Consider the following 56,760-nt stretch of genomic DNA (forward strand, 5'->3'; position numbering starts at 1 on the left):
CGGAGCGGGTCTGCGCAGCCTCTCGCTGCTGCAGCGACTGCTGCGCGGTCGCGCGCCTCTCTGGCGGCGCTGAGCGCGCGCAGGCTTTTCGCCGGTCAGCCTTCCGCGCGCCGCCAGGTGTGCAGGACGTCGCCTTCCACCGCGCGGGTCGAGATCAGCCGGTAGCGTGGCGCATCGGCGAGGTTGCCGAGCCCCAGCGCCCCGACCGACGGCAGGCCTTCGGCACCGATGATCACCCCGGCGCCGAAACCGACGATCTCGTCCACCAGATCGGCCTCGATCAGTGAGGCCGCCAGCGCCGAGCCGCCCTCGCAGAAGATGCGGGTCAGCCCGTGCTCGCCCAGCCTGTGCAACACGTCATGGGGATCGAGCTGACCGCCGCGTGCGGCGCAAGAGATCAGCGTCGCACCAAGATCTTCCCAGGTGCGCGCCAGCGTCGCGTCGGCATCGCGCCCGTGGCACAGGATCAGCGGCACATCCTTGGCGCTGCGCGCAAGTTGGCCCAGAAGCGGCAGGTCGAGCCTGCGGCTGACCACCGCCCGGACCGGTTGGTGCGCGATGCCCAGATCGCGCACGGTCAGCGACGGATCGTCCTTGCGGGCCGTACCACCGCCGACCATCACCGCGTCATGCCGCGCGCGCATCGCATGCACGGCCCGCCGCGCCGCCGGGCCGGTGATCCACTTGCTCTGGCCCGATCCGGTGGCGATGCGCCCGTCGAAGCTCGACGCCAGCTTAAGCGTAACTGTCGGGCGCTCGCGTTCGACACGCGCAAAAAAACCTGCGTTGGCCTCGCGAGCCGCAGCCTCCATCAGGCCCGTCTCGACCGTGATGCCGGCCTCGCGCAACATCGCGATCCCTCTGCCGGCGACCCTTGCATCGCTGTCCGTCGCCGCGACCCAGACGCGGCCCACGCCTGCCGCGATCAGCGCCGCCGCACAGGGCGGCGTCCGGCCGTGATGTGCGCAAGGTTCCAGCGAAACGTAGACATCCGCGCCGCGCGCCGCGTCGCCGGCCTGCGACAAGGCTTCGGTCTCGGCATGCGGCCGTCCGCCGGGCCGGGTCCAGCCACGCCCGACGATGCGCCCATCGCGCACGATCACGCAACCGATTGCGGGGTTCGGCCACGTGTTTCCCAGCCCGCGCCGCCCGAGCGACAGCGCAAGCGCCATGTATCGGGCGGGCTCGCTCACCCCTCGGGAGGCGTGTCGGGCCGCAATTCGCTGACGAACTTGTCGAAGTCGTCGGCGGCCTGGAAGTTCTTGTAGACGCTGGCGAAACGCACGTAGGCGACGGTATCGATGCGGGCCAGCGCCTCCATCACGATCTCGCCGATGTGCTTGGACTGGATATCGGTTTCGCCCATGCTTTCGAGCCGCCGCACGATGCCCGAGATCATCTGGTCGATGCGTTCGGGATCAATGGGACGCTTCTGCATCGAGATGCGGATCGAGCGTTCGAGCTTGTCGCGGTCGAAATCCTCGCGTTTGCCCGACGACTTGATGACCACAAGATCGCGCAGCTGGACCCGCTCGTAGGTGGTGAAACGCCCGCCGCAGGCCGGGCAGAACCGTCGCCTGCGGATCGACACGTGATCCTCCGCCGGCCGGCTGTCCTTGACCTGGGTGTCGATGTTTCCGCAAAACGGGCAGCGCATCGCGTCCCCCTCTTTCTCTGCCTCTTTTGTGGGGCTTTTCGTCCCCTTGGCAAAACTTATAGGAAAGAGGCTAGGTTTTGGGTAGAGGGCAAATGCCGCGCAACATCTGGTGGTGTGTTTTCGCCACGAAGCCCTAGCGATCGCTCAGGAAATGCGCCGCGACGCGCCGGTCATGCGGGGCCGTACGGTGCTCGAAAAGGTAGATCCCCTGCCATGTCCCAAGCCGCATCCGTCCGCCGGAGACCGGGATCGCAAGCGATACGGGCAGCATCGCCGCCTTGATGTGCGCCGGCATGTCGTCCGGCCCTTCGAGAACATGGGTGAGGTAGGACATCTCGGGCCTGTCGGCGGGCGGCACCAGTCGGGCGAAGAACGCCCCGAGGTCGACCTGCACATCCACATCCGCGTTCTCCTGGATCAGCAGCGACGCCGAGGTGTGGCGCACCATGAGCGTCAGCAATCCGTCCCCGTGACCTGTCAGCCAATGCGCCGCGTCCCGAGTGAACTCGTAAATACCCGCGCCCTGCGTCGCGATGTGGAACTCGGTCTGCATCCGAAAACCAGCGGGATCAGAAGCCGAACCGCTCGTCCAACGTATCGCGGCAGTAGTTCCAGGCCGCTGCCACCGAGAGGTTGGTGCCGACCGTGCGCAACGAGGCCGAATAGGACGGGCTTGGGTTGCCGGCCGCCTCGGCCGAGATCGTGAAGCTGGTGCCGCGCCGACCCTGCGCCGTTCGGGCAGGTCCGCTGGGCGCGATCAGGTAAAGCCGCGCGCGACGGGGATCGCCCAGCACCCGCCGGACGTAGTCGGCGGCCGCGCACCAGACATCGCGCACACCTGAATCGGCACGCTCGACCACTTCCATGCTGTTGGCGTTGAGCGGCACGACGTAGTGGTAGTTGATCGACCGATAGGCCTGCTGGGCCTGTCCCGCGCACGCGAAGCTCAGGGATGCGGCGACGGCCAGGGCTGCAAAACGGATCATGGGCGGTCTCCTCGGAGTTTCCCGAAAACCTAGAACGTCGCCCGGAAAAGACCAAGCCGGTCCTGCGCAAGGCACGCGCCCAGAACAGAAAAACGGCGCGGACTGCTGGCCCGCGCCGTTCAATTCGTCCTGCCTAACCGCTTACTGGTCGAGGAAGCTGCGCAGCTTTCGGCTGCGGCTCGGGTGCTTGAGCTTGCGCAGCGCCTTGGCTTCGATCTGGCGGATGCGCTCGCGTGTGACCGAGAACTGCTGGCCGACTTCCTCGAGCGTGTGATCGGTGTTCATGCCGATACCGAACCGCATCCGCAGCACACGTTCCTCGCGCGGCGTCAGCGAGGCGAGAACCCGGGTCGTGGTTTCCTTGAGGTTCTCCTGGATCGCGCTGTCGAGCGGCAGGATCGCGTTCTTGTCCTCGATGAAATCGCCGAGCTGGCTGTCCTCCTCGTCACCGATGGGCGTCTCGAGGCTGATCGGCTCCTTGGCGATTTTCATCACCTTGCGCACCTTCTCGAGCGGCATCTGCAGCTTTTCGGCCAGCTCTTCCGGCGTCGGCTCGCGGCCGATCTCGTGCAGCATCTGACGTCCGGTCCGGACCAGCTTGTTGATCGTCTCGATCATGTGGACCGGAATGCGGATGGTGCGCGCCTGATCGGCGATCGATCGGGTGATCGCCTGCCGGATCCACCACGTGGCGTATGTCGAGAACTTGTAGCCGCGGCGATACTCGAACTTGTCCACCGCCTTCATCAGGCCAATGTTGCCTTCCTGGATCAGGTCGAGGAACTGCAGGCCGCGGTTGGTGTATTTCTTCGCGATCGAGATGACGAGGCGCAGGTTGGCCTCGACCATTTCCTTCTTGGCCTGCCGGGCTTCCTTCTCGCCCTTCTGGACCTGCTGGACGATGCGCCGGAATTCCGGAATGTCGAGACCGACATACTGGCCGACCTGCGCCATGTCCGCGCGCAACTCCTCGACCTTGTCGGTCGAGCGTTCGATGAACATCTGCCAGCCGCGCCCGGACTTCTCAGCCATTCGATCGAGCCAGTTGGGGTCGAGTTCGTACCCGCGGTACTCGTCGATGAACTCGCGCCGGTTGATGCGGGCCTGGTCGGCCAGCTTCACCATCGAGCTGTCGATCTGCATGATGCGGCGGTTGATGCCGTAAAGCTGGTCGATCAGTGCCTCGATACGCGCGTTGTGCAGATGAAGCTCGTTCACCAGCAGCACGATCTCCGAGCGCAGCTTCTGGTAGAGCGCCTCGTCCTTGTCCGAGAACGACCCGTCCTCGTTCAGGGTGGCCGAGATCCGGCTGTCCTGCATCTCGGAAAGCGCGGCGTAGTCGTCGGCGATGCGGTCCAGCGCTTCGAGAACCTGCGGCTTTAGCGCGGCTTCCATCGCCGCGAGGCTCATGTTGGCCTGTTCGTCCTCGTCGTCGTCGTCCTCGCGCTGGATCGGGTTGCCGTCGGCGTCGAGCTCGGGGCTGTTGTCCTCCGATTTCTCGTTGCTGGACCCTTCGGCGCTCACCACCGGCTCGCCCACGCCCTCTTCGTCCAGCTGGTTTCCGAAGGTCGCCTCGAGGTCGATAACGTCGCGCAGCAGGATATCTTCGGACAAAAGTTCGTCGCGCCAGATCGTGATGGCCTGGAAGGTCAGCGGGCTTTCGCACAGGCCCGCGATCATCGTGTTGCGCCCGGCCTCGATCCGCTTGGCGATGGCGATCTCGCCTTCGCGCGACAGCAGTTCGACCGAGCCCATCTCGCGCAGATACATGCGCACCGGGTCGTCGGTGCGGTCGAGCTTCTCGTTGCCGGCCGAGGACAACGCGACATCGCGCGAGCCTTCGGTGGTCACGAGGTCGGTCGAACCCTTGTTCTCTTCCTCCTCGGCGTCCTCGTCTTCGATGACGTTGATCCCCATCTCCGACAGCATCGACATCACGTCCTCGATCTGCTCGGAGTTTACCTGGTCCGGCGGCAGAACCGTGTTCAGCTGGTCATAGGTGATGTATCCGCGCTCGCGCGCTTCCGAGATCATCTTCTTGACGGCGGCCTGGCTCATGTCGAGCGAGTGTTCGCTCTCCTGGTCCTCTGGCTTGTCGTCTTCGCTGGTGTCTTTCGCGGCCATGCACTGCTCCTTTGGAGGCTGGGTGATTCGCGTCCCCCGAATCACTAGGGAATCATCTATTGAATTTGGGCGATTCGACCACCCATCCCAGGCGTTTTTCTGAGGTTTTCGCGTTCAAATGTGGTTAACGGCCCGAATTTCCGGACCGAATCGCGTCCAGCAGCGCGTCGAATGCGTTGCGTTCGTCGCGATTGATTCGCGCACCGTTCTCACCGAGGTCGAACTCGGTCTTGTCGTCCTGTCCGCTACGCTTGGCCTGCTCGAACGCCTGCGCGGCCTCGCCAAGCCTCCAGGTCGTTCCCTCGTCGGCCAGCCCGTCGAGGTCCTCCTCAGCTTCCGCGATTTCGGCCCGCAGGCCACGCGCGCTTTGCAGTTTGGAGAATTCTTCGGCCAGCGTCAGACGGGCATATTCGGTGTTTCCCGGCACGCGGATGCAGGGAACGATTGCCACATGGCCCTGCCCGACCAGTTTTTCAATGGCCTCGGCGCCGACGGCCTCCGACAGCTTTTCGGCAGCGGCGTCGGGCGGTGCTCCCACGGTTTCGAGAATCGCGTCGCGCATGCGCATGTGATCCGCGTCGACGCACACCATCGTCTCGAGCGCGCTTTCGAAGGCCTCGGTCAGTTCGGGATACCGCACGAGTACGGCGAGGATCACCGCTTCGCGCAGGTGTTCGGTCACCGTCTGGTCATCGCCCTGTGCCAACGCCGTCGACTTGGTGCTCGAGAGCACGCCGGGTTGCGCCCAGCGTTTGCCGGGCGCTGCGCCGCGCTGTGGCCGCGGTGCTGCGCGAAACAGCTGCCAGCGCAGGTCCTTCAGCGCCTGCTCGTAATGACGCTTGATTGTCGGGTCCGTGATCTTTGCAGTCTGGTCGAAGAGGGCTTTCTCGAGAGCCGCCTTGCGCTCGGGGCTGTCGAAGCTCCGGCCCTCTGTCTCGCGCTGCCAGAGCAGTTGTACCATCGGCTTCGCAGCGTCGATCAGCGCCTGCATGGCCTCGGGGCCCTCGGCCTTCAGCAGATCGTCGGGGTCCTTGCCGTCGGGCATCAACGCGAAGCGCAGCGACTTGCCCGCCTGCAACAGCGGCAGCGCGAGATCCACGAGCCGCATCGCGGCACCCAACCCGGCCTTGTCGCCGTCGAGTGCAATGACGGGTTCGGGCGAGATCGCCCAGAGCATCTGCAATTGGTTCTCGGTGACCGCCGTCCCCAGCGGAGCGACGGCAGCCTCAAAGCCCGCCTCGCTCAGCGCGATCACGTCCATGTAGCCCTCGGCCACCACCAGTGGCCTTTTGCGTCCCGCGGCGGCGCGGGCGGGGCCGTGGTTGTAGAGGCTGCGGCCCTTGTCGAAAAGCGCCGTCTCGGGAGAATTGAGGTATTTCGCCTTTTCCTCCGGGTCCATCGCGCGCCCGCCGAAGGCAATCGCGCGCCCGCGCCCGTCCCGAATCGGGAAAATGATGCGATTGCGGAACGTGTCGTAGGGCCGGCCGCCTTTCGAGGACGGTTTTGCAAGACCAGCATCGAGGATGAGATCGTCCGCCACGCCCTTCGATTTCAGGTGGTCCCAAAGCCCCTGCCACGCATCCGGCGCAAAACCGATCTCCCAGCGCTCCAGGGCCGACGCGTCGAGGCCACGTTTTTTCAGCAGGTAGTCGCGCGCGGGTGTCGCGGCACTGGTCGATAGCTGCAGCCGGAAGAAGCGGACCGCCTGCTCCATCACCTCGACGAGCTGCGCGCGCCGGTCGGCTTTCTGCTGCGCCTGCGGGTCGCGCTGCGGCATCGGCATGCCGGCCTCGCGGGCCAAAATCTCGATCGCTTCCATGAAGCCGACGTTCTCGGTTTCCTGCACGAACTTGATCGTATCGCCTCCCGCCCCGCAACCGAAACACTTGTAATAGCCCCTGCGGTCGTCGGCATGGAAACTGGCGGATTTTTCCTGGTGGAACGGGCATGGCGCCCACATGTCGCCCTGACCCTGGTTCGACTTGCGCATGTCCCAGGTGACCTTGCGCCCGACCACCTGAACAAGGCTCAGGCGGCCCTTCAGTTCATCGAGGAATCCGGGGGGCAGGCTCATGGTCTCTTATATCATCGCCGCTCCGGCCAAAGTCCAGCCGCGCAGGTCACGAAGGCGTGGATAACTCGCCCTGCTCCGCACGGCGCATGTGAACGGACTCCATTGCCTCGGCCAGTTCCCGGACCAGGGTTTCGGCCATCGAGCGGAAGACGAGGATCAGGAAATTCTCCGCCCCCGTGCGCGTGATCGAGGCGTTCATGTGGCCCAGAAGCGTGCGCGTGGTCTGGCCGCGCTCGAACCGCGCAAGCCGCAGATCGACCGGGACCAGGCGCGCCAGCACCTCCTCGGAGCCGGGACCGGCAAGCTCCACCGCCGCCCAGGCGTCGGACTGGTCGGTGACCGCGGCGTGTTCGCCGAGGTTGGCCGCCGGGGCGACGCCGGTCAGAAGTGCAGCGTCGCGCCCGAACCAGATCAGCCAGCGGCCATCCCTGCTGTCGCTGCGCCCGGACTCCGGCCAGTCAAGACCGAACGCATCCGAGAGCGACACGGTCAGTCGCTCGGTCCGCCCGGCGTAGGGCGACACGGTCGCCATCGGGCCAAGCCCGGCCTCGGTCAGCATCAGTTCACCGATGCTGCGCGGCAGAAACCCTGTGCAGGGTGACTTGGCCAAGAGCTCAATCACGCAGACGCCCTCCCTCGGGATCTATGAAGACCGGCGCGCAGATTTCGACCGCGATGTCGATGTCGCGAATCCGGTCGATCATCCGCACCACCTCGCCGTGACGCTCCGGGCCGGCACGCAGGAAGCCCAGCCCGATCGAGTGACCGAGCCTCGGCGAGTCTCCGACCGAGGTCACGTAGCCCTGGCTGGTTGCAAGGTGGACGGCAGCCTCTGGTGTGAAAAGATGCGCACCCGCGGTCAGACGGTCCCCCGGCTCGAGCGGGCGCAACCCGACAAGGCGTTCGCGGGACGGGTCGACGAGCCCCGGGCGCGCCGCCATCGTCTTGCCGATGCAGTCTTTCTTGGCGCTGATCATGCGCGCCATTCCGACATCGAAGGCGGTGGTGCGCCCGTGAATTTCGGCATGGGTGATATGACCCTTCTCGATCCGCAGAACGTTCAGCGCCTCCATGCCGTAGGCGCCGCCACCCAGCGCCTCGGCCTTCTCGACAAGCAGGGTGAACAGGCTCTCGCCGTAGCGCGCGGGAACCGCGATCTCGTAGGCATGTTCGCCGGAGAAGGAGATGCGGAAGAGCCGGGCCTCGACACTGCCCAGCGAGACGGCGCCACAGGCCATGAACGGCCAGGTTTCACCGTCGATGGGGTTTTCGAGAAGGTCGTTGAGCAGGTCGCGCGACTTCGGACCGGCAACGGCGAACTGCGCCCATTGCTCGGTGACGGAGGTGAAGCGGACATCGAGGTCGGGCCGAAGGCACTGGCTGACGAATTCCAGGTGCCGCATCACCTGACCTGCGGCGGCGGTTGTCGTGGTCATCAAGTAGTGGCTGTCGCCGAGCCGCGCGCAGGTGCCGTCGTCCATCACGAACCCGTCCTCGCGCAGCATCAGCCCGTAGCGTACTCGGCCCGGTTTCAGCGTCGAGAAGGTGTTGGTGTAGACGAGGTCGAGTAATTCGGCTGCACCCGGCCCCTGGATGTCGATCTTTCCCAGTGTCGAGACATCGCAAATACCGACACTCTCGCGCACGAAGCGCACCTCGCGGTCACAGGCCTGGCGCCAGTCGCTCTCTCCGGCGATCGGGAAGTAAGAGGGACGGTACCACAGGCCGGCTTCGATCATCGGCGCGCGCCTGTCGAGTGATGCCTGGTGCGAGGTCGTGAACCGCTGTGGCGCGAACCCCGGGCCGCGGGCCCCGGCCCCCATCGCCGCGATGCTGACCGGCACGAAGGGCGGCCGGAAGGTCGTGGTGCCGGTCTCGGGAATGCCGCGCCCGGTCACATCGGCCAGAACCGCGAGGGCGGCGACGTTCGAGTTCTTGCCCTGGTCGGTCGCCATGCCCTGCGTGGTGTAGCGCTTCATGTGCTCGACCGAGACGAAGTTCTCCTCGGCGGCCTGGCGCACATCCTTGACAGTGACGTCGTTCTGGAAATCAAGCCATGCGCGCCCCTTGCCCGGCACCGACCAGAGCGGCGCGATGCCGTAAGGATCGTCCTCGGCGTCGGGCCGCGGGACGCGCGGTGACTTCAGGCCCAGATCTTTCAGCGCCGACCTTGCGGCGGAGGCGCCTTCTGCCAGGCAGCCCGCGGTGGAAAACGTCCCCTTGCAAGCCCCGACGGCAACCAACCCTGGCACCGCGTCCTTTTTCGGCACGAAACATCCTGCTTCCGCGTCCCAGATGGGGCGCGCGCCGAGATGACAGGTCAGGTGCAGCGTCGGGTTCCAGCCGCCGGACACGGCAAGGCAATCGGCCTCGACCTTGAAACTGCCACGGGTGCCGCGCACGGCGACCGATTTCAGGCCAAGCCGGCCGGCGCTGCCCTCGACGACCGAGCCGGGGTAGACCGGCACGCCCTTGACCGGCACCAGCGCATCCGCGCGGCTGTCGATCACCGCCGTGACCTCGACGCCGGCGTCGAGCAGGTCGACCGCGGTCCGGTGCGCGTCGTCGTTGTTGCCGAAGACGGCGACGCGGCGTCCAGGCGCAACGCCGAACCGGTTGAGATAGGTCCTCACGGCGCTTGCGGTCATGATGCCGGGGCGGTCGTTGTCGCGGAACGCCACAGGGCGCTCGATGGAGCCCGCCGCGAGGACCGCGCGCCTGGCCGCGATCCGCCAGAAGCATTCGCGCGCGCCGCCCATATCGGGAGGCACGCGTTCGAGCGCCCCGTACGTGCTCTGATCGTAGGCGCCGGTGACCGTGGTGCGTGGCATCAGCCGGACGTTGTCCATCTCTGCCAGTTGCGCGACGGTCTCGCGCGCCCAGGCGTGCCCCGGCATCCCGCCAACCTCGCCGGTCTCGCCGTTGAGCCGTCCGCCCATGAGGCTGTCTTCGTCGGCAAGGATCACGTCGGCCCCGCCCCTGGCCGCGACCAGCGCCGCCATCAGCCCTGCCGGTCCCGATCCGATAACCAGTACGTCGCAGAACGCCCAGGCCTTCTCGTAGCGATCCTGGTCCGCCTCGCCGCTCAGCGCCCCGAGGCCCGCGGCCCGGCGGATCAGCGGTTCGTAGATCTTTTCCCAGAAGCCGCGCGGCCACATGAAGGTCTTGTAGTAGAAGCCGGCGCCGAGGAAACGCCAGGCAAAATCGTTGATCGCCAGCGCGTCCCAGCGCAGCCCGGGCCTGGCATTCTGGCTGAAGACCTCGAGCCCCCGGCGGACCTCGAGCATGGTGGCGCGGACGTTCGGTTCCGCCCTTGCGCCGCTGCCCACCGTCAGCAACGCGTTCGGCTCTTCGCTGCCCGCGCTCAGGATGCCGCGCGGCCGATGGTACTTGAACGACCGGCCCACCAGTCGCTGCCCGCCGGCCAGCAGTGCCGATGCGACGGTGTCGCCCTTGAAGGCGCTGAATGCCTGCCCGTCAAAGCGGAACGCGACCGGGTCCGAACGGTCGACAAGGCCTCTGTCCGCGATCCTCATGCGCCGCCCGCCGCGTCCGAGGCCAGCACCGTCGCGCTGACTGCATGGGTGAGCGTGTCGCGCGTGACCACGATCCATGCCCCGCAACCGGCCTCGTGCTGCCAGAGGTCGCGGGTCTCGCCGGCGGGGTTGTCGCGCAGGTGAACGTAGTCGTCCCAGGCTTCTTCCCCGACATCGGGCTCTGGCCGGTCGAGGGCCAATGCATGGCCCTTGTAGTAGAATTCGCGCCGGTCGCGTTCCCCGCAGATCGGACAGGTGATCCTCATTGCGCATTTCCTTGACGGATAATCGGATGCTGCTTCATCGCCGGCCTCAATGCAGATTGTGCTGAGAGCCGGTGCCCTCTTCGTCCATCAGGCCACGCCCGGTCCGGAACCGGTCGAGCCGAAACTTCGCGGCGCTCGCATGGGGCTGGCCGGTCGCCATCAGATGCGCCAGCGCCCAACCCGATCCCGGCACCGCCTTGAAGCCGCCGTAGCACCAGCCGCAGTCGAGGTAGAGACCTTCGGTATCTGTGCGGTCGATGATCGGCGAACCGTCGGGCGTCATGTCCATGATCCCGCCCCAGGAGCGCAGGACCTTGGCCTTGCCGATCATCGGCATCAGCGCCATGCCCGCCTCCATCACGTGCTCGGCCAGCGGCAGGTTCCCGCGGGCCGCATAGGAGGCGTAAAAGTCGAGATCTCCGCCGAAGACCAACCCGCCCTTGTCGGACTGGCTCATGTAGAAGTGCCCCATGCCGTAGCTGATGACATGGTCGATCACCGGTTTCAGCCCCTCGGTCACGAAGGCTTGCAGGACGTGGCTTTCGATCGGCAGGCGCAGACCGGCCATTGCCGCGACCTGGCTCGACCGGCCGGCCACGACGATCGCGACCTTTCTGGCACGAATCGCGCCACGGGTCGTCTGCACGCCGCGCACCTTGCCGTTCTCGATGTCGATGCCCGTAACTTCGCAGTTCTGGATCAGGTCGACGCCGCGGGCATCCGCGCCGCGCGCGTAGCCCCAGGCCACCGCGTCGTGGCGCGCTGTACCGCCCCGCGGGTGCAAAAGCCCGCCGTAGATCGGGAACCGCGTGTTGTCGAAGTCGAGGTAAGGCAGGTGACGCCGGACGCCTTCGCGATCGAGCAGCACCGCGTCGTCGCCTTGTGCCGCCATCGCATTGCCGCGCCGCACGAAGGCGTCGCGCTGACCGTCCGAGTGGAACAGGTTGATCAGCCCGCGCTGCGAATGCATCACGTTGTAGTTCAGGTCCTGCTCGAGACCTTCCCAGAGGCGCAGCGAATGGCTGTAGAATTCCGAATTGCCTGGCAGGAAATAGTTGGCCCGCACGATGGTCGTGTTGCGCCCGACATTCCCGCCGCCGATGTAGCCCTTTTCGAGCACGGCGACATTGGTGATCCCGTGGTTTCTGGCGAGGTAGTAGGCGGTCGACAGGCCATGCCCCCCGCCGCCGATGATGACGACGTCATACTCCGGCTTCGGCGCCGGATCGCGCCAGTGCGCTCCCCAGCCGCGGTTGCCTGTCAGCCCCTCGCGCAACACCCGAAACCCTGAAAACCGCATCCCTCACTCCACTCGCGCCCCGAACGGCACGCTAACCGCGCTATGATCCAGTATCAACGCAGCGCGTCCTGTCATGCACGGATTCCGACAGACGGATGTCGCTTTCCGCTCGATGCCGCGAATCGGAACACTGCGACGGCGGAAGTCCGGGGGTTCCGCGCCACAAAATTGCCGGATTCAAATGGGCCGGCGCCTCACCGCGGCAAGTACAAAGATCATCGCGCCAGTGTTAAGGCGCTGGAACAGATGATCAATTCCATCCAGCACGTGTCCAGCGCAAGGCTTTTCGAAGTCGAATGAAAGGTCCGAGTTATGCACCAAATGTTGCCGCAGAGTCCCGGTAACGTCGGTTCACTGAATTGAATCCGTAAGAAGTGAGCCTCGTTGCGATGAAGCGGTCACAGATCACCCGAGAGCGCAGAAGTCCCAGTGCCGGAAGCGCCGGAAAATTTCTTTGGGACGAAAATGGAAGCTTCTCAGTCGAAGCCGTCATCTGGACACCGATCCTCGCGATCATCCTTGCCGTCGTCATGAACATCTCGATGGTCTTCCACGCCAAGTCACAGATCCTGCGCGTGGTCCAGGATGCCAACCGGGCCGTGTCCCTGAACCGGCTGAACGGCGAGACCGCGGTCCAGGATTACATCAACACGAACCTCGCCTATCTCGGCGCGTCGCTGGACATATCGAGTTCCGTGGATTCCGCGACGAACATCGTCACGACCACCGTCCATGCAAACGCCACGGACCTGATGCCGCTGACCTTCATGACCTCGAAATTCAGCAGCGTGAAGGTCGGCGTGGCTTCCCATCACATCATAGAGTTCTGATCATGACCAGCTTTCCGAAGACTTCGCTCCGCGCCGCGCTGCATCGGTTCCGCCGTGCCGAAGACGGCACCGCGACGATCCTGTTCTTGTTCTTCGCGCTGATCTTCATCGTGATGGGCGGCCTTGCCATCGATTTCAACAAGGCGATGCAGGAACGCACGAACCTGCAGGTTACGGCGGACACCGCTGCGCATGCAGCGCTTTACACGCGCCAGAACGTCTCGGATCCGGCCGACGCCCGGAACCAGGCGCTCGATGCAGTCAACGGCATGCTGCGCAACGACGTCTACGGCGCGGCGCTGGTGGCGTCCGACATCGATTTCGGCACATGGGACCAGGACACGCTGACCTTCACGGTCGACCAGAACTCGCGCACCGCCGTCCGGGTCCAGCCCGACATGACCTCTGAACGCGGCAACGCCTCGCGCAACCTGCTGCTGCGCATCATCGGCCAAAGCACCTTCGACCTGCGCCGGCGTTCGATCTATTCGACCTACTTCCCGCCCTGCTTCAACGAAGGCTTCGTCGCGGAACAGGTCGTCGACATCCAGTCGAACAACGCCTATTTCGACGGCTTCTGCCTGCATTCGAACACCTACGTCAGCCTGAACTCGAACAACTTCTTCGAGCCCGGAACGGTCGTGTCGATGCCGGATACCAACGACCTCGACCTGCCGAACTCGGGCTTCGAGACCAACGAGGGCCTGCAGCTCGCCCTGCGCAACGGCGCCTACCACCTGCGTCTGCTCAAGGTGCTGCCGGAGATCATCAACAGCCTCTATGCGGGCAACCTCGACGTGCTCGAGAATTACAGCTCGAAATTCCAGCCGGTCGGTTTTACCGAAGCGGCTCCGACGACCCTGACCCCGAAGTCCGGCAAACTGTCCGTCGCGGATTTCAACCAGGGCCCGACGTTCTACAAGGCCGATTGCTCCAAGGGAAAATCCTCCGTCACGATCGAGACCGGGACTTACGAGAACGTCGTTTTCGTGACCAATTGCACGATCAACTTCCAGAACGGCGTGGTACTCGAAGAAAGCATTTTCGCGACGACGAATACGGCCATCAAGTCGGTCGTCGCATCGCACGTCCGGATGGGCGCCGACGACAATTGTGCTGCTGGCGGCGGCGCACTGATCATGACGCTCGGCGGTTTCGAGGCAGCCTCGTCGCTTCAGGGCTACGGCGCGCAGATTCTCGCCGTCAAGGATATCCAGTTCGCCGCCAATGCGGACGGGATCGAGGGCGTGTCGTTCCAGTCGCTGGGCCGAATCGACGGCACCTCCAACATGAACATGGGCTTCTGCGAAGGTGAAGGCACCGAGGATTTCCTCAAGGCGCCCTACTTCCGCATGGTCGACTGACCTGTTCACATAGTCGGCGCACCTTGGCTGGGCGGCGGAGCGATCCGCCGCCCGCGGCGTTTTTCTAGAGACCCTTGGCGCGGTAGCTCGACGCGACCTTGTCGATGGCCACCAGGTACGCCGCTGTGCGCAGATCGTCGACGTCGTCGCGCCCGTGCCAGACGGCAGCCATCGAATCGTAGGCCACCCGCATCGTGTCATCGAGTCCCGAGCGCACCAGCTCGAGCTCTCCGGCCCCGCGCAGATAGCGTTCCTTGAAGCCGGGGCTCAGCGTCCAGCCGAGTTCCTTGTCCTTCGAGAGCCTTTCCAGCTCGTCGATCAGCAACTGGTGGCGCGATTCCTCCTGCCGCCGCTGCATGCGCCCGAACCGGATGTGGCTGAGGTTCTTGACCCATTCGAAGTAGCTGACCGTCACGCCGCCCGCGTTGGCGTACATGTCCGGGATGATCACCGTACCACGTTCGCGCAGCACCTGGTCGGCGCCCGCGGTGACCGGCCCGTTCGCCGCCTCGATGATCAGCGGCGCCTTGATGCGATCGGCGTTCTGCAGGTTGATGACCCCTTCGAGCGCCGCCGGAACGAGGATGTCGCAGTCCTCTTCCAGCACCAGGGCGCCGTCCTTGACGTGGTGCCGGTCCGAAAAGCCCGAGATGCCGCCGTGCTTCGAAATCCACGACCGCACCTTGTCGACGTCGAGCCCGTCCTCGCCGAACAGCGCCCCGTCGCGTTCGATGATGCCGATGATCTTGCACCCGTCCTCCTCAGAGAGGAACTTGGCGGCGTGGTAGCCCACGTTGCCGAGGCCCTGAACGATCACCCGCTTGCCGTCGAGCGTACCGCTCATGCCCGCCTTCTTGACGCCCTCCGTGTCACGGAAGAACGCACGCAGCGCGTATTGCACGCCGCGGCCCGTCGCCTCGACCCGTCCCGCGATGCCGCCGGCGTTGAGCGGCTTGCCGGTGACGCAGGCGTTGCCGTTGATGTCGGTGGTATGGATGCGCTTGTACTGGTCGGCGATCCAGGCCATCTCGCGCTCGCCCGTGCCCATGTCAGGCGCCGGGACGTTCTGGCTGGGGTTGATGAGATCGCGCTTGATCAGCTCGTAGGCGAAGCGCCGGGTGATCTGCTCGAGCTCGTGCTCGTCCCAGTCGCGCGGGTCGATACACAGCCCGCCCTTTGAGCCGCCGAACGGCGCCTCGACCAGCGCGCACTTGTAGGTCATCAGCGCCGCCAGCGCCTCGACCTCGTCCTGGTTGACGCCCATCGAGTAGCGGATGCCGCCCTTCACGGGTTCCATGTGTTCGGAATGCACCGAGCGGTAGCCGGTGAAGGTATGGATCTGGCCACGTAGCCGGACGCCGAAACGCACCGTGTAGGTCGCGTTGCAAACGCGGATCTTTTCCTCGAGCCCCGGCGACAGGTCCATGAGCGCCACGGCGCGGTTGAACATCTGGTCGACGCTTTCGCGAAAACTCGGTTCCGTCAGGTGCTGATTCACTGTCTTCCTCCCTCTGGCCGTCCCTGCGCACTGAGTCGCACGAGGCCAGCCTAGGGGCAGCCCATCGCGATTGCCACAAAAGCGGGCAGATTGCGGATGCGCTTTCGTGACACTCTCCACGCGGGATCACGCCATCCGCGGACAGTTCGGCGACGCGACCGGCCATCGGTGCGCGCTCCGGAACAGTGTCACCAAACTTTTGTTTTGGCCGCAAAAATCCGCGCGGACCGCCCGATTGCCGCCCTATTCTCCGGCCACTTCTGCACACGGCGCTATCACGCTGACTGCTTATCTAGAACTGATTCCGGTGAAGATTATGTCGCTCTGTGCAGATCGCGCCCGCTCCGGCGCTCGAAAACGTAAACCACTCCCCCTCAGATTTTTTTTGCGCAGCGAGGATGGCGCCATGACCATCTTCGCCCTGTTCATCATCCTGATGATGGTGCTTGTGGCCGGAATCGGCGTCGATCTCATGCACAACGAGATGGACCGGACCCGATTGCAGAACACGATGGACCGTGCGGTTCTCGCCGCTGCCGATCTCGACCAGCAGCTCGACCCCAAAGCCGTGGTCGAGGACTATTTCGACAAGGCGGGCCTGCGCGAGTACCTCACCAGCGTGGTGCCGGATGCAGGCCTCAACTACCGCTCGGTGACCGCGACGGCGCGGATGGACACCCGGACCCAGTTCATGCACCGCCTGGGGCTCGACACCCTGCCGGTGCCGGCGGCCAGCGCGGCCGTCGAGCGCGTGCCCAACGTGGAAATCTCGCTCGTTCTCGATATCTCGGGCTCGATGCGTTACAATTCGCGCATGGACAACCTGCGTCCTGCCGCCAAGAATTTCGTCAAGATCGTTCTGGAAGGCAGCGCGATCGACCACACTTCGATCAACATCATTCCCTACGCCGGCCAGACCAACCCCGGCCCGTTCATGTTCAACCGGCTCGGCGGCGTGCGCTACGCGGCGATGGCGCTCGACGAGGACGATGGCGGCGTCGACGAGCAGTTCAATCACACCCAACTCCCGCCTTGGAAAAGCGCCGGTGACGGCAAGGACAAGGACGACACCAGGCGCTTCGTCTATCCCAACAACTCGAGCTGTTTCGAACTGAATACCTCGGATTTCAACACGGCTACACTGCCCGCGGCCGGCACCTATGCGCAGGTTCCGCTGTTCATGAACTGGACCATCGCTTCAGCTGTCATGGACTGGGGCTGGTGCCCGCAGGACCGCTCATCGATCCGATATGCCTCGAACAAGGCCGGCAACCTCGACGATCTGATCACCACGATGCGCATGCATGACGGCACCGGCACGCATTACGCCATGAAATGGGCGCTGGCGCTGCTTAACCCTGCCTCGCAGCCGCATTTTGCCGCCATGGCCGACGCCGGCCTGATCCCGAACGAGTTCCGCAACCGGCCCGCCGGATACCGCGATGACGAGACGGTCAAATACATCGTGCTGATGACCGACGGACAGATCACCGAACAGGTGCGCCCGAAAGACGAGATGCACATTCTCAATCCGACCGTCGAGCTCGATCAGAAATCCCGCAAGGACAAAGGTCACCGCGAACAGCTGACCAGCGCCTCGACCAACGTGTCGAGCTTCAAGAAGCAGTGCGATCTGGCAAAGGCGACGGACCGTCCCATCGTGGTCTACACGATCGCCTTCGAAGCGCCCGGCACGCCCGAGCAGCAGATGCGCGACTGTGCCTCGACGCCGTCGCATTTCTTCACGGCGCAGGGCTCGCAGATCAACGAGGTCTTCTCCACCATCGCGCGCCAGATCAACCAGCTGAGGCTCACGCAATGATGCGGGCGGCGCGGCGCTTTGCGGCCCGTTTCCGCGACGACGAAAACGGCCAGATCCTCGTCGAGTTCGTTGTGATGGTCCCGCTGGTCTTCACGATTTTCATGACCTCGGTCGAGATGGGCGTCTATTCCTACCGACAGGTGTTTCTGGATCGCGGGCTCGATCTTGCGGTGCGCGACATCCGGCTGTCGACCGGCAACACGCCGAAGCACGACGAGATCAAGGCACGCATCTGCGAATATTCGGGGTTTCTCGCGGAATGCGAGCGCACGTTGCGGCTCGAAATGACCCCGATGAACGTGCGCGGTTTTTCCGGTCTTGCCGATGATGCCGATTGCGTCGACATCTCGGCGGATCCGGAACCCCCGCGCAAGTTCGAGCCGGGCGCGGATCACCAGCTGATGCTGCTGCGCGCCTGCTACCGGTTCGATCCGGTGTTCCCGACGACCGGTCTGGGGCGTCACTACGGCAAGGACGGCGCTGGCAAGGCCACGATGATCGCGCTTGCCGCCTTCGTGCAGGAGCCGGAATGATGGCCGTCGCTGCCTTTTTCGTACGCCCGCTGCGACGCTTTGCGCGGTCCCAGGAGGCGTCTATCGCCATCGAGACGGTGATTATCCTGCCCGCGCTCTTCGTTGCGTTCATGGTGATGTACTCGGCCTTCGATTCCTATCGACAGCACGCGATCAACCAGAAGGCCGCCTATACCATCGGAGACCTGATCTCGCGCCAGACCACGCCGATGGACCTGCAGTTCCTGCAGGGCGCGCGTTCGCTCTTCGACTACTTGACCCGGTCGGGATCGGAAAGCGCGTTGCGCGTGACATCGGTGCAGTGGAATGACACCGACAAGAAATACGAGCTGGACTGGTCCAAGGGCGTCGGCGCGGTTTCGAATGCGACCCAGGACGACGTGACACGATGGGCTGGCAGCCTGCCGAAACTTGCTCCGGACGAATACATCACCGTTGTCGAGACGCGCAGCGAGTACGACGCGCCGTTCCGCGTCGGGCTTCAGGATCACGACATGAGCAATTTCGTGTTCACCCGCCCCCGCTATGCGCCCTCGGTGCGCTGGGGTACCGAGTGAGCCTCAGGCCCGGCGCCGCGCGATCAGCGAAGCGATGATCTCGGCCATGGCCCGGGTCTGACGCTGAGGCGCCAGCCCGCCGACGCCGATCCTGCCGCCGATGCGCCACCAGAGGCCCGGGTGCCAGGCGCGCGGCGCGCGCGCCGAGACCTTCAGCAGGAACCCGTTGGACGGCTTGAAGGCGAACAGGCCGCGGTCGACGGCCACCATGTCCTCGACCCGCGCAAGGGTCGTGCCCGCGCTGTCGCGCAACTCCGCCTGGGTGAGTTCCAGCGCGGTGGCGGTCGCGCGGCGCATCCTCTCGCCCATCCAGAGTGCACCGCCGCCGATAACCAGCAGGAAGATCTGCCAGCCGAAGGTCGGCGGTTGCGAGAAGGCGATGTAGATCAGCATCGCGCCCAGCAGCATCAGCGCTCCGATGCCGATCACGCGCCGCGCCGGGGCGGCTTCGACCCGCGCAAGTATTTCGGTGTCTTCCGGTTGCGTCATCCGCGGCCCCCTGCCCTCGTCGCGGCCTCCTAACCACTTGCGCGGCGGCGCGGCAAGGCCATTCGGAGCCTCTGGTGCGTCAGGCGCGCCGCCGGTCGGGTTCGTCCGCGCCGGTGATTTCCTCGACGACTTCGCTGATGATGTCCTCGATCAGTTCGGCGAGGCTTCCCGGCCGGTAGCCTTCGTCGCGGTATTCGCGGATCCGCTGCCGCGCCGTGGGATGCACCGCATCGCGCCCCGTCGGGCCTTTGCGCCAGGCCATGAGTTGCGGGGCGACCTTGTAGAACCAGCCGGAGTTGTCAATCTCGTCGGCCTCGAGCAACGGGTCGGGATCGACGTCCGGAATCCTGGCGCCCGGCGCCAGCTTCAGTCCTTGCCGCTCCGCGCCCTCCCAGACCCATTGCAGCGGGATCGCCGACAGCGCGAAGGCCTGTGCCGATCCGCCGACGATGCTGTGCGTGCCGACGAACCAGGCCTGCTGGTAGGGCCGGTCGGGGCTCGTGTCACCCTTGTTGAGGCCCGGATCGTCGCCCTTGCGGTCGAGGTTGTTCCACAGGCTCGGCTCGTAGAATCGCCGGCGCTCGTCCAATGCCACCGCGTGGCGGGCGGAGCCTACGAGGCTGCTGAGATCCGTGTCGTGAAACTTGTAGCGGCTGTTCCAGAACGAAGCCGCGGCCCCCAGTACGCTGGTCGGGATGCCAAGCGCCCCGACCGTGTCCCAGATGCCCATATAGGCGATGTCGATCAGCACCGAGTCGTCGCCGCGCATCTCGAGATCCTTTTGCGAGGTCGCCACCTTCGGCGAGAACCTGCGCCGCGCCTTCCAGATCTCCGGCGCATCGGGCTTGTTCTCGGGTCCGCGCGCCCGGTAGAGCTTGAAGACCTCGTCGATCCGGTCTTCGGTCGGGTTTTCGAGGATGCCGCCCTTGCGGATCAGCCCGCCGAGCGAGCGCGCCGTGTAGGCCCCGCGCGAGAAGCCGAAGATCATCACCCTGTCGCCCGGCTCGTAGTCCTCGCAGAGCGCGCGGTAGGCTTCCTTGATGTTGCGGTTCAGACCCCAGCCGAAGGCGCCGCCGCCGAACTTCTGCGCCTGGCGTCCGATGAAGGTGCGCATCCGCCCGCTGCCCGCCGCCACGCCAACACCGGGAAAGTAGCGCACCACCTGATCAGGACTGTCCTCGACATGGCACGCCTCGAACAGGCGATAGACATGGGTGTCCCGCTCCATGTCCGGACTGTTCCAGGTGCCGTCGCAAAGGATCGCGATGGTTTTCATGACAATACCTCCAAATCAAAAACAATTTCTCGAAATGAGAGTATCATACAACTTCGCCGGGATACGCCCAAGCGCAAATGCACAAGCCGCCGACCGGCGTCAGGTCTTGCGGCGGCCCTCGGTGTGCTTGCGCAGCTTCGAGGGGCCGGCTTTCTTGCGCGCCTTGTAGGGGTTCGCGTCGCCCTGCCCGCGCATCCACAGCCGGATCGGCGTGCCCGGCATGTCGAAGTCGAGCCGCAAACCGTTCACGAGGTAGCGCGTGTAGCTGTCCGGCACCTTGTCGGGATGCGAACACATCACCACGAACCCCGGCGGGCGCGTCTTGGCCTGGGTCATGTAGCGCAGCTTGATGCGCTTGCCCTGAGGCGCAGGCGGCGGGTGCTGCTCGAGCATGCCGGTCAGCCATCGGTTAAGCTGCGCGGTGCTCACGCGGCGGTTCCAGACGTCGTAGGCCTGCATGATCGCGGCGTGCAGCCGGTCGAGCCCGCGCCCGGTCTTGGCCGAGACCGTGACCAGCGGGGCGCCCTTGAGTTGCGGCAACAGGCGCTCGAAGGCTTCCTTGAGCGCATGCAGCTTGCCCTGCCGGTCCTCCTCGACGTCCCACTTGTTTACGGCGACGACGACCGCGCGACCTTCGCGTTCGGCGAGGTCGGCAATGCGCAGGTCCTGCTGTTCGAAGGGAATCGCCGCGTCGAGCAGCACGACCACCACTTCGGCGAATTTCACCGCGCGCAGGCCATCGCTCACCGACAGTTTCTCTAGCTTTTCCTGAACCTTGGCCTTCTTGCGCATCCCGGCGGTGTCGAAGATGCGCATCGGCACGCCAACGCCGTCCGCCCCGGCCCATTCCGTGCGCAGCGAGATCGCGTCGCGGGTGATGCCGGCCTCGGGGCCGGTCAGCAGACGATCCTCGCCGATGATCCGGTTGATCAGCGTCGATTTGCCTGCGTTGGGCCGCCCGACGACGGCGACCTGCAACGGTTTGGCGCGGGTCGGCACCGGGACCGCATCCTCCATGTCCCCGGCGTCCTCGTCGAGCGTCACGTCCGTTTCCGGCGCGTCCTGGTCCGCCTGCGCCGCCGCCTCCTGGAAGGCGTCGACCACCGGCATCAGCTCGGCATAAAGGTCCATCATCCCCTCGCCATGCTCGGCCGACAGCCGGATCGGCTCGCCCAGCCCCAGCGAGTAGGCCTCAAGCAGCCCGGCGTCCGCCGCCGCCCCCTCGGCCTTGTTGGCGGCGAGGATGACGCGGGCCGAGCGCTTGCGCAGGATCTCGGCAAAGACGAGGTCGGTCGCCGTCACGCCGGCGCGGGCGTCGATCAGAAAGAGGCAGATATCGGCCATGTCGACGGCGCGTTCGGTCAGCCGGCGCATCCGGCCCTGCAGGCTGTCGTCGGTGACATCCTCGAGCCCCGCCGTGTCGATCACGGTAAAGCGCAGGTCCGCGAGCCGCGCCTCGCCCTCGCGCAGGTCGCGCGTGACGCCGGGCTGGTCGTCGACCAGTGCCAGCCGCTTGCCCACCAGCCGGTTGAACAGCGTGGACTTGCCGACGTTGGGACGCCCCACGATGGCGAGGGTGAAGGACATGAAAGCGGGCTCCGGGCCAGAGGTCAGGGAGTGCGTGTAACGCAACTTCCCCGCGACGGAAAGCCCTCAGCGATAGGCCAGCAGTTGGCCCGAGGCCGAGACGACGTAAAGCGTGCCGCCGGCAACGACGGGCGCCGTGGTCGCGCCGCCCGGCACCTCGACGGCGCCGACCTGCCGGCCATCGCGCGGATCGAAAAAGCGCAACACCCCGTCGTTACCGGACACGACGATGCGGTTCCCGGCCAGGATCGGACCGTAGTGGGCGTAGACCTCGAAGCGCTTGCGCGGACGTTCGCGGGTGAAATTGGGCAGTTCCACGCCCCAGACCCGGCTGCCGTCACTGGCGTTGAGCCGCAAAAGCTCGTTGATGTCGGAGATCACGAAGAGGCTGTCGCCGGCCGGGAAAACAGGGCCGACCGCGCCTTCGCGTGCGGTCCAGATCCGTTCACCCGAGCCGAGGTTGAGCGCCACGATGCGGCCCGACTGGTTGCCGACATAGACACGGTTGCCGACGATCACCGGCGAGCCGGTCACGTCGCCGACCTCGCCCGAAGCCCTGCCAAAACGTTCGCCCAGCACGGCGGCATCCCAGCGCGGCAGCCCGCCACGCCGGAAGACGGCCTGCACGTCGCCCGAACCGAAGCCGAAGATCGCGAGATCACCTCCGATGGCGGGCGCCGGAGCGCCGAGCACGTTGTCGATATCGTTGACCGATCCGATCTGCCACTCGACCCTTCCGTCCGCGGTGCGCACCGCCCAGCCGGTGTCATCCCCGGCGGTCAGATAGACAAGGTCGCCGAAAACGGTCGGCGTTCCCGATCCGCTGGCGTCGAGCTTCTGGCGCCAGCGTTCGCCGCCCGTCGTGGCATCGAGCGCCACCAGCACCCCGTATCCCTGGCTGACGTAAAGCGTGCCGTTGTTGACCGCGAGACCGCCGCCGGTGGCAAAGCCCGCGCGCTCACCCGCGGGCCGGATGTCACGGGTCCAGAGGGTTTGCCCGGAAGTTGAGGTCGCTGTGACGATGGTGCCGGCATCGAGCGTGAAGATGCGCCCGCCCTCGACCACCGGATCGGCGGTGATGCGCTGGCGCCGGCTGTCGCCGTCACCGATATCGGCCGACCAGATCAGGCGCGGCGTCGCGGACAGCGCCGCATGTGAAACTCGGTAGGTTGGCGTCCCCGTGGCCTGGGGCCAGCTTGCATTGACCCGGGACCCGGGCAGCGAGATCGGACGGCTGAAGTTCTGGCGGCTGGCGGCGGTTTCCTCGGCGAACGGATCGGGTTCCTGCAGCACCGAGCGGATGTCCTCGCGCTTGCCCGGCAGGATCACGTCCGGCTCGGTGCATGCCGTAAGCAGCACGGCCGCAGCCAGCCCGGCAAGGCCGAGAAACTTCTGCGCACCGCCCGCGGTGTTCTCGGAAACTGCAATCATGGCCCTGCTCGCTCTGTCCAAATCGTTAGGGTCGCCCCGGCCAAGGCCCGCGCATCACTCGGCCGGTTCAGACACGCCGTTCAGTTCGGGTGTTCCGCCCAGCGCAACAATCACCTGCAACGCTCTTTGTTGCAAGTCTCCGAACAGTTCCGCGTCCTGCAGGATCGCATTGTAACGGTCCAGCGCCGCTTCGGTATTTCCCTCGCGGATATCGAGCAGGGCAAGTTGCTCGTTGGCAAGCAGGCGCAGCGGAGAGCCAGGCTGCGCAAGGGCCTCGAAACGCTGGCGCAATTCCTCGGGCGGCAGGGTATCTGTCTGGATGACCACCGCCTTGAAGGCAGCGATCTGGCGATAGATCTCGGGCACGTCGCCGTCTGTCGCCACGCTGTCGAGTTCGGCGACCGCCTGACCGGTTTCCTCGGCCTCGGCGCTGCTGCCGGCGGTCAGCAAAGCAAGGACGGCCCGTGCTTCGGGGGTCTCTGCCGGCGTCTCGCCCAGAGCCTGCGCCCGCAGCCCGGCATCCTCCTCGCCCATCGCGGCCAGGATATCGTCGCCTAGCGTCTCGGCGGCGGCACGATTCTGGGCTTTGCGATATTCGTTCCACGCCGCACCGCCCACGATCAGCACGATGACAAGCACCGCGATCCAGCCATAGCGCCGGATCAGCGCGAAAAGCCGGTCTCGGCGGACCTCTTCGTTGACCTCGTCGATGAAACTGTCGGAATTGCTCATACTGCCCTGCCTTGCCGCCCGGTTGGCGCCCCTCTTACCGCGGCGGGACGGCCAAGCCAAGAGGTGGCGCCGGGCGGCGGATAGGTCGCACTCGGCGGAATTGCCCCGCACTGCAGAAAAAGCTAATCTGAACTGGTTGGTTTAGCGTAACGTTCCTATATTCCAAGGAACCGAGCGCGTGATCTGCGCACGGTACGCGACGACGACAAGGGGCCCTCGATGCGCATCTTCTCCCTGCTGGCGGCAATCACCGTGTCCGCACTGCTGTATCTGTGGGTGTTCCAGCGCCCCGAGACGATGGCGCGGCTGGGCATGGACGCACCGGACGCACCCGCGGACACGCAGGCCATCCCGGAATCCGACCTGGCGCAGGAGGCCGCCGCCGAAGCGCGCAGCGGCCTCGTCAAGGTCGTTGTCCAGCGCTCCGAGGCACGTGAGATCGAGACCGCCGTTGCCCTGCGCGGCGAGACCGCGGCAGCGCGGCAGGTCGAGGTCCGGGCCGAGACCGCCTCTACCGTAACCTCCGAACCGTTGCGGAAAGGTGCCGCGGTCGACACCGGCCAACTGCTGTGCGAGCTCGACGAGGGCACGCGCGGCGTGTCGCTGGAACAGGCCCGGGCGCAGCTCGACGAGGCGCAGTCGCGCGTACCCGAGGCCGAGGCGATGGTCAAGCGCGCGCAGGCCCAGATCGAAGAGGCCAGGATCAACCAGAACGCCTCGGCCCGACTCAGCGACAGCGGTTTCGCCTCGACCACCCGCGTGGCCAGCGCCGATGCCGCGCTGGCGGTCGCCGAGTCCTCGCTGGAATCGGCGCGGGCCGGCGTCGAGGCCGCGGCCTCGGGCATCCGTTCGGCGCAGGCCAACGTGGCTTCGGCTGAGAAGGAAATCGAGCGCCTGACGATCGAAGCGCCTTTCGCTGGCCTACTGGAGACGGATACCGCCGAACTTGGTGCATTGCTTCAGCCGGGCGATCTCTGCGCCACGGTGATCCAGCTCGATCCGATCAAGATCGTGGGCTTTGTTCCCGAGGCCGAGATCAAGCGCGTCTCGGTCGGCGCCGAGACCGTCACACGCCTTGTTACGGGCGACCTCGTCGAAGGCGCGGTCACCTTCGTGTCGCGCTCGGCCGACCCCACAACGCGCACCTTCCGGGTCGAGATCGAGGTCCCGAACAGCGACCTCAGGATCCGCGACGGGCAGGCCGCGGACATTTCCATCTCGACCGATAGCGCCTCCGCGCACCTGCTGCCGCAATCTGCGCTGACGCTCAACGACGACGGGCGCCTTGGCGTGCGGACCATCGAAGATGGCAATATCGTCGCCTTCCACGCGGTCGACCTGATGCGCGACACCCCGCAGGGGGTCTGGCTCACCGGGTTGCCCGACAGCGCCGACGTCATCGTGGTCGGACAGGAATACGTGATCGCCGGGGTCGAGGCCGACCCGACCTACAGGGACCTCGGCCAGTGACCGGCATCGTCGACTGGGCCGCCCACCGCGCGCGGATGGTGCTGGCCTTCATCGTGCTCTCGTTGGTCGTGGGCGGATACGCGTACACCACGCTGCCCAAAGAAGGCGAACCGGACATCGAGATCCCGGCGCTCTTCGTTTCGGTGCCGTTCCCGGGAATTTCCGCGGCCGACAGCGAAACCCTGCTGGTCAAGCCGATGGAAACCGAGCTTGCCGACCTCGACGGGCTCGACAAGATGTCCGCGACGGCCTCGGAAAACTTCGCCGGCGTGGCGCTCGAGTTCGAATTCGGCTGGGACAAGACCAAGACGCTGGCGGACGTGCGCGACGCCATGGGTCGGGCCGAGGCGGATTTCCCCGAAGGCGCCGAGCAATACACGATCACCGAGATCAATTTCTCGGAATTCCCGATCATCATCGTGAACCTCACCGGCCCCCTGCCTGAACGCACGATGAGCCGCATCGCCAAGGACCTGCAGGACGACCTCGAGGCGATGGACGCGGTGCTGGAGGCCGGCATCGCCGGCAGCCGCGACGAGATGGTCGAGGTCGTGATCGACCCGCTGCGCCTCGAGGCCTACAACGTCACCGCCGCCGAGCTGCTGAACACGGTCCAGAACAACAACCAGCTGATCGCCGCCGGCGAGGTCGAGACTGCGCAGGGCACCTTCGCGGTCAAGATCCCCTCGAGCTTCGACGAGCCGCGCGACATCTACGACCTGCCGGTCAAGACCAACGGCGACCGTGTGGTCACGCTGGGCGATCTCGCCAAGATCAACCTCACCTTCGAGGACCGTCTCGGCACCGCGCGCTTCAACGGCGAGAACTCGATGGCCCTTCAGGTGGTCAAGCGCAAGGGCTACAACCTCATCGACACCGCCACCCTGGTCAAGGAACTGGTCGCCGAACGCAGCGCGGACTGGCCCGATGGTCTGCGCGCGGCGATCGAGGTCGGCACCTCGAACGACCAGTCGCGCATCGTCGATTCGATGGTCCAGCAGCTCCTTGGGTCGGTCTTCACCGCCGTGGCGCTGGTGATGATCGTCGTGCTTGCCGCCCTGGGCATCCGGGCAGCCCTTCTGGTCGGCTTCGCGATCCCGACCTCCTTCCTGCTCTGTTTCGCCTTCCTCGCGCTGATGGGCATCTCGATCTCGAACATCGTGATGTTCGGGCTAATCCTCGCGGTCGGAATGCTGGTCGACGGGGCCATCGTGGTGGTCGAATACGCCGACGCGCGCCAGCGCGAGGGCGTGGGCCCGATGCATTCCTACGTCGAGGCCGCCAAGCGCATGTTCTGGCCGATCATCTCCTCGACGGCCACGACGCTCTGCGCCTTCCTGCCGATGCTGTTCTGGCCCGGCGTGCCCGGCGAGTTCATGGGCATGCTGCCGGTCACGCTGATCTTCGTGCTCTCCGCCTCGCTGGTGGTGGCGCTGATCTACCTGCCGGTCATGGGTGGCGCCACCGGGCGGCTGGAGCGCTGGATGGCCGACTACATGGCCGCGATCGCAAACCTGCGCTGGTATTTGCACCTCGCGCTCTTCCCGCTCGCAGGCCTCGCGATGGCGCTGGTCGGCCTGCTGATGCCGCTGGCCTTCGAGACCATCGGCACCCGCTTCGCGGCCCTCGATGGGCTCGACATCCTCGGCTCGGTCATCCCGACCTTCCTCGTCGTCTTCCTGCTGATCCTCGGGGCGGTTGCGGCACTCGCGGCGGGCCTTGGCGGTTTTCTCCTGGCACTGCTGGCCGCCTTCGCGCTCCTGACCCGCGCAGGCCGCGGCGGACGCTGGCTCGCATCGCGTCTGCTGAACCCCGCGCCGGAACGGATCGAGGCCGGCTACCGGCGGTCCGGTTTCGGGCGCGTCATCGCCTTCATCGCCGGCAATCCCGTCATGCCCCTCGTCGTCGCGGGCACGGTCTTCGTCTTCGTCGGCACAGTGATGATCTACTTTTCCAACAACAACAACGGGGTCGAGTTCTTCGTCGAATCCGAGACCGAGCAGGCCATCGTCTACGTCCTTGCCCGCGGCAACCTCAGCCTCGACGAAAAAGACGCGCTGATCCGCGAGGCCGAGGAAATTGTTCTGGCCCATCCCGGCATCAAGAACGCCTTCTCCTTCGCCGGCGAGGGCGGCCTGAACACGGACGCCTCCGGCGCGGCGCAACCCAAGGACATGATCGGCCAGATCCAGCTCGAGACCATTCCCTGGGAAGACCGCACCGATCGGCCCGACCTCGACGGCGATCTGGTGATGGCGGAACTGACCGAGGAACTTGCCGCCCTGCCCGGCGTGCGCATCGAGATCCTGTCGCAGAACCGCGGACCGGCCAGCGGCAAACCCGTGCACCTGCGCCTGATGGCCGACGACTTCGAGACCCTGACCGAGGCCGCGGGTCTCGCGCGCGCCGAGTTCGAACGCACGCCGGGCCTCACGCTGATCGAGGACACCCGCCCTCTGCCCGGCATCGACTGGCAGATCGACGTCGATGTCGCCAAGGCCGGGCGCTACGGCGCCGATGTCGCCACGGTCGGCGCCATGGTGCAACTGGTTACCCGCGGTCTGCTGCTCGACACGATGCGCGTCGACTCCTCGGACGAGGAGATCGAGATCCGCGTCCGCCTGCCCGAAGAGAACCGCGTCCTGTCGACCCTCGACACGTTGAAGGTCCGCACCACCGACGGGCTGGTGCCGCTGTCGAACTTCATCACCCGCACGCCGGTGCCGAAACTCGCCGAAATCACGCGCGTCGACCAGAAGCGCCACTTCGACGTCAAGGCCGACGTGGCCCCGGGACTGCAGAAACTGGTCGAGACCGCGACCGTGGACGGCGCGCAGACCGAGGTGACCCTGGCTACACTGCGCCCGGCCGGCACGGACGCCGACGTCACCGCGCTCGACGGCACCGCCTACAAGATCATCGACCGTGGCGACGCCGCCGCAGAGCGCGACCTGCAAGCCGCGATCGATGGCGGGGAGGCCCGCCTCGTGCCGGTCACCCCCAACGAACGCATCGCCGCGCTGACGACCTGGATCGAAAGCGGCGCCCTGCCCCCCGGCGTCGATTATGAATGGACCGGCGACCAGGAAGAACAGGCCGAAAGCCAGGCCTTCCTCTCGTCGGCCTTCTCCGCGGCACTTGGCCTGATGTTCATCATCCTGCTGGCGCAGTTCAACAGCTTCTACAACGCCGTGCTGGTGCTGCTCGCGGTGGTGCTCTCGACCACCGGGGTGCTGATCGGCATGCTGGTGATGAACCAGACCTTCTCGATCATCATGACCGGCACCGGGATCGTCGCGCTGGCCGGCATCGTGGTGAACAACAACATCATCCTGATCGACACCTTTCAGGAATACAGCCGCTACATGCCGCGGATCGAGGCGATCATCCGCACCGCGCAGGCGCGGATCCGCCCGGTTCTGTTGACCACCATCACCACGATGGCCGGCCTCGCCCCGATGGCGATCGGCCTGAGCCTGAACTTCGCCGAGGGTGGTTACACCTTCGACAGCCCCACGGCCCTCTGGTGGAAGCAGCTCGCCACCGCGGTGGTCTTCGGCCTCGGCATCGCCACCGTGCTGACCCTGGTCGTGACCCCCTCCATGCTCGCCGTCCGGGTCTGGGCCACGACCTACGTGCACTGGTTCGCCCGCCTGCTCGCACGTCTCTCCTTCGGCCGCGCCAGCACAGCCGCCCGCGACTGGGCGCTGCAGCGCGAAGCGCGCCGCGCCGGCGCCACGGAGATTATCTGGACCGACGACGATGGCGCCGACACCCTGCCGCTACCAGTGGGCCCGCGAATGCGCGCCGCAGAGTGAACGCAGCCCTCTCTGGTTCTCAAATATCCCGGGGCAGTCGCGGTGCTGCCGCGGCGAGGTCAGCGCCCCCCGACAAACGCGGCCATCAGGGTCCGCTCCGTGACCGGTCGCTCCGCAGCACCGCTATCGCCCCGGCGTCGGCCCGTCCGACACTGCGCGCCCAAAGACATTCTCGCGGTGCCAGCGCAGGTTGTCGGGATGCGGCGCGTTCCGCGCGTCGCGCGGCCGGATCAGCTTGGTGTCCGGTGACAGGAGCCGCCTGACGACCTCACCGGGCACCTTGTTGTGAGACACAAGGATGGTTTCGCAGTCGTCCGCCACCGAAATCAGTCCGCGGTCGAACATCCAGTGCAGTGTACCGGACAAGGCCAAGCCATTACGCACCGAGTCGCTGCCTCGATGTTCCACAGGGCGTATGTGTGCTGCCTGCACTTCCGGCCGGTCTCCGCCGTTGCGCAACATCAACCCGGACATCGCACAACGGTAACCGTAAGCTTCCCGCACTTTCCGTCGGAACGCGATATCGCGGTAAGGTCTGCGGGCAAGCCGTTCGAGAACGGGACGCTCTATAGTCGCCGCCGGGTCGTCCATCTCGGGGCGCTGCGGATCGTAACGTGTCGCCTCGATCTGCTTCAGGTCCTGCGGAAGCCCACGATTGACGATGGCCGCGAAGTCCCGCTCCGGCAGTCGGCGCACGGCGAGTTGTAGCGCGCCTCCCTTTTTCGGGGTACCGTCTGGCTCGCGCAGGGCAGCCTCCATCGGACGGCCGAGCCGAAGCCGCGGCACCTCGCGGTCGAAAGGCAGAAAACTGCCCGGTTCAATCATGGCGAGAAATCGCCCCTCGGCCCCCGGTTTCGGGATGACCCGGTCGATCTTCGCAACCGCGAAGTACCCCCGCGGACCAGCCTTTACCGGCTCGTAGTAAACGATCCAGTCGCCGACCCCCTCCCGAACCGCTATGAGGTAGGCGCGTGGGAAATCGTAGACGACGTCCGGCTCGTCCTCGTATATCGAGTCGGCCTTGTGCATCAGGACAAGCTTCACCATGCGTCCGGGAAAATGTTATCGTATGAAAGTGCAAGGTATTTTCGCGACCGTGTACCGCGTTTTTCTGTCGGCCGAACCCGCGGAACCGTCATGCGATCGGCCGTCAGGTCGCAGAGACGCACAGCACATCCCCTGCGTCAGGCCGCATCCTCGCTCTGCTGGCGCAGCCAGAGCTGGGCGTAGCGTCCGCCGCGGGCCAGAAGCTCTTCGTGGCGGCCCTGCTCGATCACCTCGCCCTGTTCCAGCACGACGATGCGGTCGGCCTCGGCGATGGTCGAAAGCCGGTGCGCGATGGTCAGCACCGTGCGGCCCTCGCCGGCGCGCCGCAGCGCCTCCTTGATCTCGGTCTCGGTTTCGCTGTCGAGCGCGCTGGTCGCCTCGTCGAGCAGCAGGATCGGCGGGTTCTTCAGCAGCGTGCGCGCGATCCCGACGCGCTGCTTCTCGCCGCCGGAGAGTTTCAGTCCGCGCTCGCCCACCGCCGTGTCATAGCCCTCCGGCAGGCTGAGGATGAAATCGTGGATCTGCGCCGCCCGGGCCGCCGCCTCGATTTCCGCCTCGGTCGCTCCATCGCGGCCGTAGGCGATGTTGTAGCGGATCGTGTCGTTGAACAGCACCGTGTCCTGCGGCACGACGCCGATGGCGGCGTGCAGGCTGTCCTGCGTCACCTCGCGCACGTCCTGCCCGTCGATTCGCAGTGCCCCGCCACCGACATCGTAGAACCGAAACAGCAGTCGCCCGATCGTCGACTTTCCGGACCCGGTTGACCCCACGATGGCCACCATCTCGCCCGGCTCGGCAGTGATCGAGACGCCCTTCAGGATCGCGCGTGCCGGGTCGTAGCCGAAGCGCACGTCGTCCAGCTCGACCCGTCCGCCGGTTACCTTCAGTGGCCGCGCGTCCGGCGCGTCCTCGATCTCGGCCGGCTGCTCGAGCAGGTCGAACATCTGGCCCATGTCGATCAGCGCCTGGCGGATCTCGCGGTAGACCGTCCCGAGGAAGTTCAGCGGCACGGTGATCTGGATCATGTAGGCGTTGACCATGACGAAATCGCCCACGGTCAGCGTACCCGCCTGCACACCCAATGCCGCCATCACCATGACCGCGATCAGTCCGGCCGAGATCAAGAAGCTCTGCCCGAAGTTCAGGAACCCCAGCGAGTAGTTGGTTTTAACCGCCGCCGCCTCGTAGCCCTGCATGGCGCTGTCGTAACGCCGCGCCTCGCGCGCTTCGGCGTTGAAGTACTTTACCGTCTCGAAGTTCAGCAGGCTGTCGATCGCCTTCTGGTTGGCGTCGGTGTCCTGGTCGTTCATCTCGCGCCGGAGTTTCACGCGCCATTCGGTGACCGCGAAGGTGAACCAAACGTAAAGCCCGATGGTGAGCGCGACCGCGGCGAGGTACCAGACGTCGAAGAGCACAGCGAGCACGATGCCGATGAGAACCAGTTCGAGGATCAGCGGACCGATCGAGAACAGCAGGAAGCGCAGCAGGAAGTCGACGCCTTTGACGCCACGCTCGATGATCCGGCTGAGACCGCCGGTCTTGCGCGTGATATGGTAGCGCATCGACAAACGGTGGATGTGCTGGAAAGTTTCCAGCGCCAGCATCCGCAGCGCGCGTTGCCCGACACGGGTGAACACCACGTCGCGCAACTGCTGGAAACCGACGTTGAGGATCCGGGCCATGCCGTAGGCGACGGTCAATCCGATGGCGCCCAACGCCAGCATCGGCGCGCCTTCGTCCGCGAGCGCATCTACCGCGCCCTTGTAGAACATCGGCATGATCACGGCGACGAGCTTGGAGGCCAACAGCCAGAACATCGCCCAGACCACGCGCCGCTTCACCCAAGGCTGGTCCTCGGGCCAGAGGTACGGCGCGACCTTGCGGATCGTGCGCAGCCCCGACGCGCGCGCCTCGCGCTTGAGGCGGGCGGTCGTGTCGGCGTCTGTTTCGGGTCTCTGTGCTGGCTGTGCGCTGGTGTCGGCTGGCATCCGTAGGTCCGGAGAGGTCTGTCGCTGACTACATAGGACCCTCGGTCCGGACATGCCAGTGCGGGCGCGCGTTCCCTTCTGGGGTCCGGTCAGTCGGGCAGGTCGAACACCTGGCCGGGGTAGATCAGGTCGGGATCGCGGATAGCCTGCCGGTTGGCCTCAAATACCTTGACGAAAAGCACGCCTTCGCCGTACCGCCCCCGCGCGATCGCCCAGAGCGTGTCGCCGGTCTGAACCGTGACCGCCGTCACCGGACCGTCGCTTCCGTCTGACGCCGCGGCCAGCACTTCCGGTGTTTCGCGCTTGAAGGGCGTCTCCACGCGGCTGATCACGTCGCCGCTGTCGTCCACGGCATCGACCCTGAGCGTGTAGAGGCCGCTGTCGACTTCCGGCAGGTCGCCGCGCCAGCGTCCCTCGGCATCGACCGGCAGGGTCACGATCGCCCTGTTGTCAAGATAGACCCGCACCGCGTCGGACTTTTCCTCGGCCCGGCCGGACAGTTGCACCTCGCCGCGTTCCGAATAGCCGATGGTGTCGAGGACCACATTCTCGAGCGTGCGCGGCAGGTTCTGCAGCACCTCGACACCGTCCTCGTCGGACTTAAGAACCGCCACCGGCGCTTTGGGCGCAGGAGCCGCGGCCGCGATCTGCTCTGCACCCTCGGGCTCGGCAGGCGTCGGCCTGGTCTCGGGAACTGCGACCGCCGCGACGGTATCGGCGGCGCCCTGTCCCGGCGCGGGGGCCTGCGGCTCCTGCGAGGCAGCATCGGGCGCGTCGGCATCCGCCACGGACTCCGTGCCGTCCTGCGATGGCGCGGGAGGCGTCGTTGCCTTTTGGAGTCGTGCCGTCGCAACCGGCGTTGCAGCGGGTTCGGCCTGCGTTCCGGCGGATCCGGCAGCGGCGTCGTCTTCGCTCACCTCGCCCGTTTCGGGGATAGCGCCGTTCGATGCCGTGGCCTCCTGCGCGTTCCCCGAGCCTGCGTTATCCTGCGCCGGCGGCGAAGCGGTCACGGGCGCGGCAAGGGCCGCCACCTCTTCGGTGCCACCCGTGGTTTGCGACCCGGTCGCGCTTGGACCGCCGACCGGTGCGAGGATGACCTCGGCGGAAGACGACGTGGTGCCGCCCGCGCCTTTCTGAGTCAGCGTCAGGACCGGAGCGCTGCCGTCCGGGGCGATCATCGCGATGGCGGCGAACTGGCCGCGGGCATCGGCTTGGGTCTCGGTCGCGCCGACCCCGTTGACTTCGACCGAAACGGTGCTGCCGGGTTCGGCGCGCCCGGCGATCACGGCAAGCCCGTCGGCTTCGAGCCGCACGTCCTCGATCAGGGGCGCGGAGTCGACCGTGTCTTCGCCCTCGCCCGCTTCGGCGGTTTCGACCGCGGCTGAATCCGTCAAACCGGACTCCGCTTGCTCGGTTTCCGGGTCCGAACCCGCCACTTCCGCATCGGCGCCGTCTGTTTCCACGGTCTCTGACAGAACCGGATCGCTTGCCTCGCCCGGCGTCGCGGCGGTCTGCGAAGGTGTCTGCGCCACCGCGTCATCGTTTTCCAACGCACCCGGTTCGGTGCCACCGCCACCCGCCAGGTCGACCGGTAACGCGGTCGCCTGCGAGTCCGGCGTGGCGTCGCGCAATCCGCCGAACCAAGCGGCGGCCAGCCCCGCCGCCGCGACGGCTCCCACAAGCAGCAGCCCCTTGGCCCAACGTGCGGCCGGCGGCCCTTGATCTGTCATCTGATCACTCTTCCCGATGGAACCCCCGGCGAGCAGGCGCGAGGGCGTTGAGCCTTTTTACCAGCCGCGTTATCACCGGTCAAAACATCACGCGCGTCAGGCGCATCATCCCCTTGCCCGAAAGCCTTGCGATGCCAGCAAAATCCGTCTGCGTCTATTGCGGTTCCCGCCCCGGTTCCGACCCCGCCTACATCGCGGACGCGACCCGGCTGGGTGCCGAACTGGCCCGAAGCGGCTGGCGGCTGGTCTACGGTGCCGGGGATGTCGGGCTGATGGGTGCGGTCGCGCGTGCCGCACAGGAGGCCGGCGGCGAGACCTTCGGCGTGATCCCCCAGCACCTCGTCGCCTGGGAGGTCGGCAAGACCGACCTGACGCGCTACGTCGTCACCGAGACCATGCACGAACGCAAGAAGGTGATGTTCATGAATTGCGACGCGGTGGTCGTGCTGCCGGGTGGCGCCGGGTCGCTGGACGAGCTCTTCGAAGTGCTCACATGGCGCCAGCTGGGCTTGCACCGGAAGCCGGTTTTGCTAGTCAATACAGAAGGCTACTGGGAACCCTTGAAGCAACTTGTCAGGCATGTCGTCGACCGCGGCTTCGCAGAGGAAAGCTTTCTGGACTACTTCAGCCTCGTGCCCGATTCCGGGGCCGCGATTGAGGCCCTGCGCGAGGCACTTGCCTGAGCGGCATCGGCGAAAATCCCGCAGGATGCGGCGAATCTGGCCAACCTTTCGGCCGCGGCTTTGACGCGCCAGGGCCGCAGGAAAAGACATCACAAGCAGATCCTCCCGGTCCGCCCTGTTCCTCCGACTGCGTGGCGCCTACGGACCTCGCGGAGACCACACCTCGTCGCCGGAACCGGCGGCACCGTGCTCAGGCAGCCGCGCCCCGGGAATAAATAAGTCGCCACGACGGGCGTGGCGTGGCTGCAACAGGTGGCTCAGTAATCGTAGACGTGTTCGACCCGCGCCGGACCAAAACGCAGGGTCCGCAGCAGGCCTGCGAGGCTTTCGACCGGCACCGCGACCAGGTAGCGGTCGCGCCCGTCGAAACGCTCGACGACATGCAGCAACCGCGCTGTCCCCGGCAGGCGCGGTGGAACCCGTGACAGGATGCTGACCAGAATGTCGTCGTTGCCGGCGATCTCGACGAATTCGCCGCCGATCGCGGCGATCGCCTGTACTGTCGTGGTGAAGATGCCGTAGCGCGGCACATCGAGCAGAAGCGCCGCTCCCACCGGAGCCACCAGCCGGCCAGACGGCAGATCCGCAATCGCGTCCGGCGCGACGCGCGAGACGACTAGCAGCATCCGGGTTTCGTCACCGCCGGTTGCCGCGACCGCCCCCGAGATTGCCCCCGCATAGAGCGCCTTGGCGCTCCATTCCGCCCCCAGTGCCAACCGCCGCTCCCACCCGCGCACCGGGTTCTCGACCGGCGGCGTCCAAAGCCGGTCGCGCCAGTCCTGGAAATCGAAACGGTACCAGGGTTCTTGTTGCAGAAATTCCGCGTAGACGCTTGCCATCTCGGCCTCGACCGCGTCCTGGGCCGAATTGGAACCGGCCAGCGAGGACACGCGGCCCAGCGTGTTCTCGTAGAGCGCCTTGGCCGCCATTTCGATGCTGAAGCTTGCACCGATGACGTAGAGCGTCCGGCGCGCCTCGGGACCGGCGCTGCCGTAACGGTCCGCCTCCGCCGCCATCACGCAGGACGAGCGCCAGAAATCGCGAACCGCCGGCCAGTAGGCGAAATCCTGCGGCGCACCACCCTTCAGCACCTGCGCGTAATCGGCATAGGCAAAAACGATGTGCCATTCGGGATAGGTGAGAAAGCTGCGCGCCTCGGGCCGCCGGTCCTGCGGCGCCTCGATGAATCGCGCCGGCGACTGCCGCGACGGTGCGCCGTGGCACTGCGTTTCGATCCAAGCCACGGCACCCCCGATCGCCAGAGTCAGACAAACCAGTGCGACCAGCGCCAGCTTCAGCAGGGTGACAGCCGCCCGCATCTAGCGCCAGAGCCGCGCGGCGAGCAGCGCGAACCCGCCCAGCAGGATATGCGGCGCATTGGCCAGGATCTTGAAGACAAGACCATAATCCTGCACGCCAAAACGGCAGATGCCTGCGTCGAGATAACCGACGCCGGTGACGAGGCCCAGCAAACCGTCGGCCAGGTAGGCGAGGCCGAACCAGGTCAGAAAGAACCGCGCCGCGCGGTGCGAGGCGATGCCGGCCCAGAGCGCCCAGAGCCCCGAGACGACATGCAGCGCGTCGTCGTAGAGATCCAGAGCGAAGATCCCGAAGGCGCGTCCTTCCAGATCGGTCAGCCCGGGCACGTAGTTGAGCGCCGCCGCACTGAAGAGCACCGCCGCGTAGCCCAGGGCGATCCATTGCAGGCGCGTCATGCCAAATGCTCCATGTAGCGCCGCCAGAGCGCGTTGGAGAATCGACCCTGAGGGTCGAAGTCGCGCTTCAATCGCGCAAACTCGATCGCGCGCGGATAGGCGGCGTCGAACTGGCCCTGCGTCGCATGGAGCCTGTACGGAAGATAGTAGCTGCCACCCGCCGCCAGCGCGCCGTCGATCAGTTGTCGCGTCATGCGTTGCATATCCGCTTCGGCCCGCTCGGTTCTTTCCTGCGAGAAGAGCATGACCGCCGCGATGCGATCCTGCGGCGCGTAGGCGAGCAGGCTTTCGGTGTCGGCCTGCACGTAGCGCAGGGTCACGTTCAGTAGCTGCTGGTAGGAGGCCGGGATCACGCGGCGGCAGACCGACAGGAAATCGGCGAAGCGGTCGGACGGCAGGAAGTACTCGTGCAGGATGTCCGTCCGGTCCGGATCCCGGTCATCAAGCGTCACCACCGGTTCGTTGAGCAGGGCATTGCGCGTCACCGGCCCGCCGAGGCGCGGAGCCGCCACGGTTTCCAGCCACCAGCGCAGGCCTTTGATACGCTCATTCTCCAGCTGCGCGCGGAACAGCGGACGCGACGCGCGCGACAGCCACCCGGACCCTTGCACCGGCGGAAGCTCCACCTGCTCCGGTGTTGGACGATAGGTGATCATCAGCGCCTCGTCGAAGAACCGTGCGTGGCTTACGTCGAGCCGGCCGTAGGCCATCGACACCGCGGGATCGTCGTACAATACGTCGCGGAAGGCCGGACCGAAGTCATTGGCGGGCAGCAATCGGTATTCGGGTTCCAGAAGCTGGTTTGGCACCATATCGAGCTCGAGTTCGGTGATGATGCCGAAGAGGCCATAGCCACCCATTGTAGCCCCGAAGATCTCGGCGTTCTCGCCGCGCGAACAGGTCATCCTGCGGCCATCCGGGCCGATCAACTCAAGACTGCGCACCGTGGCGCCGCAGCCCGAGAAGGGCACCGGCCAGCCGTGCGCATTGACCGAGAAGGTCGCCGCCACGCCAAAATCGTTGTTGGACTGCATGACCGCCGGAGAACACCCCTGCGCGTCCAACTCGGCGATCACCCGGGCCCACCGCGTACCGGCACCGACCCGGTAGCTGTCCGGACCCGTCACCTCCAGGAAGTCCTGCGCAACGGTCAGATTGAGCCCGTCGCGGGCGATGCTCTGCCCCCCCATCGAGTGGCGCGCCGCGGCGGCGATGACGGGCCGGTCTCCGGCCTCCTGGATGAAACCTGCAACGCGCTCCGCCGCCCCCGCCGGAGACCCCGTGATCCGCTCGTGCCGCCAGACCGGTGTCGCCGAGAGGCCGCTGGCGTCGTCCAACATACCCTCGCCCGTCTCCGCCACGCGGTCCGGCTGCCAGGCGGCACCGCGATCCCAGACACGCATTGCGACGGCCCCAAGTGCTGCCCCGGCGAGGAAGAAGAAGCCCCGGCGCGACGGCCTCGTGCCTGCCGGCCGCTTCCGCGGCGGTCGCGCGCGCTGCAGTCGCAAGCGTTCGATCCGAGGGTCGCGTTCCGTCATAATCCCCTTCCGCGCCGTGCCCTTGCAAAAAAGGCACGCTGGCGGCGGTCAAGGTCAAGTCCCCGCGTCAAAAAACGCGCCAATGGCTGCCGCAGACGAAAACGCCCGGCCGATTGGCCGGGCGTTCGTGTCGGGTTGCGCAGGACGCGTCACAGGCGCGAGGCGACATTTTCCCAGTTCACCAGCTTGTCGAGGAAGTTCGACAGGTAGGCGGGGCGCTTGTTGCGGAAGTCGATGTAGTAGGAATGCTCCCACACGTCGCAGCCCAGAAGAGCGGTCTGGCCGAAGCAGAGCGGGTTCACGCCGTTCTCGGTCTTGGTGACCTTAAGCGATCCGTCACCGTCCTTGACGAGCCAGCACCAGCCCGAACCGAACTGGCCGGCACCTGCGGCGGAGAACTCTTCCTTGAACTTGTCGACCGACCCGAAGGCTTCGGTCAGCGCGCTTTCCAGCTCGCCCGGCATCTTCTTCTCACCGGGCCCCATCATCTCCCAGAACTGGTTGTGGTTCCAGAATTGCGAGGCGTTGTTGAAGATGCCGTTCTGGGCCACCGCGTTGGCGTCGTATGTGCCCTTGATGATCTCTTCGACGGACTTGCCTTCCCACTCCGTGCCTGCAATCGCCTTGTTGCCGTTGTCGACATAGGCCTTGTGGTGAATGTCGTGGTGATACTCCAGCGTCTCCTTCGACATGCCGAGATCGGCAAGCGCATCGTGCGCGTAAGGAAGGTCGGGAAGTTCAAAAGCCATGTTCGGGCCCCCTTTTCAAGTGGATTGCTTCGCGTCAACTGACATGTCGCACAACGCCTTGAAACGTCAAGAGCGCGCGAGACAGGTGCCGCCGACCGGGTGTCGCGCGGCATCTGAAGGCGAACGCAATGTGGCGCGACCGTGTTCCGCGCGGATGGCTAGATGACGCGCCTCTGCACTGCATTTCGCACCGCCATTTGCCGGCACACCTCACGGTTGATACCCCTGACACAACATCCCTCAATAAGTGAAAAAATGGGAAGTGTGACCCAATTCACTTAAGGAACGTGGCAAATTCGCTATGGTCACGTCGTGGGCAGGGGAAGTTTTCTCACAGGTTACTTTTCCCTGAAAATTTATCTAGCGACACGCGTCGTCAGTCGGATGCGTCATTTCAAATCAGTCATCCGGACGGCAACAAAACTTCACGACGGCGCAAGCATGGGAGTGAGACATGGCAACGTATAATCTGAACAACAATTCCAACAACTTCAGCGCACCGAACATTAATCTCCCGCCAATCGTTTCGTGGAACGACCGGATCAACGGTAATGGCGGCAACGACACGCTACGCGGCAACGACGGCAACGACACGATCTATGGCGGAACCGGACGCGACCAGATTTACGGCGGCAACAACAACGATCGCGGCTACGGAGGCAGCGGCTCCGATTTGCTGCGGGGCGGTTCGGGGAACGACTCGCTCTATGGCGGTCTCGACGTCGACACGCTCTACGGCGACTCGGGCAACGATTACCTCCGTGTCGAAAGTGGTGAGTGGTGGGATCATGCGCATGGCGGAACCGGTTCCGACACGCTGAGCCACACGGCATCGAGCTACTCCGGGGCGACGATCAACTTCCTGGACGGTCAGATCTACAACGCCTTCGGCGGTGGAACACGCAGCCTCTCGAGCATCGAGACGTATTACGACGGTTCGGGCAACAATACGATTGTCTCCGACGGCTCGGGCAGGTTCTACGGGCAGAGCGGCGACGACACGATCCACGCCGGGAGCGGAGTGAACGAGACGCTCGACGGCGGTTCGGGGAACGATCTTCTCGACACGACGCATCTCAATTCGACTTACATCATCGACCTCGTGACCGGACTCACCAACTTCGGTGGCGAGTCATTCGTCAATTTCGAAAATGCGCGGACGGGTGGCGGCGATGACGAGATTACCGGGACGTCGGGTGACAATTTCATCCAGACCGGCGACGGAGCCGACCTGGTCGATGCCGCGGAAGGCAACGACAGTGTCGCGGGCGAAGCCGGAAACGACACGCTGGCCGGTGGTGACGGCGACGATTCCATCCAGGGTGGCTCCGAAGATGACCGCCTGCTGGGCCAGAACGGCAATGATACGCTGCGCGGCGGCAAGGGCGACGACACGGTGCGCGGCGGCAAGGACGAGGACGAGCTTCACGGCAAGGGTGGTGACGACAGGCTGGTCGCCGGTGGCCAGGACGACATGGCCAAGGGCGGCGGCGGCAAGGACACCGTAAAAGGTGGCAAGGGCGACGACGAACTTTACGGCGGCGGCGGCAAGGACAAGATTATCGGCGGCAAGGGAGCCGACACGATCGAAGGCGGCAACGGCAAGGACTACATGAAGGGCAACCGCGGGCCGGACACCTTCGTCTTCGACAAGAAGGATGGGCGCGACCAGATCAGGGACTTCAAGGTGAACTCGGATCACATCGAGATCACGAGCGGCGCGAACAATTTCGGCGCGCTCGACATCGATGACGTGGGTGCCGGAGCCCGGGTCGCATTCGCGGATACCAAGATCATCCTGCGCGGCGTCGACGCGGATGATCTCGACCCCGGGGATTTCATCTTTTCTTAGAATGATCGCCGGTCGTCACATTGGGGCCGCCGTCGGCGGCCCTTTTCATGGCGACCCGCAGGTCAGCCGTCGCGGCGGAAGTACCCCACCTCGGAGCCCGGCTGTGCCGCGACGCTGAGAACGTCGAAGACGTAGCGCGCGACGCTGCGGAAGCAGACGACGCGAAACACGTCTTCGTCCGGCATCCAGAGTGCCGCCGGCACCTGCGCCAGGCGCGTGCGGCGGAACGATCCCGACCCGAAGGCATGGGGCGCCAGATCGACCGGGCAGAGCTTGGCCAGCACCTCGCGCGCGGCCGCGCCTTCGACCGAAAAGAGCGCACGCGCGTCCGAGACGTTCACGGCCATGGCGTGCGCATCGCCGAATCCGTCCTGCAAGGACGCGAGCATGTCGGGCACCGCATCATAGGAACACAGGAGCAGGAGTTCGTCCGGGCTCATCCACATGAGGCCCTGCGCACCGTCGATCCGCGCCTCACGCGGCCCCGGTATCGCGACACCGGCGGCCTTCTGTATCGCTTTTGCGAAACTCGACGCGGTTAGGTCACCGCGCAGGGTGATCATGCCGGTTGGAGGCAGTTCCGTGACCTGCGCAATACCGGTATCGAAATGCGCGCCGCCCAGCGCCTTGACCGCATCAGACATTCTGCTTTTCGCCTTCCTTGTCGTAGAAGACCGCATCGACGATCTTCGCGGTGTAGGTCTTGCCGTCGGTGCCGGGAAACTCCAGTTCCTCGCCCATCCGGTCCGGCCCGTTCAGCACCAGCCCCATCGCGATGCCCCGGCCCAGCGTCGGCGAGTGATAGGTCGAGGTCACGCGGCCCTGCACGCGGCGCTGGCCGTTCTCGTTCTCGCCCTCGGCCACGGCGTAGGCGCCATCGGGCAGGACCGACCCGTCGGTCGTCTCGAGCCCCACCAGCTTCCAGCGCGCGGGATCGGTCATGTGCGTGCGCTCCTGCGCGCGCTTACCGATGAAATCATCCTTCTTCTTCGAAATCGCCCAGTTCAGCCCGAGATCCTGCGGGATCACCGTGCCGTCGGTCTCGTCGCCGATCATGATGAAGCCTTTCTCTGCGCGCAGGATGTGCAGGCACTCGGTGCCGTAGGGCATGACCCCGAGATCGTTGCCCGCCACCAGCAGCGCATCCCACAGCGCCTGCCCGCGTCCGGCATCCACGGCGATCTCGTAGCTGAGTTCGCCCGAGAACGAGATGCGGTAGATGCGGACCTTGAAGCCGCCGAGGTCGCCCTCGACCCAGTCCATGAACCCGAGTGCTTCCTTCGAGACGTCAAGCCCGCCGAGCTTTTCGAGACACTTGCGCGCATTCGGCCCGACAACGACGATTTGGGCATATTGCTCGGTCAGGTTGGCGACGTGGACCTGCAAGTCCCACCACTCGGTCTGCAGCCACTCTTCCATGTGCTGATGGATGCGATCGGCGCCGCCGGTGGTGGTGTGGCACAGGAACGTCTGATCATCGAGCCGGGCCACGACGCCGTCGTCGATCAGAAAGCCGTTCTCGGAACACATCAGCCCGTAGCGGCACCGGCCCGGTTTGAGCGTGCTCATCATGTTTGTATAGACGAGGTCGAGAAACTTCGCCGCGTCCGGCCCCTTGACCACGATCTTGCCAAGGGTCGAGGCGTCGAGCAGGCCGAGCGTGTTGCGCGTGTTCTTCACCTCGCGCGCGACCGCTTCCTCGACGCTCTCACCGTCGCGCAGGAAGCAGTAAGGCCGGCGCCACTGGCCGACCGGTTCCCAATGCGCGCCATGCGCTTCGTGCCAGTCGTGCATCGGCGTGCGCCGGATCGGCTGGAACACCTCGCCGCGCGCCTCTCCGGCGATCGAGCCCATCGAGATCGGCGTGTAGGGCGGACGGAAGGTCGTGGTGCCGACCTGCGGGATCGGCGTGTCGAGCGCATGCGCAAGCGTGGCGAGCCCATTGATGTTGCTCAGCTTTCCCTGGTCAGTGGCCATCCCGAGCGTGGTATAGCGCTTGGCATGCTCGACGCTCTGGAAGCCCTCCTGGGCGGCCAACCGCACGTCCGAGACCTTGACGTCGTTCTGATAGTCGAGCCAGGCCTTCTCGCGCAGCTTGGCCCCGGCGCCCTGCGGCATCAGCCAGACCGGCATCATCGGAGCCGCATCGTCGGTCTCGCCAACCGGGCAATCTGTCAGCTTGACGTCGAAGCCCGCCGCCGAGACCGCCATCTTCCCGGCCTGGTCGGCGTCGCCCAGCACATCCACAAGGCGCATCGCCCCGCTCGCCGCACCGGCGGCGGTCACGAACCCCTCGCCGTCGGCGCCGCGTGGCGGGCGGTCGGGGTCGGGTTTGAAGCAGGCATGTTCGGTGTCCCAGACCAGCTTGCCCCCGCAATGCGACCAGAGATGCACGACCGGCGACCAGCCGCCTGACATGGCGACCGCGTCGCAGGCGACCTCCTCGAGCACCGCGCCCTCGCCCGATTGCGAGCAGACCTCGATGCCGGTGACGCGTTTGCCGCCGATGACCCGGGCGATCCCGTGGCCCAAGAGCACGCGAATGCCGAGCGCCTTGGCGCGCGCCATCGCCGGGCTGTCCTCGGCGGTGACGCGGGCGTCGAGGATCAGCGGCACGACCAGCCCGGCCTCCTTCAGCGCGAAGGCGGTCTTGTAGGCGTTGTCGTTGTTGGTGACGATCACCGTGCGGTCGCCGACCGAGACGCCGTAGTTCACCACGTAGTCCCGCATCGCCGAAGCCAGCATGACGCCGGGGATGTCGTTGCCGGCAAAGGCCAGCGGACGTTCGATCGCCCCGGTCGCGGTGATCACGTGTTTCGCGCGGATGCGCCAGAGGCGGTGGCGCGGTCCCGGACGGTCCGGCGCGTGATCGGACAGCTGCTCGTAGCCCAGCACGTAGCCGTGATCGTAGACGCCGGCGCCCGTCATCCGGTTGCGCAGCGTGACGTTCTCCATCTCGCGCAGTTCGGCGACCGTTCGGGTCACGAAATCGGCAACCGGTTCGCCGTCGACCGTCCCGCCGTCGACCGGCGCGCGCCCGCCCCAATGCGGAGTCTGCTCCATCAGGATCACCCGCGCACCCGACAGCGCCGCGGCTTTCGCCGCCTGCAGCCCGGCGACGCCGCCGCCGATCACGGCCACGTCGCAGAAGGCGTGGAAGTGTTCGTAGGTGTCTGCGTCGCGGGCCTTGGGCGCCTTGCCGAGCCCCGCGGACTGCCGGATGAACGGCTCGTAGACGTGTTTCCAGAAGGCGCGCGGATACATGAACATCTTGTAGTAGAAACCCGCGGGCAGGAACCGCGCCAGCGCCGTGTTGACGGCCCCGAGATCGAAGTCGAGGCTGGGCCAGTGGTTCTGGCTTTCCGCGGCGAGCCCGTCGAAAAGCTCGGTCGTCGTGGCGCGCTGGTTGGGCTCGAACTTGCCTTCCGCACCGAGGTTGACCAGTGCGTTCGGTTCCTCGGCGCCGCTGGCGACGACGCCGCGCGGACGGTGGTACTTGAAGCTGCGCCCCATCAGAATCTGGTCGTTGGCCAGCAGCGCGGAGGCGAGCGTGTCGCCTTCATAGCCGCGCAGGCGCTTGCCGTTGAAGCGGAATTCGAGCGCACGGTCGCGGTTCAGAAGCCGCCCGCCGGTGGCCAGTCTGGTGCTCATCTGCGGACCTCGTCGCGGTTGGAGATGCCGGAGCCTCCGGCGGGGATATTTGTGAACCAGAGAGCAAAGGCGCGCATCACGGCAGGTCTCTCCATGTCCAGTCGGGGCGTTTTTCGCGGATCCTGTCGCGCAAGTCCTGCGGCGGCTCCGAGGTCTGGGCGGAATAGGTGCCGAAGACCTCGAGGGTCATCGTATCGCGCGCGGCATGGAACCACTTTCCGCACCCGTAGATGTGGCGCCAGCGCTCGAAGTGCAGACCGCGCGGATTTTCGCGCAGGAACAGGTATTGCTCGAAATCGGCGTCCGTGGAGCCGGGGCCGAACCTTTCGAGATGCGCCTCGCCGCCGGCGTGGAATTCGGTTTCCTCTGCGGTGACACCGCAGACGGGGCAGGTCAGGATCAGCATGGGTCGGAACCTCGCAGCGCTACGCAAGACGCAAACAGGCCGGCGCCGCGTACGGCACCGGCCCGAGAAGCGGTCAAGTCGGTCGGGTTATTCGGACACGGCTTCGGCCGCGCTTTCCAGCGGCGTGTCGGTGCCTTCGATACTGATGTTGATGTCCTCGCCACCTCCTTGCGCGAGGTCACCGTTGCCGAAGACCACCCATGCGAGCACGCCGACGACAACGACGAGGATGCCGACGACGAAGGCAAGCATGCTGGAGCTGCCGCTCGACGTGGTGGTCGTGTGATTGGTCTGGTCTGCCATGGCATCGTTCCTTCTGTCTTGTTATTCGACAGGGAAACGACACACATCGCGCCAAAGTTCCGGTGGCGCCGCTGCGCCGCAGCGCAAAAAGCTGCTGGGCCAACGCCTGCATCCGAGCGGAAAACTATCAATGGGCCACCCCGGCGGCGACGGATTCGTCGATGAAGCGGCCCTCGCGGAAGCGCTCGAGCCCGAAGGCGTCGGTGAGCGGCGCGCGGCCCTTTGCCATCAGCTCGGCCATCGCCCAACCGGAGCCCGGGGTCGCCTTGAAGCCCCCCGTGCCCCAGCCGCAGTTGACGAAGACGTTCTCCACGGGCGTCTTCGACAGGATCGGCGAGCGGTCGCCGGTCACGTCGACGATCCCACCCCATTGCCGCAGCATCTTGAGGCGCGACACCATCGGGAAGGTCTCGACCAGCGCACGCACGGTTTCCTCGATATGGTGGAAGGCGCCGCGCTGGGTGTAGTTGTTGTAACCGTCGGTGCCGCCGCCGATGACCATTTCGCCCTTGTCGGACTGGCTCATGTAACCATGCACGGTGTTGGCCATCACGACCACGTCCATGCAAGGCTTAATCGGCTCGCTGACCAGAGCCTGCAGGGCGACGCTTTCGATCGGCAGCCGGAAGCCGGCCATGCGCGCGACGACGCCGGAGTTGCCCGCCACGACGATGCCAAGCTTGTCGCAGTCGATCTCGCCCCTGGCCGTGCTGACGCCGCGGACCTTGCCGCCTTCTGTGCGGATGCCGGTGACCTCGCATTGCTGGATCACGTCCATGCCCATGTCGGAACAGGCGCGCGCATAGCCCCAGGCCACGGCATCGTGACGCGCGGTGCCGCCGCGGGCCTGCCAGAGACCGCCCAGCACCGGGTAACGCGGCCCGTCGATGTTGATGATCGGCACCAGTTCCTTGACGCGGTCCGGCCCGATGTACTCGGTCTTCACGCCCTGCAGCGCGTTGGCGTGCGCCGTGCGCTTGTATCCGCGGACCTCGTGCTCGGTCTGGGCCAGCATGATCACGCCACGCGGGCTGAACATCACGTTGTAGTTCAGGTCCTGGCTCATCGTCTCGTAGAGGCTGCGGGCCTTCTCGTAGAGGGCCGCGGACGGGTCCTGCAGGTAGTTCGAGCGGATGATCGTGGTGTTCCGCCCGGTGTTGCCGCCGCCGAGCCAACCTTTCTCGATGATCGCCACATTGCGGATGCCGAACCGCTTGCCGAGGTAGTAGGCCGTGGCCAGCCCGTGTCCGCCGGCGCCGATGATGACGACGTCGTATTTCTTTTTCGGTTCCGGGTTGCGCCAGGCACGCTCCCAGCCGGTGTGATGGCGCAGGGCCTCGCGGGCGACGGCAAAGACGGAATAGCGTTTCATGGTCGGCACACCCTCAACTCGTCCGGCGGACCGGCTGGCCCCCTTTTGCGCCAGCCAGCGGAAAACACCTGACCCGGCGCGGCATTTCCTAACAGCTTTGCGACACGCTCCGCAATTCCGCGCGACGGCGCCGGGCAGCGGCGAAATGACCCTTTTGCCCGGCGGCATTGGCGGTTACAGGGGAACGGGACCGCATAGACCCCGGGGGGCGCATGGTGTCGTTCTGGATCCTCGCCGGCGGGCTGGCACTTGCCGTGTCCGCACTTTTGCTTCTCGCCCTGCGCGCGCGCCGGGCGCCGGGAGCGATGCTGCCGGCGGAATACGATCTGCGCGTCTACCGCGACCAGCTGCGCGAGGTCGACCGCGATCTGGCCCGCGGGGTGCTGAGCCCGGAGGATGCCGAACGCGTGCGCGCCGAGGTGTCCCGGCGCATCCTCGCCGCGGACACCGCGCTGTCGCGCGAAGAGGCGCAGACCACCACTTCTGGCAACGGGTGGGTCATCGGCGCCGGGGTCGCGCTGTTGCTCGTCGGCGGCAGCCTGGGGCTTTACGCGGTGCTGGGCGCACCGGGTTACGGCGACCTGGCGCTCGAGGATCGCAAACGGATGGCCGAGGCCTTCCGCGACGACCGGCCGTCCCAGGCGGAAGCCGAGGCCAGCCTGCCACCCTTCGAGATGCCGCAGGAGGCCGACGCGGACTACCGCGCGCTGGTCGAGCGGTTGCGGGCGACGGTGGCCGAGCGTCCAGATGACCTGCAGGGCCAGTTGCTGCTGGCACGCAACGAGGCGGGGCTGGGCAATTTCGCCGCCGCCGCGCGGGCGCAGGCCGAAATCCTTCGCATCAAGGGGGACACCGCCGAGGTACGCGATCTGACCGACCTTGCAGACATGATGGTGCTGGCGGCCGGCGGCTATGTCTCGCCCGAGGCCGAGGTGGTGCTGGGCGACGCGCTGTCGCGTGACCCGCAGAACGGCGTTGCGCGCTACTATTCCGGGCTGATGCTGGCGCAGACCGGGCGGCCGGACATGGCCTTCAGGATCTGGGAACGCCTGTTGCGCGAAGGCCCGGGCGATGCGCCGTGGATCCCGCCGATCCGTGCCCAGATCGAGGACCTGGCCTATCGCGCCGGCGTCCGCTTCAGCCTGCCGGCCGCGTCGGCCGAACCCTCCGCGCCCCGCGGACCGACGCAGGAGGACATGGACGCCGCGGCGGAGATGTCGCCGCAGGAACGGCTGCAGATGATCGAAGGCATGGTGTCGGGCCTGTCGGACCGGCTCGCGACCGAGGGCGGTCCGGCGCAGGACTGGGCGCAGTTGGTCACGGCGCTCGGTGTGCTCGGGCGGCGCGAGGAAGCGGCGCGAATCTACCAAGAGGCGATCGCCGTCTTCTCCGGGGATCCGTCGGCGGTCGACATGCTGCGCAGCGCCGGACAACAGGCCGGCGTGGCCGAGTGAGGGCCGGATGATCCACGAGGATACGGGCGCATTCCTCGACGCCCTGCCCCCGATGCAGGCGATCGCCGGGCTCGATTTCGGCACCCGGACCATAGGCGTCGCGGTCAGCGATACGCTGCTCTCGGTGGCAAGCCCGCTCGAGACCATCCGCCGGCGCAAGTTCGGCCAGGATGCCGAGCGGCTCGAGGCCATTCTGGCCGAACGACGCATCGCCGGGCTGGTCCTGGGCCTGCCGCGCAACATGGACGGCAGCGAGGGGCCGCGGTGCCAGTCGACGCGTGCTTTCGCGCGCAACCTCATGCAGCGCCCTGCCCTTGCCGGGGTGCCGATCACCTTCTGGGACGAACGGCTGAGCACGGTCGCGGCGGAACGGGCGCTACTCGAGGCGGATACGTCGCGAAAACGTCGCGCCGAGGTCATCGATCATGTCGCCGCCGCCTATATCCTGCAGGGGGCGCTGGACCGCATCCGCGTGTTGCGTGCGGGCCGGAGCAATACGGAAGGTACGGTATGAGTGACGACATCTGGACCCGCAACGAGATTGAAAGCCCCTGCGTGCGCATCTGCGTCATTCATCCCGAGGCGCGGCTCTGCACCGGGTGCCTGCGCTCGATCGACGAAATCACCGGCTGGTCGAAGATGACGCCCGAGGCGCGGCGCGAGATCATGGCGCAGCTTTCCGAGCGGCAGGGTCTTCTCAGCCGGCGGCGAGGCGGGCGCGCCGCGCGCCTGGCGCGCTGACCCGGGCCGGCGCGGGCACGGCAGCCGGAGCCGCGGTCACCGCGCGCTTTCCGCCACCCGGCGCATCCGGCGCCTCAGCCAGGCCCATGATCGCAATGCCAATCTGGGCGCCGGAAAAAACGATGCCGTTGAAGAACCACAGCAGGAAGGTCGCGAAGACCGGTATGTTGCTGGCCGAGACCAGCGACCACAGTCGCACGATATCGAACCAGTAGAGCAACGCCACGAAGACAGCGGCGGCGACGTAGCCGAGCGCCGTGTGGACGATGAAAAGGCGGACGATCCGGGGCATGTCGTTCCCTCCTGGGGTCAAAGATAACAAACCTCGCCCGCGCGCGATACGGGACGATGCGCCGCGCCGCGATCAGTTCGCCGTGCGGGCCTCGCGGGTCAGCGGGAGCGCCTCCTTGAAAGTGAGCGTGCGATACGGGAACGGGATCTCGATGCCCGCATCGTCCAAGGCGCGCTTGACGGCCGCCACGACCTGGTCGCGCGAGGCGCGCACCTCGACCGGTTTCGATCCGGTCCACCAGGTGACTTCGAAGTTGATCGAGGACTCCGCGAACTCCTGCGCAAAGATCTGTATGGGCTTGTCCTTGGTCACCACGCTGTCGCAACCACGCACCGCCGTCTCGATGACCTCGCGCGAGGCATCCACGTCCTCGCCGTAGGCAATGCCGCAAATCACGGTCACCCGACGCACGTCGCGGTCGGTGCGGATCGTCACCGGGTTCTTGAACAGCAGCGAATTCGGCACCACGACCAGCTGGCCGTCGGTCTGGCGGATATGGCTTTCGCGGATCGCGATGTGAGACACCTGCCCTTCGATGCCCTCGCATTCGATGTGATCCCCGATCCGCATCTCCCGGCGAAAGAGGATCAGGATGCCGGCGAGGAAATTCTCGAACACGTCCTTGAACGCAAAGCCGATAGCCACCGATCCGATCCCGAGGCCGGCCAGGATGCTCGCCGGCGTCAGGTTCGGGAACACGATCACCGCCGCGATCATCACGCCCAGCACCCAGACGAAGATGTTGAGCAGCAGCGCGAAAAGTTCCTTCAGGCTGGGCCGCAGCCTGGTCCGATCCAGCGCGCGGCGCAGCACGTAGCGCAGGATCTTGCTGAAGATCCAGGTCACGAAGATGACCGCGAGTGCGACAGCGATCTGGGGCAGCAGGGCGACGGCATCGCGCGCCATCGACATCAGCTGGTTCGTCAGAATTTCGACCGGTTCCACTTGTTACGCCTCCGACACGGCCGACAGGGCCGTTGCGAAGGAAAGCTAGTCCGCGCGGGCCACCGGTCGACCTGCGAAGCCGCGGCGCGTCACTGGGTCTGCAGCTTGCGCGCCTCTTCGCCCGCAAGCCGCAGCATCTCCTTCATGTAGGGCTTGCCGAGATCGTCCTGGCGCACCGCGGCGTAAAGCCGGCGGGTGATGCCGGTCTCGGTCAGTGGCCGCGTGACGTAGTCCGAGCTGTACTTGACCTCGCGCACGACCCAGTCCGGCAACACCGCAACACCCCGGTTCGAAGCGACCAGCAGCAGGATCACCGCCGTCAGCTCGACCTGGCGGATCGCCGCGGGTTCCACCTTGGCCGGGATCAGCAGCTGCGAGAAGACGTCGAGCCGTGAGCGTTCCACCGGGTAGGTGATGAGCGTCTGGTCTCGGAAATCGCTTGCTTCGACGAAAGCCTTGTCGGCCAGCGGATGCGACGAAGCGGCAACGAACACGGGCGCGTAGTCGAACAGTTCGACGAACTCGACGCCGGCCAGTTCTTCGGGATCGGACGAGATCACAACGTCGACCTCTTCGCGCAGCAGCGCAGGAAGCGCCTCGAAGGCCAGTCCTGGGCGGATGTCGACATCGACCTCGCCCCAGCCCTGCCGGAATTTCTCGAGAACCGGAAACAGCCATTCGAAACAGGCATGGCATTCGATCGCGATGTGCATCCGCCCGGTGCTACCTGCGCGCAACCCTTCGAACTCGGCCTGCAGCGCCTCCACCTGCGGCAGGACCTGTCGCGCCAGCTTCAGCAGGCGCATTCCGGCGGGCGAAAGCTTGAGCGGTTTCGAGCGCCGCACGAAAAGCTCGACGCCCGCCTGGTCTTCCAGATGCTTGATCTGGTGGCTCAATGCGGACTGCGTGATGTGCAGCTGGTCGGCGGCGCGCGCGAGTCCGCCGGCCTCGTGAATCGCGTTGACGGTCCGCAAATGGCGAAACTCGATATGCATGGAGAACTCATGTTGAAGATGAGAGTTATGAGTTTGTCTCATACGTGCCGACATGGCACAAGAGGCCAACAACAAGGATATCCCCATGCCCGTACCTTCCGTTTCCTTCGAGGTTTTCCCGCCGCGCTCGATCGACGCGACCTTCAAGCTGTTCGAGACCGCGCAGGCGCTCGCGCCGCTCGCGCCGCGGTTCTTCTCGGTGACCTACGGGGCCGGCGGTACGACGCGTGACCTCACACATGACGCGGCCTGGACGCTGCATCACCGCTCCGGCCTGCCGGTCGCCGCGCACCTGACCTGCGTCGGCACCAGCCGCGACGAGACGCTCGCGGTGGCGCGGCGCTTCGCAAAGGCGGGCGTGACCGACATCGTGGCCCTGCGCGGCGACCCGCCCGCTGGCGACGAAAGCTTCACGCCGCACCCGCATGGCTTTGCCAACTCGGTCGAACTGATCGAGGCGCTGGCCACCACCGGGCAGTTTACACTACGCGTCGGCGCCTACCCAGAGCGTCACCCCGAGGCGAAAGACCAGAAGGCCAACATCGACTGGCTGAAGGCCAAGCTCGACGCTGGCGCCGCCGAGGCGATCACGCAGTTCTTCTTCGAGGCCGAAACCTTCCTGAGGTTTCGCGACGCCTGCGCCGATGCCGGGATCACCGCGCCGATCGTGCCCGGCATCCTGCCGGTCACCAACTGGACAAGCGCCCGCAAATTCGCCCTGCGCTGCGGGACCACCGTACCGGCCTGGCTCGACCAGGCCTTCGAGACAGCGATCCGCGACGACCGGCACGACCTCTTCGCCACGGCGCTGTGCACCGAGATGTGTTCCGATCTGGTCGACGAGGGCGTCGAGAGCCTGCATTTCTACACGCTCAACCGGCCGGAATTGACGCGAAACGTCTGCCACGCCCTGGGCGTCACGCCGGCGGTCGCCGTCCGGAACGTCGCGTAAGGCTTGAACGCCGCGACCCGGCCCCACTAGCGTCCCGGCAGACCCCCAGCCTGCCGGAGACGCCTCATGACCATCGCCCAAAGCCCCGCCGATCTGCCGAAACCCGACGAGGTTCTGGCGCTCTCCGGTCTGGAATTCATGCGCGGCATCCTCGAAGGCCGCCTTCCCGGACCGCCGATCGGCGAGACGATGGGGTTCACGCTGCATGCGGTCGACGAGGGCCGCGTCGAGTTTCGCGGAACGCCCAAATTCAACGTCACCAATCCGATGGGCACGGTCCACGGAGGCTGGTACGGCACGATACTCGACAGCGCGATGGCCTGCGCGGTGATGACGCGCATCCCGCGCGGTTCGGTCTACACTACGCTCGAATTCAAGGTGAACATCATCCGACCGATCCCGCTGGGAACCGACATCCTGTGCACCGGTGAGACGGATCACGTCGGGCGCTCGACCGGCATTGCCCATGGCGCGTTGCGCGGCGCGGAAGACGGGCGGCTCTATGCCACAGGCTCCACGACCTGCATCGTGATGCAGATGAGCAAATGATCCGCTGGGGGCCGCGCGCTGCAAGGTCGCGGCGCCGCCCCCTGCGATGTGACTGGACAGGCGGGCGTTAACGATTTTACTCTCATTGCGCGAAAGGTATTTCTATCATGCGCATTGGGATTATCGGATTTCTCATGGCCGCGGTGGCATTTGCGCCTGTTCCGCTGACGGCGCAGGAGTCCAAACCGTCGCCAGGTGACTTCATCGGCGGCGCCGCCATGGGCGGGATCGTGAACCAGGCGATCCGCAACGCGCCCAGTGTAAACCGCTCGTCCAAGCGCGCCTATCGCACGGCGCCGCGCCGGATCGCGCCCGTGAAACAAACCCGCGAGTCGATCCGGTCGGCGCAGATCAGCCTCGCCAAGCTCGGTTTCGACGCCGGAACCCCCGACGGTGTGGCGGGCGCGCGCACCCGCGCCGCAATCTCGGAGTTCCAGACAAGGATCGGCGCTGAGCCGACCGGCCGTCTCAGCCAGTACGACAGCTACGTCCTGGAGCGCGCGGCACGCGAAGCCGAAAGGGGCGCGACATCGGATTACGCCATAGGTCTTGCGCTTGGCACCATGTGCGGCAGCTACGGGCTGCTGGAGAACTGCATGGATCGCATCCGGGCCTCCGGACAGATCCGCTATGACATCGCCGGGCCGACGGTGACGCGCACCACCGCGTCCGGGACGGGTACACCTCGGCTTGCCGCCGCCGGACCGGATCGCGGCCCGGCCAGCCGTCCTGCCACGCCAGCGACCCGTACCGTGCGCAGCACATCTGTTCCGATTCCGACGCGGATGTTCTCCGGCCCCGACCAGATCCCGCCCGAAGGGTTCCGGGGTTACGGCATCGTCGCCTTCAAATCCGACGCCTCGGCCAGCAACGCCTTTCGTCACACCGTGATCTGCGAGGCCTACAACGCCGCCATGCTGCCTTCGGGCGGCATCTCGAACCCGACCGAAAGCCAGTTCGTCACGATCTGGCCGCTGACCAGCGGCGAGACCGCCGACAAGCTCAACCGGGCCGCGGTGCAGCCCGGCGAGCCGATCTGCGACACGGCGATCAGCGCCTACGACCGCGTGCGCGCCGAGGAGGCGCTGCTTCTGGTCCGGGCAAAGGGCTTTGCGATCGATGGCATCGGCCCCTACCTTTTCGGCTGGCTGCCGGGCGAGAGCTACGTCACCGGCGACGCGCCGATCCTTAGCCTCGATCTGTCTCAGGTGCGCAGCTTCGCACAGGCACAGGCATTGTTCTCCGAGTGGAAGACGGACGTGATGAGCGACCCGGAACTCCTGCGCGACGGGTTCTCAGCTGAGGTCGCAAGGCGCAAGATCCGCCGCTGGGCAGACTCCTACGGCGAAGGCTTCCTGTCGCTGGTCGGTTTCTGATCATGGACATCCTCACCAAGATCGGAACCGGCGGCGTGATCGGCCTGATCTTCGGGCTTGCACTGGTGGCCTGGGTGCAGCCCGCGACGGTTGCGGGGCAGGCCCTGCTCGTGGTGGTCTGCACGGCCGCCGGTATCGTGCTGTCCGGAGTCGTCGCGGCACTCGCGCGCCTGCTGGCTCGGCGCGGCAAGGACGGCTAGAGGCCCGCGGCCCTGTCTCGGACCGGCCGGCGCAACCCGACAAAGCCACGCTGTTCGGGCTGAACCGCCCTGCGTGCGAAGACGCTTTCATGCAGACGTTCGGACGGGTCGGCGCCGGGCACACGCGGACGCCGGCCGAGGAAGAATTTTCCGTAGCCGTGATAGCGCCCGATCGAGGGCGCGGTTGGGTCCATCGGGAAGCGCTGGCGCCAGCCCGGCGGCAGCGGCAGCCCGCAACCCTCGGCCTTTTCCAGCATCCAGACCAATGGAATGTTGGCCAGAGGGCGCGCGCTTTCCACGCCGTCGATCTGTCCGCCGACATCGCCGTGGGTGCCGGGGAACCAGACCTGTTCCAGCACGCCTTCGCGATCCTCCGAACTGGTCCAGAGCACCGGGGCGTAGACCGTGCGCGTCTCGTCGAGCGCCAGCGCCTGGAACCCGGCCCTCACGTTGTCGCTGATCTCGTGGTTGTGGAAATCGTGCTTGGGCGTGCTGAAGCGCCAGAGCACCGGCAGGTTGAGGCCCAGCGACTTCACCGTGTCCCAGACCCCGATCATCTCGATCGGGATGTCCTTGAGGCAGTGCGCCGCGGCGAAGGCCTGCGCGCTGCCGCTGTCGGGGTCGCCCTGGTAATGGCGGTAAACGTCGCGGATGTTGCGCTCGGTCGCGTCCTCGGCGCGCAGCAGGCCGACGAGGTCCATCATGCCGGCCAGGGAGCGTACCGCGTAGGCGCCGCGCGAGTAACCGAAGAGAAAGATGCGGTCGCCGGGGCGGTAGCGCGAGGCGAGGTAACCGTAGGTGCGCCGGATCATCCGGTTGATGCCGCGCCCGACGAACACGTCCTGCGCCGAGCGCCAGTCTTGCCACTGGATGCCCGGCTCGTAGTAGATCGAAAGTTGCGCGCCCATTTCGCGGCAGAGCCGGTAGGTTAGCCCGGCGTTGGTCTCCAGCCCCGGCTCGAGCGAGGACATGGTCCCATCGAGGATGATGACGTGGATCACCGGCCCGCGGCGCGGCCCGAAGTCCGTGGCGGGACGCCGCCAGAAGGCGGCGTGCAACCACTTGAGCAGCTTATTCCGCCGCGATCGCTTCATCCTGAAGCAACTCCCATACCTTCTGCGGCGTGAAAGGCATGTCGGCCTGTCGAACCCCGCGCTCCCACAGCGCGTCCTGCACGGCATTGGCCACCGCTGCCAGCGCGCCGACGGTTCCGGCCTCGCCGCAGCCTTTCATGCCCATGACATTGGCGGTCGACGGCACCGGTTCCGATACGAAACCAATGTAGGGCACGTCCGTCGTGCGGGGTAAAGCGTAGTCCATGAACGTTGCCGTGAGCAGCTGTCCGTCCTCGTCGTAGACGGTGCGCTCCATGATCGCCTGACCGATGCCCTGCACGACGCCGCCATGCACCTGGCCCTCGGCCAGCATCGGGTTGATCAGGTTGCCGAAATCGTCAACGACCATGTAGCGGTCCACGTCCACCCCTCCGGTTTCTGGATCCACCACTACCTCGCAAACGTGGCAGCCGTTTGGAAAACTCCGGGCAGGCAGCGTGGCGCGTTCCTCGTGCACCAGAAGATCGTCGCGACCTTTCGCGCGCGCCATCTCGGCGACTTCGAGCATCGTCGGGGTCTCGTTCGACCCTTCGGCGCGAAAGCGTTCGTCGTCGAAACGGATCGCCGAAGCCGCCACACCCAGCTCATCCGCCAGAAAGGCGGTGAAGCTGTCCGTGATCTTCGCGACGGTCGCCAGCGTGGCGTTGGACTGCGTGGTGACCGAGCGCGAGCCGCCCGTGCCGCCGCCTTTCGCGATTAGGTCGCTGTCGCCCTGCACCACGCTGATCCGGTCCGCGGGGATCCCGGTCTGGTCGGCGAGAAACTTCGCGTAGACCGTTTCATGCCCCTGGCCGTTCGATTGCGTGCCGACATAGATCGTCACCTTGCCATCCTCGTTGAAGGAGACTTTCGCTCCTTCCGAAGGATCGCCGAGAATGCTTTCGATATAGTAACACGTTCCCAGACCGCGCAGGCGTCCCTGCCGCGCATCCTCGGCCTTGCGCGCCGCGAAGCCGGCGAAATCGGCCTCGGTGCGGATGCGATCCGTGACCTTGGCGAAGTCGCCGACATCGTAGGTCTCGCCGGTCACACTCTTGTAGGGGAACTGGTCGGGCTTGATGAAATTGATGCGCCGCAGCTCGAAAGGGTCGATGCCCAGCTCGCGCGCCGCGCGGTCCATGACCCGTTCCAGCAGGTAGATCGCCTCGGGCCGCCCGGCCCCACGGTAAGCATCGACCGGCACGGTGTTGGTAAAATAGCCCTCGACCTCGAGCCAGGTCGTCTGCACGTCATAGGTTCCCATCAGCACCCGGCTGAACAGGAACGTCTGGATCATCTGGCCGAAGGTCGAATTGTAGGCCCCGAGATCGCATTTCGTGCGCACCCGGTAGGCGGTGATACGATTGTCCGCGTCAAAGGCCAGCTCGCCCACCGACACCAGGGCGCGCCCGCCATTGTCGCTCAGCATCGCCTCGGTGCGTTCCGACATCCAGACCACCGGCCGGCCCAGCACCCGCGCCGCCTGCGCGACCGGATAGTGTTCGGGATAGGAAAAGCCCTTCATCCCGAACCCGCCGCCGGTGTCCGGGTTGGTCACGCGCACCTGGTCTGCATCCAGCCCGAAGGCCGCCATCATCCGGTCCTTGTGCGCCCAGACCCCCTGCCCGTTGATCGCGATGTGCAGCTTGCCGCCATCCCACTCGGCATAGCAGCCGCGCGGCTCCATCGAGTTGACGATGATCCGGTTGTCGCCAACCTCGAGTGATACCGTCCGCGCAGCCTCGGCGAAAGCTTTTTCGGTCGCCGCCTCGTCGCCC

The 56,760-nt window shown here is 66.0% G+C and carries 49 protein-coding genes and 1 pseudogene (2 of these 50 running past the window's edge); 17 read left to right on the forward strand and 33 right to left on the reverse strand.

Going from position 1 to position 56,760, the window contains the following annotated elements; all coding sequences use genetic code 11:
• A pseudogene (locus R5H30_RS03365) lies at positions 1-73 on the forward strand (capsular polysaccharide export protein, LipB/KpsS family); its annotated part reaches 836 nt to the left of the window's first position; the annotation flags it as partial.
• 22 nt (positions 74-95) lie between these two features.
• On the opposite strand, the gene ribD reads toward R5H30_RS03365, so the two are convergent.
• From ribD to R5H30_RS03415, 10 genes are all read right to left on the reverse strand, one after another.
• Entirely contained in the window at positions 96-1,172 is a 1,077-nt protein-coding gene (gene ribD, locus R5H30_RS03370; RefSeq protein ID WP_318326776.1) for a bifunctional diaminohydroxyphosphoribosylaminopyrimidine deaminase/5-amino-6-(5-phosphoribosylamino)uracil reductase RibD, read from the reverse strand.
• Positions 1,173-1,189: 17 nt separating this feature from the next.
• Positions 1,190-1,657, reverse strand: coding sequence for a transcriptional regulator NrdR (gene nrdR, locus R5H30_RS03375; protein ID WP_318326592.1), 468 nt, complete (start codon positions 1,655-1,657; stop codon positions 1,190-1,192).
• 133 nt (positions 1,658-1,790) lie between these two features.
• Positions 1,791-2,210 (reverse strand): secondary thiamine-phosphate synthase enzyme YjbQ, encoded by a 420-nt coding sequence (locus R5H30_RS03380; RefSeq protein WP_318326593.1) that lies wholly within the window; start codon positions 2,208-2,210, stop codon positions 1,791-1,793.
• A gap of 16 nt (positions 2,211-2,226) precedes the next feature.
• Positions 2,227-2,643: a hypothetical protein gene (locus R5H30_RS03385; RefSeq protein WP_318326594.1), complete on the reverse strand. Its 417-nt coding sequence runs from the start codon at positions 2,641-2,643 to the stop codon at positions 2,227-2,229.
• Positions 2,644-2,784: 141 nt separating this feature from the next.
• Positions 2,785-4,767, reverse strand: coding sequence for an RNA polymerase sigma factor RpoD (gene rpoD, locus R5H30_RS03390; protein WP_318326595.1), 1,983 nt, complete (start codon positions 4,765-4,767; stop codon positions 2,785-2,787).
• 124 nt (positions 4,768-4,891) lie between these two features.
• On the reverse strand, positions 4,892-6,841 hold the full coding sequence (gene dnaG / locus R5H30_RS03395; RefSeq protein WP_318326596.1) for a DNA primase: 1,950 nt from the start codon (positions 6,839-6,841) through the stop codon (positions 4,892-4,894).
• Positions 6,842-6,887: 46 nt separating this feature from the next.
• Positions 6,888-7,463: a sarcosine oxidase subunit gamma gene (locus R5H30_RS03400; protein ID WP_318326597.1), complete on the reverse strand. Its 576-nt coding sequence runs from the start codon at positions 7,461-7,463 to the stop codon at positions 6,888-6,890.
• Complete coding sequence (locus R5H30_RS03405) at positions 7,456-10,377, reverse strand: sarcosine oxidase subunit alpha family protein (protein WP_318326598.1); 2,922 nt, start codon at positions 10,375-10,377, stop codon at positions 7,456-7,458. The genes R5H30_RS03400 and R5H30_RS03405 overlap by 8 nt, the downstream gene beginning before the upstream one ends.
• Complete coding sequence (locus R5H30_RS03410) at positions 10,374-10,643, reverse strand: sarcosine oxidase subunit delta (RefSeq protein WP_318326600.1); 270 nt, start codon at positions 10,641-10,643, stop codon at positions 10,374-10,376. The genes R5H30_RS03405 and R5H30_RS03410 overlap by 4 nt, the downstream gene beginning before the upstream one ends.
• Positions 10,644-10,689: 46 nt before the next feature.
• Positions 10,690-11,943, reverse strand: a complete 1,254-nt coding sequence (locus R5H30_RS03415; protein ID WP_318326601.1) for a sarcosine oxidase subunit beta family protein — start codon at positions 11,941-11,943, stop codon at positions 10,690-10,692.
• Between the two features lie 389 nt (positions 11,944-12,332).
• Here R5H30_RS03415 and R5H30_RS03420 point away from each other — a divergent pair, with 389 nt between their 5' ends.
• Together R5H30_RS03420 and R5H30_RS03425 are read left to right on the forward strand one after the other, a co-directional pair.
• Complete coding sequence (locus tag R5H30_RS03420; RefSeq protein ID WP_318326602.1) at positions 12,333-12,773, forward strand: TadE/TadG family type IV pilus assembly protein; 441 nt, start codon at positions 12,333-12,335, stop codon at positions 12,771-12,773.
• Positions 12,774-12,775: 2 nt separating this feature from the next.
• Positions 12,776-14,137, forward strand: coding sequence for a TadE/TadG family type IV pilus assembly protein (locus R5H30_RS03425; RefSeq protein ID WP_318326603.1), 1,362 nt, complete (start codon positions 12,776-12,778; stop codon positions 14,135-14,137).
• 64 nt (positions 14,138-14,201) lie between these two features.
• On the opposite strand, the gene R5H30_RS03430 is transcribed toward R5H30_RS03425, so the two are convergent.
• Positions 14,202-15,587: a Glu/Leu/Phe/Val family dehydrogenase gene (locus R5H30_RS03430; protein WP_318326777.1), complete on the reverse strand. Its 1,386-nt coding sequence runs from the start codon at positions 15,585-15,587 to the stop codon at positions 14,202-14,204.
• A gap of 454 nt (positions 15,588-16,041) precedes the next feature.
• Here R5H30_RS03430 and R5H30_RS03435 point away from each other — a divergent pair, with 454 nt between their 5' ends.
• From R5H30_RS03435 to R5H30_RS03445, 3 genes are read left to right on the forward strand one after another with little or no spacing between them, the layout of a single operon-like run.
• Positions 16,042-17,457, forward strand: a complete 1,416-nt coding sequence (locus tag R5H30_RS03435) for a pilus assembly protein TadG-related protein (RefSeq protein ID WP_318326604.1) — start codon at positions 16,042-16,044, stop codon at positions 17,455-17,457.
• Positions 17,454-17,990, forward strand: a complete 537-nt coding sequence (locus R5H30_RS03440) for a TadE/TadG family type IV pilus assembly protein (RefSeq protein ID WP_318326605.1) — start codon at positions 17,454-17,456, stop codon at positions 17,988-17,990. The genes R5H30_RS03435 and R5H30_RS03440 overlap by 4 nt, the downstream gene beginning before the upstream one ends.
• Entirely contained in the window at positions 17,990-18,547 is a 558-nt protein-coding gene (locus tag R5H30_RS03445) for a TadE/TadG family type IV pilus assembly protein (protein ID WP_318326606.1), read from the forward strand. Before R5H30_RS03440 ends, R5H30_RS03445 begins: the two co-directional genes overlap by 1 nt.
• A 3-nt stretch (positions 18,548-18,550) precedes the next feature.
• On the opposite strand, the gene R5H30_RS03450 is transcribed toward R5H30_RS03445, so the two are convergent.
• From R5H30_RS03450 to R5H30_RS03470, 5 genes are all read right to left on the reverse strand, one after another.
• Entirely contained in the window at positions 18,551-19,036 is a 486-nt protein-coding gene (locus tag R5H30_RS03450) for a hypothetical protein (RefSeq protein ID WP_318326608.1), read from the reverse strand.
• Positions 19,037-19,115: 79 nt separating this feature from the next.
• Positions 19,116-20,312: a T6SS phospholipase effector Tle1-like catalytic domain-containing protein gene (locus tag R5H30_RS03455; RefSeq protein ID WP_318326609.1), complete on the reverse strand. Its 1,197-nt coding sequence runs from the start codon at positions 20,310-20,312 to the stop codon at positions 19,116-19,118.
• A gap of 99 nt (positions 20,313-20,411) precedes the next feature.
• Positions 20,412-21,899: a ribosome biogenesis GTPase Der gene (der, locus tag R5H30_RS03460; protein WP_318326610.1), complete on the reverse strand. Its 1,488-nt coding sequence runs from the start codon at positions 21,897-21,899 to the stop codon at positions 20,412-20,414.
• Between the two features lie 66 nt (positions 21,900-21,965).
• On the reverse strand, positions 21,966-23,330 hold the full coding sequence (locus R5H30_RS03465) for a PQQ-like beta-propeller repeat protein (protein ID WP_318326611.1): 1,365 nt from the start codon (positions 23,328-23,330) through the stop codon (positions 21,966-21,968).
• A 54-nt stretch (positions 23,331-23,384) separates the two neighbouring features.
• Positions 23,385-24,062 carry a tetratricopeptide repeat protein gene (locus tag R5H30_RS03470; RefSeq protein ID WP_318326612.1) on the reverse strand — a complete coding sequence of 226 codons (678 nt, stop codon included), beginning with the start codon at positions 24,060-24,062 and terminating at the stop codon, positions 23,385-23,387.
• A 219-nt stretch (positions 24,063-24,281) separates the two neighbouring features.
• Between R5H30_RS03470 and R5H30_RS03475 the strand changes: the two genes are divergently transcribed.
• Together R5H30_RS03475 and R5H30_RS03480 are read left to right on the forward strand one after the other, a co-directional pair.
• Entirely contained in the window at positions 24,282-25,532 is a 1,251-nt protein-coding gene (locus R5H30_RS03475) for an efflux RND transporter periplasmic adaptor subunit (RefSeq protein WP_318326613.1), read from the forward strand.
• Entirely contained in the window at positions 25,529-29,350 is a 3,822-nt protein-coding gene (locus R5H30_RS03480) for an efflux RND transporter permease subunit (protein ID WP_318326614.1), read from the forward strand. The genes R5H30_RS03475 and R5H30_RS03480 overlap by 4 nt, the downstream gene beginning before the upstream one ends.
• 123 nt (positions 29,351-29,473) lie before the next feature.
• On the opposite strand, the gene R5H30_RS03485 is transcribed toward R5H30_RS03480, so the two are convergent.
• The 3 genes from R5H30_RS03485 to R5H30_RS03495 all read right to left on the reverse strand — a co-directional run bounded on the left by R5H30_RS03485 (position 29,474) and on the right by R5H30_RS03495 (position 34,115).
• Complete coding sequence (locus R5H30_RS03485; RefSeq protein ID WP_318326615.1) at positions 29,474-30,397, reverse strand: HNH endonuclease; 924 nt, start codon at positions 30,395-30,397, stop codon at positions 29,474-29,476.
• A gap of 137 nt (positions 30,398-30,534) precedes the next feature.
• Complete coding sequence (locus tag R5H30_RS03490; RefSeq protein ID WP_318326616.1) at positions 30,535-32,385, reverse strand: ABCB family ABC transporter ATP-binding protein/permease; 1,851 nt, start codon at positions 32,383-32,385, stop codon at positions 30,535-30,537.
• Positions 32,386-32,474: 89 nt separating this feature from the next.
• Positions 32,475-34,115, reverse strand: coding sequence for a LysM peptidoglycan-binding domain-containing protein (locus tag R5H30_RS03495; protein WP_318326617.1), 1,641 nt, complete (start codon positions 34,113-34,115; stop codon positions 32,475-32,477).
• Between the two features lie 131 nt (positions 34,116-34,246).
• On the opposite strand from R5H30_RS03495, the gene R5H30_RS03500 reads away from it, so the two are divergent.
• Positions 34,247-34,798 carry an LOG family protein gene (locus tag R5H30_RS03500; RefSeq protein ID WP_318326618.1) on the forward strand — a complete coding sequence of 184 codons (552 nt, stop codon included), beginning with the start codon at positions 34,247-34,249 and terminating at the stop codon, positions 34,796-34,798.
• A gap of 257 nt (positions 34,799-35,055) precedes the next feature.
• Here R5H30_RS03500 and R5H30_RS03505 read toward each other — a convergent pair whose 3' ends face one another.
• The 4 genes from R5H30_RS03505 to R5H30_RS03520 all read right to left on the reverse strand — a co-directional run bounded on the left by R5H30_RS03505 (position 35,056) and on the right by R5H30_RS03520 (position 38,800).
• Positions 35,056-36,117 carry a hypothetical protein gene (locus tag R5H30_RS03505; RefSeq protein WP_318326619.1) on the reverse strand — a complete coding sequence of 354 codons (1,062 nt, stop codon included), beginning with the start codon at positions 36,115-36,117 and terminating at the stop codon, positions 35,056-35,058.
• Positions 36,118-36,513 (reverse strand): DUF4383 domain-containing protein, encoded by a 396-nt coding sequence (locus R5H30_RS03510; RefSeq protein ID WP_318326620.1) that lies wholly within the window; start codon positions 36,511-36,513, stop codon positions 36,118-36,120.
• Positions 36,510-37,916, reverse strand: a complete 1,407-nt coding sequence (locus R5H30_RS03515; RefSeq protein WP_318326621.1) for an FAD-binding protein — start codon at positions 37,914-37,916, stop codon at positions 36,510-36,512. The genes R5H30_RS03510 and R5H30_RS03515 overlap by 4 nt, the downstream gene beginning before the upstream one ends.
• Positions 37,917-38,200: 284 nt before the next feature.
• Positions 38,201-38,800, reverse strand: a complete 600-nt coding sequence (locus R5H30_RS03520; RefSeq protein WP_318326622.1) for a superoxide dismutase — start codon at positions 38,798-38,800, stop codon at positions 38,201-38,203.
• Between the two features lie 454 nt (positions 38,801-39,254).
• Between R5H30_RS03520 and R5H30_RS03525 the strand changes: the two genes are divergently transcribed.
• A complete protein-coding gene (locus R5H30_RS03525) occupies positions 39,255-40,652 on the forward strand; it encodes a calcium-binding protein (RefSeq protein ID WP_318326623.1) in 1,398 nt (465 codons plus the stop codon).
• A gap of 62 nt (positions 40,653-40,714) precedes the next feature.
• On the opposite strand, the gene R5H30_RS03530 is transcribed toward R5H30_RS03525, so the two are convergent.
• The 5 genes from R5H30_RS03530 to R5H30_RS03550 all read right to left on the reverse strand — a co-directional run bounded on the left by R5H30_RS03530 (position 40,715) and on the right by R5H30_RS03550 (position 46,384).
• Positions 40,715-41,296, reverse strand: a complete 582-nt coding sequence (locus R5H30_RS03530) for a sarcosine oxidase subunit gamma (protein ID WP_318326625.1) — start codon at positions 41,294-41,296, stop codon at positions 40,715-40,717.
• Entirely contained in the window at positions 41,289-44,303 is a 3,015-nt protein-coding gene (locus R5H30_RS03535) for a sarcosine oxidase subunit alpha family protein (protein WP_318326626.1), read from the reverse strand. The genes R5H30_RS03530 and R5H30_RS03535 overlap by 8 nt, the downstream gene beginning before the upstream one ends.
• Before the next feature lie 76 nt (positions 44,304-44,379).
• Positions 44,380-44,709: a sarcosine oxidase subunit delta gene (locus R5H30_RS03540; protein WP_318326627.1), complete on the reverse strand. Its 330-nt coding sequence runs from the start codon at positions 44,707-44,709 to the stop codon at positions 44,380-44,382.
• Between the two features lie 87 nt (positions 44,710-44,796).
• A complete protein-coding gene (locus tag R5H30_RS03545; protein WP_318326628.1) occupies positions 44,797-45,012 on the reverse strand; it encodes a hypothetical protein in 216 nt (71 codons plus the stop codon).
• A gap of 127 nt (positions 45,013-45,139) precedes the next feature.
• Positions 45,140-46,384, reverse strand: a complete 1,245-nt coding sequence (locus R5H30_RS03550) for a sarcosine oxidase subunit beta family protein (RefSeq protein ID WP_318326629.1) — start codon at positions 46,382-46,384, stop codon at positions 45,140-45,142.
• A 212-nt stretch (positions 46,385-46,596) separates the two neighbouring features.
• On the opposite strand from R5H30_RS03550, the gene ccmI reads away from it, so the two are divergent.
• The 3 genes from ccmI to R5H30_RS03565 are packed head-to-tail and all read left to right on the forward strand — an operon-like array spanning position 46,597 to position 48,579.
• Positions 46,597-47,838, forward strand: coding sequence for a c-type cytochrome biogenesis protein CcmI (ccmI, locus tag R5H30_RS03555; RefSeq protein WP_318326630.1), 1,242 nt, complete (start codon positions 46,597-46,599; stop codon positions 47,836-47,838).
• Between the two features lie 7 nt (positions 47,839-47,845).
• A complete protein-coding gene (ruvX, locus tag R5H30_RS03560; RefSeq protein ID WP_318326631.1) occupies positions 47,846-48,352 on the forward strand; it encodes a Holliday junction resolvase RuvX in 507 nt (168 codons plus the stop codon).
• A complete protein-coding gene (locus R5H30_RS03565; protein ID WP_318326632.1) occupies positions 48,349-48,579 on the forward strand; it encodes a DUF1289 domain-containing protein in 231 nt (76 codons plus the stop codon). Before ruvX ends, R5H30_RS03565 begins: the two co-directional genes overlap by 4 nt.
• On the opposite strand, the gene R5H30_RS03570 is transcribed toward R5H30_RS03565, so the two are convergent.
• The 3 genes from R5H30_RS03570 to R5H30_RS03580 form a co-directional block, all read right to left on the reverse strand.
• Positions 48,536-48,871 (reverse strand): hypothetical protein, encoded by a 336-nt coding sequence (locus R5H30_RS03570; RefSeq protein ID WP_318326633.1) that lies wholly within the window; start codon positions 48,869-48,871, stop codon positions 48,536-48,538. The genes R5H30_RS03565 and R5H30_RS03570 overlap by 44 nt on opposite strands.
• Positions 48,872-48,943: 72 nt before the next feature.
• Positions 48,944-49,816, reverse strand: a complete 873-nt coding sequence (locus tag R5H30_RS03575) for a mechanosensitive ion channel family protein (protein ID WP_318326634.1) — start codon at positions 49,814-49,816, stop codon at positions 48,944-48,946.
• Between the two features lie 89 nt (positions 49,817-49,905).
• Positions 49,906-50,811: a LysR family transcriptional regulator gene (locus R5H30_RS03580; protein WP_318326635.1), complete on the reverse strand. Its 906-nt coding sequence runs from the start codon at positions 50,809-50,811 to the stop codon at positions 49,906-49,908.
• Between the two features lie 85 nt (positions 50,812-50,896).
• On the opposite strand from R5H30_RS03580, the gene metF reads away from it, so the two are divergent.
• The 4 genes from metF (at position 50,897) to R5H30_RS03600 (ending at position 53,888) form a co-directional block, all read left to right on the forward strand.
• Complete coding sequence (gene metF, locus R5H30_RS03585; protein ID WP_318326636.1) at positions 50,897-51,763, forward strand: methylenetetrahydrofolate reductase [NAD(P)H]; 867 nt, start codon at positions 50,897-50,899, stop codon at positions 51,761-51,763.
• A gap of 66 nt (positions 51,764-51,829) precedes the next feature.
• A complete protein-coding gene (locus R5H30_RS03590; RefSeq protein WP_318326637.1) occupies positions 51,830-52,312 on the forward strand; it encodes a PaaI family thioesterase in 483 nt (160 codons plus the stop codon).
• Between the two features lie 134 nt (positions 52,313-52,446).
• Positions 52,447-53,688 (forward strand): peptidoglycan-binding domain-containing protein, encoded by a 1,242-nt coding sequence (locus tag R5H30_RS03595; RefSeq protein WP_318326638.1) that lies wholly within the window; start codon positions 52,447-52,449, stop codon positions 53,686-53,688.
• Between the two features lie 2 nt (positions 53,689-53,690).
• Positions 53,691-53,888 carry a hypothetical protein gene (locus R5H30_RS03600; protein WP_318326639.1) on the forward strand — a complete coding sequence of 66 codons (198 nt, stop codon included), beginning with the start codon at positions 53,691-53,693 and terminating at the stop codon, positions 53,886-53,888.
• Here R5H30_RS03600 and R5H30_RS03605 read toward each other — a convergent pair.
• Both R5H30_RS03605 and R5H30_RS03610 read right to left on the reverse strand, forming a co-directional pair.
• Positions 53,885-54,982, reverse strand: a complete 1,098-nt coding sequence (locus R5H30_RS03605) for a T6SS phospholipase effector Tle1-like catalytic domain-containing protein (RefSeq protein WP_318326641.1) — start codon at positions 54,980-54,982, stop codon at positions 53,885-53,887. The two genes, R5H30_RS03600 and R5H30_RS03605, sit on opposite strands and share 4 nt — an antisense overlap.
• A protein-coding gene (locus R5H30_RS03610; RefSeq protein ID WP_318326642.1) for a xanthine dehydrogenase family protein molybdopterin-binding subunit crosses the window boundary here: on the reverse strand, positions 54,960-56,760 show its 3' portion. It continues 497 nt past the right edge of the window; only the last 1,801 of its 2,298 coding nucleotides appear in the window; the start codon falls outside the window, past its right edge; the stop codon is at positions 54,960-54,962. Before R5H30_RS03610 ends, R5H30_RS03605 begins: the two co-directional genes overlap by 23 nt.

It is taken from the genome of Roseobacter sp. FCG-D35 (assembly GCF_033436665.1).
GTDB lineage: Bacteria > Pseudomonadota > Alphaproteobacteria > Rhodobacterales > Rhodobacteraceae > JAWQFO01.

Bases quoted from the DNA above. Each gene is read 5' to 3' on its own strand.
- der (WP_318326610.1), bottom strand. From the start codon at position 21,899: ATGTCCTTCACCCTCGCCATCGTGGGGCGTCCCAACGTCGGCAAGTCC.
- R5H30_RS03525 (WP_318326623.1), top strand. From the start codon at position 39,255: ATGGCAACGTATAATCTGAACAACAATTCCAACAACTTCAGCGCACCG.
- R5H30_RS03485 (WP_318326615.1), bottom strand. From the start codon at position 30,397: ATGGTGAAGCTTGTCCTGATGCACAAGGCCGACTCGATATACGAGGAC.
- R5H30_RS03600 (WP_318326639.1), top strand. From the start codon at position 53,691: ATGGACATCCTCACCAAGATCGGAACCGGCGGCGTGATCGGCCTGATC.
- R5H30_RS03475 (WP_318326613.1), top strand. From the start codon at position 24,282: ATGCGCATCTTCTCCCTGCTGGCGGCAATCACCGTGTCCGCACTGCTG.
- R5H30_RS03420 (WP_318326602.1), top strand. From the start codon at position 12,333: ATGAAGCGGTCACAGATCACCCGAGAGCGCAGAAGTCCCAGTGCCGGA.
- nrdR (WP_318326592.1), bottom strand. From the start codon at position 1,657: ATGCGCTGCCCGTTTTGCGGAAACATCGACACCCAGGTCAAGGACAGC.
- R5H30_RS03470 (WP_318326612.1), bottom strand. From the start codon at position 24,062: ATGAGCAATTCCGACAGTTTCATCGACGAGGTCAACGAAGAGGTCCGC.
- R5H30_RS03465 (WP_318326611.1), bottom strand. From the start codon at position 23,330: ATGATTGCAGTTTCCGAGAACACCGCGGGCGGTGCGCAGAAGTTTCTC.
- R5H30_RS03450 (WP_318326608.1), bottom strand. From the start codon at position 19,036: ATGACGCAACCGGAAGACACCGAAATACTTGCGCGGGTCGAAGCCGCC.
- R5H30_RS03455 (WP_318326609.1), bottom strand. From the start codon at position 20,312: ATGAAAACCATCGCGATCCTTTGCGACGGCACCTGGAACAGTCCGGAC.
- R5H30_RS03515 (WP_318326621.1), bottom strand. From the start codon at position 37,916: ATGCGTGTCTGGGATCGCGGTGCCGCCTGGCAGCCGGACCGCGTGGCG.
- R5H30_RS03580 (WP_318326635.1), bottom strand. From the start codon at position 50,811: ATGCATATCGAGTTTCGCCATTTGCGGACCGTCAACGCGATTCACGAG.
- R5H30_RS03500 (WP_318326618.1), top strand. From the start codon at position 34,247: ATGCCAGCAAAATCCGTCTGCGTCTATTGCGGTTCCCGCCCCGGTTCC.
- R5H30_RS03415 (WP_318326601.1), bottom strand. From the start codon at position 11,943: ATGCGGTTTTCAGGGTTTCGGGTGTTGCGCGAGGGGCTGACAGGCAAC.
- R5H30_RS03530 (WP_318326625.1), bottom strand. From the start codon at position 41,296: ATGTCTGATGCGGTCAAGGCGCTGGGCGGCGCGCATTTCGATACCGGT.
- R5H30_RS03550 (WP_318326629.1), bottom strand. From the start codon at position 46,384: ATGAAACGCTATTCCGTCTTTGCCGTCGCCCGCGAGGCCCTGCGCCAT.
- R5H30_RS03570 (WP_318326633.1), bottom strand. From the start codon at position 48,871: ATGCCCCGGATCGTCCGCCTTTTCATCGTCCACACGGCGCTCGGCTAC.
- R5H30_RS03405 (WP_318326598.1), bottom strand. From the start codon at position 10,377: ATGAGGATCGCGGACAGAGGCCTTGTCGACCGTTCGGACCCGGTCGCG.
- R5H30_RS03490 (WP_318326616.1), bottom strand. From the start codon at position 32,385: ATGCCAGCCGACACCAGCGCACAGCCAGCACAGAGACCCGAAACAGAC.
- R5H30_RS03505 (WP_318326619.1), bottom strand. From the start codon at position 36,117: ATGCGGGCGGCTGTCACCCTGCTGAAGCTGGCGCTGGTCGCACTGGTT.
- R5H30_RS03545 (WP_318326628.1), bottom strand. From the start codon at position 45,012: ATGGCAGACCAGACCAATCACACGACCACCACGTCGAGCGGCAGCTCC.
- ribD (WP_318326776.1), bottom strand. From the start codon at position 1,172: ATGGCGCTTGCGCTGTCGCTCGGGCGGCGCGGGCTGGGAAACACGTGG.
- R5H30_RS03565 (WP_318326632.1), top strand. From the start codon at position 48,349: ATGAGTGACGACATCTGGACCCGCAACGAGATTGAAAGCCCCTGCGTG.
- metF (WP_318326636.1), top strand. From the start codon at position 50,897: ATGCCCGTACCTTCCGTTTCCTTCGAGGTTTTCCCGCCGCGCTCGATC.
- ccmI (WP_318326630.1), top strand. From the start codon at position 46,597: ATGGTGTCGTTCTGGATCCTCGCCGGCGGGCTGGCACTTGCCGTGTCC.
- R5H30_RS03380 (WP_318326593.1), bottom strand. From the start codon at position 2,210: ATGCAGACCGAGTTCCACATCGCGACGCAGGGCGCGGGTATTTACGAG.
- R5H30_RS03520 (WP_318326622.1), bottom strand. From the start codon at position 38,800: ATGGCTTTTGAACTTCCCGACCTTCCTTACGCGCACGATGCGCTTGCC.
- R5H30_RS03605 (WP_318326641.1), bottom strand. From the start codon at position 54,982: ATGAAGCGATCGCGGCGGAATAAGCTGCTCAAGTGGTTGCACGCCGCC.
- R5H30_RS03445 (WP_318326606.1), top strand. From the start codon at position 17,990: ATGGCCGTCGCTGCCTTTTTCGTACGCCCGCTGCGACGCTTTGCGCGG.
- R5H30_RS03440 (WP_318326605.1), top strand. From the start codon at position 17,454: ATGATGCGGGCGGCGCGGCGCTTTGCGGCCCGTTTCCGCGACGACGAA.
- dnaG (WP_318326596.1), bottom strand. From the start codon at position 6,841: ATGAGCCTGCCCCCCGGATTCCTCGATGAACTGAAGGGCCGCCTGAGC.
- ruvX (WP_318326631.1), top strand. From the start codon at position 47,846: ATGATCCACGAGGATACGGGCGCATTCCTCGACGCCCTGCCCCCGATG.
- R5H30_RS03435 (WP_318326604.1), top strand. From the start codon at position 16,042: ATGACCATCTTCGCCCTGTTCATCATCCTGATGATGGTGCTTGTGGCC.
- R5H30_RS03510 (WP_318326620.1), bottom strand. From the start codon at position 36,513: ATGACGCGCCTGCAATGGATCGCCCTGGGCTACGCGGCGGTGCTCTTC.
- R5H30_RS03495 (WP_318326617.1), bottom strand. From the start codon at position 34,115: ATGACAGATCAAGGGCCGCCGGCCGCACGTTGGGCCAAGGGGCTGCTG.
- R5H30_RS03430 (WP_318326777.1), bottom strand. From the start codon at position 15,587: ATGTTCAACCGCGCCGTGGCGCTCATGGACCTGTCGCCGGGGCTCGAG.
- R5H30_RS03385 (WP_318326594.1), bottom strand. From the start codon at position 2,643: ATGATCCGTTTTGCAGCCCTGGCCGTCGCCGCATCCCTGAGCTTCGCG.
- R5H30_RS03410 (WP_318326600.1), bottom strand. From the start codon at position 10,643: ATGAGGATCACCTGTCCGATCTGCGGGGAACGCGACCGGCGCGAATTC.
- R5H30_RS03540 (WP_318326627.1), bottom strand. From the start codon at position 44,709: ATGCTGATCCTGACCTGCCCCGTCTGCGGTGTCACCGCAGAGGAAACC.
- R5H30_RS03535 (WP_318326626.1), bottom strand. From the start codon at position 44,303: ATGAGCACCAGACTGGCCACCGGCGGGCGGCTTCTGAACCGCGACCGT.
- rpoD (WP_318326595.1), bottom strand. From the start codon at position 4,767: ATGGCCGCGAAAGACACCAGCGAAGACGACAAGCCAGAGGACCAGGAG.
- R5H30_RS03595 (WP_318326638.1), top strand. From the start codon at position 52,447: ATGGCCGCGGTGGCATTTGCGCCTGTTCCGCTGACGGCGCAGGAGTCC.
- R5H30_RS03425 (WP_318326603.1), top strand. From the start codon at position 12,776: ATGACCAGCTTTCCGAAGACTTCGCTCCGCGCCGCGCTGCATCGGTTC.
- R5H30_RS03590 (WP_318326637.1), top strand. From the start codon at position 51,830: ATGACCATCGCCCAAAGCCCCGCCGATCTGCCGAAACCCGACGAGGTT.